This window comes from Rothia sp. 18CD1-1 (assembly GCF_055285355.1).
Window position 1 is genome coordinate 1 of record NZ_JBUZLI010000001.1, and the last position, 56092, is coordinate 56092.

The window sequence follows — 56092 nt, forward strand, 5'->3', positions numbered from 1 at the left end:
TGTCTTCTGTCTTGGTCGATATTTTTCCTGAGACCCCCCAGGGGCGTGTAGGGACATAAGGTTAAAGCTGACCCCGGCCGCAGGCTAGTATTCCTTTCGTTCTCATCGAAAACCATGTAGAGTCTTGTTTTTATCCTTATTTTAAGGTCTATCTCTAAGAGCTCTACCCGTTTTCTAGGCTAAGCTAGGAGAATTGATGAGATAGAAAGTAGGGTATCAGTGGCAGAGAACAAATCTTCTGACGATGTTCGTGCGCGGGCACGCAAGCTAGCTGAGAAGCAAGCGAAATCTTCTAAAAAGGGAAACGGCGGCTGGATCAAAGCTACCGTAGCACTCGTTGCCGTAGCTATCATCGCTATCGTAACCATTGTGATCGTGCAGAGTAACCGCAATAGAATCGATGATGCGGGGCCGGTGCCGGCAAGCTCCAACCAGTACGGCGGAATCACACTAACAGCCGGAGGGATCGAACAGAACACCTCCCAGGAGCCGAGTAGGGATTCCAACTCGCTGTATAGCGCTTCAGCGTCCCATACGGCGACTGCCGGCGCCGAGGAGACCTCCTTGCCTCTGGGTGTTGAGAAAGCTGAAGATGCCTCTTCAAACGGTAAGCCGGTACACCTGGTGCTTTTTCAAGATTATAACTGCCGGCACTGCGCAGAGTTTGAACAGGCAAATAGTGAATACCTCAAGACACTCATCGACGAGGGCAGGATTACTCTTGAGGTACGTAACCTCATCTTCTTGGACAGCAGCACCGCGGGGAATTATTCTGCCCGCTCGGCAAATGCTGCCTACGCCGTAGCTAACCAGGTTTCAACGGATAATTTCTTGGCCTGGCAGCAAGAGATGTTCTCCCATCAGGGTCAGGTTCTTGATAATGACCAGATTATTGAGATTGCCCAGAAACACGGTGCGGATATTGCCGACGACATGAATAACAACAGCTGGCGGTCCCTGGTGAACGTGGTGAACTCGGAGTCGTCAGCGAACGGTGTGCGGGGGACTCCCACCCTCTTTGCCGATGGACAGCAGTTCACTAGCGCTGAACTGGAACCCTGGCTCAACGGTATCATCGAGGCCAAGAATAACAACTAACACCTAAAACCTTAGGGTTATCAGGGTGGGACGGCCGCATACCGGGCTGTCCCACCCTTTCTTATACTAAATTGAAAACTCATTGGATTTTTCGCTAGACTAGAAGGGTTGCCTTCGGGCACTGCCTCCTTAGCTCAGCTGGCCAGAGCACCTGTCTTGTAAACAGGGGGTCACCGGTTCGAATCCGGTAGGGGGCTCATGTACAATCATTCGATTTTCTAGAGATGTACTTGCTACAAAGGTGGGTGCATCCTTTTGTTTTGAATTGGTTTGCTAGCACTGATTATTTTCCTTTGTCGATAGAATAACTTTCTCGTAGAACAGGATTCTAGAATGTCATCTTTAACTATTATTTCTTTGATCTTGGCAGCTATCGGGACAGCAATCAATATTTGGGCTAGTGTCAGAATGATTTTTGAAATAAAACCAAATACGTTTGCCTTCCTTGTCAGTGACAATACTATCGAAAGAGAAAAACAAGAAGCTATCCATAAAAAGTGGTCTGTAGCAATGACAATTATAGGAACGACAATCCTACTCATAGCTACCATACTCAGCAGCTTGGCCTAGATGTTTTTGGAGGTGCACTTTTCAGCGCCTCCGCAAAAGACCTAGCAGAAGCTTCTTCTTGACTTCTTAGAACATGTACATACGTTCTCAAGGTAATCAAGGCGTCTCTGGCACTGACAGTCCTTGGCTTCCTTGCTTGTACATGAGAATATACGGGCCCGCGCTTTTGCTCGTTCCTCGCAACGCGCACCTCCATATTCTTGCAATGCAAGGAGCCCGGACAGTTAAATCCAGGCTCCAACACAGTGTTGATAAGGTGGCTCTTTTAGTTATTGGCTACTGTCTACTTGCAGAATACTCGTCTGCTTGTGATTGGTGATTCATCAAACGAGCCTTCAAGAATTCTCTTCATATCAGCTCTTGCTTCATCAAGATATACTGGTTTGCCGGCGAGGGCTTCTAGGAACTCATTGAGATCGATCTTGAACAGCTTGCCGTAACGAGCTGAGTAAAAAGCAACCTCTTTTAACTGATATTTATCCTCCAGATCGAATAGGATGTAGCCCAAAACCGCGCGAACGTCCTCAGGACGCAAATTATCTTCATAAAATCCACTCTTATTCTTCCTGCCGATGCGAGTTTTAATCTCAATCAGAGTTCTATTCGCAATAATGTCTGCATCAGCGTTACAATATTCTGAACCAGAGAATTCTGGACCAAGAAATAAATTCTTTTGAGTAGCATCTTCAAAAATCGGGTAAAGGTTATTCTTGGCAATAGAATGAAGTTGCTTGAGTTCCTCGATATCTTCAGTGGAGGCTAAATCTAAAAGTTCCTGAACATCACAATCATAGATAAAAGAAGCCAGCGGTGAATCTTCTCGGATGCCTCCGGCTCTATATGCCTGAGTTGTCAGCGCAAGATACCAGCAAACAGCAGCAGCAACAGGTGACAAATCTTTATTCGGTCTCAAATCGATTTCTTGCATGGTGTAAACGGCATCTTCACCATGTTCAAGAAGGTTCTGACCAATGAGCGGTTTTAGAGCCTGTTCTGGATAGTATTCAGGATTCGCTACGAAACGTGCCAACAAATCGAAAGCCTCGCCCAAAATACTAGAACGATGGTTATTAATAGGGGTTACCGTTGGGACTAGTAATTCTGAGGGATCCTTCTTATATGTGCGTACCAAATTTTTCGTGTGTGGAAATTTTTCTTTCACGTATGTATGAATCGGACTGTTTTTGTTTTCAAGTTCTCGGGAGAGTGAACCAAATTTTCTCATGTTCTTATCCTTTTAGATAGAGGTATCAGACAGGGGGCCCTCTGCTCACATTTGTTAACCAGAGATCGCGAAACCTTGCATGGAAGCGGACGAGTTACAAAAAGAAGCCTTGAAATACGCGGAATTGGATCGCTACAGAATACCCTGTTCTATCTTCTAAATAGGGAGACACCGGCTCGAGTCCAGTAGGGACTCATGCTAAAAATCATATTTTGAGTAGGTAATTTGCGGTTGACAAGGTAACTGGAAAATCTAAACGATTGGTTTTTATCTTTTTATCACTGGGGTGTGCCAATTTTTTTTACCCTGCAACTTAGATGTATCCCAATAATTGCTACGTTTACGATTAATCTTGTTTTTTATCTTTATTAATTTGAAGTCAATCTTTCCTGATGCTTCTCGGGGGATATTGTCAATAAAATCTTCGAGCTTAAACTGAAGTATTTCAATAAGATTCAGTCTACGGTAGCAGACCGTAATAAAAGTTCCTTCTATTGCTGGTTTTACACATAGTGGCTGCTGTGAGTTTCTCCGCATGGGCCATCCTATATGTGCAGCATCATTGAGTACTTGAACTTGACCTCCGTGGAAGTTGTGTAAATTTTCAATCCAGACTGGCCAATAATGGAGTCTTTTTAAAATAAGTGCTCCGTCTGATGCCCACTCCACACTCCATGGTTCTTCTCTACCTATCTGAAGCCAATCAAGAATGGATACAACAAAGGCAACAAGAGCAATAAAAAGTGATGTTATAGATATATAATCGGTACTCATCTATTTCATACTCCTTATTTAGGGTGTTAGTATTATATTATACGCAATTAACTGTGAATTTTGTATCTACGTCTCCTTCGATCCTTAAGTTTTACTCATAAATAATTTTACATGGTTGGGGTTGTCTTATCAAAATCTGGTGATGAATTCTGTTCAGCATAAATTAAATTCATAATAAGACAAATTAGATTTTCAATAATAAATGAAGGGTTGACAAGTAAGTTCTCATTTGCGTGCAGGGGTCCATAAAATGTAATAATGAGCTGGTTCGATGTTTCAAGGCCAGCCCTTCTGTTGCGTCAACAGGGGTTACCGTGCCGAACTTGGTAGAGACCCATGGAGTGCCATAATAATATAATTGACCGTCTAGTTGATTTGGCGTGCTCAGAGTATTGTGCATACATGTGGCAATCCTGCGAAGCGTTGTCATGTGCACATAGCTAGCCGCGATACACCTCACCCTAGAGCGGCATACTTACCAGCGCTGTAATAACTGTATAGTTATGTGAACTTGCTCGCCAAGTTTGGTCGGAGGACTAAAAATTACATATCCTTATCAGTTAGGGTGCCCTAAGTGCCCTACCAGCGATAGCGAAGAAGGGGTAACACCCCTCACACAGTTTGGAGAACAAACACATGGTTTCACTCTCACGCGGTGCCTTCCTCAAAGCGGGTGCAGCAACCGCCGCAGCAGCCCTCCTCGCAGGGTGCTCAACCGGAAACTCAAACAGCTCAGCCAATTCCTCGGCCTCGGAGTCGGCAGACTCCTACACCATCAAACACGCCTACGGTGAAACCACATTTACCTCCGTACCCCAAAACATCGCCGTAGTACAAAACTGGATCAACCCCGACGCCATCCTGGCACTGGGCGTAGTACCCGTCGGTGCCCCCATCGTATCCTGGGGCGGCAACGACAACCAATCAACCCCCTGGTTCGACCAAAAACTCCAAGAACTCGGCGGCTCCCAACCCACCCGCTACGACGAAACAGATGGGCCCAACTACGAAGAGCTCGCCAAGCTGGAACCCGACGCAATCTTCTGCCCCTACGGCAACATGGACCAGGAAATCTACGACAAACTCTCTGAGATCGCCCCGGTCATCCCCGCCCCCGAGGGAGTCGGCTCCTGGGCAGCATCCTGGCAGGAGGTCGTGACCATGGCCGGTCGGATGCTTCAGAAAGAAGACGAAGCGGCAGAGATCATCGAAAACACCGAAACAACGGTTAAAAATGCGGCAGCTTCCCACGAAAACCTCGCGGGCGCAACCTTCATCGCGGGAGCATTTAACACCGCCGAGAACACCTTTGGTGCTTACACGTCCAAAGACACCCGACCCCGCTTCTTCACCCTCATTGGAATGGAACAGGCCGACTACGTGAAGCAGAACGAGGGCGACGACTCCACCTTCTACACCAATATTTCAGCCGAAGTGCTCGACACCGTTGAGGCAGACGCCGTCTGGGCCTGGGTCGAGGCCGAAGGTGATATCCAAAAAGTCAAAGACAACAGCCTCTTTGCCAACATGCCCGCCCTCAAAAATGACGCAATAGTATTTGAGTCAGACAAAACAGCAGGACTGGCGCTCTCAGCCGCCTCGCCGCTCTCTCTGGTCTGGGCGGTCAACGACACCGCTATCCTGCAAAATATGTCTAACGCGGTCACCAATACCCGCAACGCGGCATAGACACAGCAGCACGGGTAAACAGGCTGCCGGGGCCCCTCGACTCTCGGGGCACCGGCAGCCTTGAACCGCAACAGGGAAGGCTACCGTGAACACAAAAACTGCGGACGATGCGCAGTGGCCCGCCCGCGACACCACCGGCAAAAAGAGCTCACGACGGAAAAACTGGGTGTGCGCCGGACTCCTCGCGGCGCTAGCCATCGCCTGCGCCCTCTCCATCATGCTGGGAACCCGCAGCGTGAGCCCCGAAACAGTCTGGAACTATGTCACCGGCCAACCCGTCACCGCCGTGGAGCATTCCATTCTCAGCCAGCGTGCTGTGCGCACCGTCTGGGCGGCAACCATCGGTGCGGCACTGGCCATCGCCGGCGCGGGCATGCAGGGTGTCACCAGAAACCCCCTGGGAGACCCCGGAATCCTCGGAGTTAACGCCGGTGCAGCCTTCGCCGTTGTCACCGGCATAGCCTTCCTGGGCGCCACATCGGCCACAGATTTTGCGCTCCTGGCCTTTGCCGGGGCAGCGGCCGCCTCGGTACTGGTCTACGCCCTGGCCTCCATTGGCAGGGACGGGGCGACACCGGTCAAACTGGCCCTGATGGGTGCGGCCATATCGGCGGGTCTAGGCTCGCTCACCTCAGCATTTATTATCAGCTCTCACGACGTACTCGACAGCCTCCGCAAATGGCAGGTGGGCACGGTAGCCGGCAGTGACATGGCAGACTACTTTCCCGGTGTAGCGATGATCGTGGCCGGGGCCGCAATTCTTCTCCTGGGCTCCAGCGCGATCAACAACTTTGCGCTGGGCGATGACATGGCGGCTTCACTGGGCGAAAACGTCGCCCTCAAAAGATTCACCCTCTTTATAGGCATCACCCTGCTGTGCGGCACAGCCACCTCGATGACCGGCCCCATCGCCTTCATCGGACTCATGGCACCGCACGCCCTCCGCGCCCTGGTGGGCCCCGACTACCGGCTACTCATCCCGCTCTCCGGGCTGTTCGGCGCCGCCCTGCTGGTCTTCGCAGACACCGTGGGAAGGATTATCCTTTCCCCCGAAGAAGTACAGGTGGGAGTCACCATGATAGTTATCGGTGTCCCCGTATTCATCTACCTGGTGCGCAACCAGAAAGCGGTGAACCTCTAATGCCCCAGATACCCGACACCGCGATCAGCGCACACCGGGTCCGCGCACTACGATCACGCAGCAGACGGCGGCCCCGCACCGTCATTGCCGCACTTTTTCTTCTCCTCATCACAGCTGTTGCCGTGCGGGTCCTGTTGGGCAGCTACACGGTCACCATCGGCGACTTCATCACCATCGTGCAGGGCGGAAGCATCGAAAACGCCCGCGGAGCACGCTTTATTGTACTCTCCGACAAACTACCGCGCGCCGTACTCGGCCTACTCACCGGTGCCGCCTTCGGCTGCTCAGGCGCAATATTTCAACTGCTGCTGCGCAACCCGCTAGCTTCACCGGACATCATCGGTATCAGCTCGGGCGCAGCCCTGGGTGCTGTTCTCGGCATCGCGTACTGGGGAGCAAGCGGGTTTTCACTCTCGCTCTTTGCGGTAGTATGCTCGCTGATCGTTGCCGTTATCATCATGCTGCTCTCCACCGGTGGGGGCAGCGTGGGCAACCGCTTTATCCTCATGGGTATCGGAATCTCGGCCCTGGCAAACGCCGTGGTCACCTACCTCCTGAGCAGGATAGACACCAACTCGGCACAGTCGGCCATGGTGTGGTTGACCGGTTCCCTCTCCTCGGCGAACTGGGAACGCATACAAATTCTGCTGATAGTACTGGCGATACTCTTTCCCACCATCGCGCTCCTACACGCCAAACTGCACGCCAGCGTGGTGGGCGAAGACCTCGCCCGCGGGCTGGGGCTCAACGTGCCCGCGGTACGCTGGGTCTTTATTATTCTCGGTGTTCTTCTTGCCGCGGCAGCCACCGCAGCGGCAGGCCCCATAGCCTTTGTGGCGTTTGTTTCCGGTCCCATAGCACGGCGACTCATCGGAGGCCAACACTCCCTCCTTGCCTCAGCACTGACGGGAGCGATCATCGTGGTTTTTGCAGACTTTATTGCTGGCAACTATATCCTGTCCGGCCAGCTGCCCGTGGGTATCCTTACCGGCGCATTCGGGGCCCCGGTCCTGATATGGCTTCTTACTCGGGCACAAAAATGAGGGGAAATAGAATGAAAAATACAGGTTCACCGGTACTCGCCGTGCACGGGGTAGACCTCGGCTACGGTGCCACAACAATCGTCAAAGATCTTTCGCTGGATATACCCCCCAACAAAATTACGGCCATTATTGGGCCCAACGGCTGCGGAAAATCAACACTCCTCAGGGGGATGTCCCGGCTCCTCAAACCCACCAACGGCACCATCACCTTAGACGGTCAAAACGTGCACACTTTCCCCGGCAAAGAATTTGCCCGCAGGGTGGGCCTACTGCCGCAGAGCCCCATTGCCCCCGACGGCATTACCGTAGCGGATCTGGTCTCTCGCGGACGCTACCCCTACCAGGGGCTCTTCAAACGAAACTCGGCAGAAGACGACCAAGCGGTAGCCTGGGCCCTTGAAGCCACCAACACCATGCAGCTGGCAGAGCAGCCGGTATCGGAACTCTCCGGTGGCCAGCGTCAGCGCGTATGGATTGCCCTAGCCCTGGCCCAGCAGACAGATATCCTCCTGCTCGATGAGCCGACCACCTACCTGGACCTCGCCCACCAGGTAGACCTGCTGGACCTGCTCAGCGACCTCAATGAGGATCGGGGAACCACCATGGTCATGGTGCTGCACGAGCTCAACCTGGCAGCCCGGGTGGCAGACCACCTGATCGCCATGAAAGACGGCACCATTGTATGTTCCGGTGACGCCCGGCAGGTCATGACCGGTGAGAATCTGTACAGGGTTTTTGGTTTGCGTGCATCGGTTGCTGACCCGCTCCATACCGGCACCCCGGTAGTTGTCCCTCACGCGCGAGATACAGGGGGCGGTTTCTCTCTTCGGGTCACCGATCGCGCTGTCTCGGGTCAAGAGAACGGCGGGAACGGGGCCGCCGGAACGGGAAAAGAGGAGCGAGGAGACGTATGAGTACGCGTTGCCGCACCACCTCTACATCCACCCGGTTCGGTCTCTTCCCCCTCAGGGTCACCGGTGCCCGGAGGCTCTCACGGCACTATGTGCGGATCTCGCTCGCGGGGGAGTCCCTCTACCGGGCAGCCGAGGGCATCTCGAACGGTGAGGGCCGGACCCTTGACGCTTACATTAAACTTTTTATTCCTCCGGCTGGTCAGAGGAAACCTTTCGACCGGGAACTCACCGAAAACTGGTATCGCAGCTACATGGCGGAAAGCCCGGAACAGCGCGGCTGGGTACGCACCTATACGGTGCGTGATTCCCGGCTTGTACCGGGGGCTGGGCTACCACCGGTACCGGGCAGTTTCCGCCCCGGCCCCGGTGGTGAGACAGCTCTGCCGGGGCCCGTGGCGGGGGCAGGGCTCGTGCCCGAAATCGATATAGATTTTGTGATTCACGGTGGCCCCGGCGGGCAGGAGGGGCCCGGGTCAGCCTGGGCGGAGGCAGCACGCGAGGGTGACCTCGTCTCCTTGCTTGCGCCCCTGAGAGGCAGTAGCCTCTGGAGCTCCTGGGACCCGCACAACGCCCAGCGCATTATCCTCCTCGCCGATGAAACGGCGGTACCGGCAGCACTCTCCATAGCGCGTACTCTCACACCGGATACCCGGGCAGATCTGCTCCTGGAAGTCCCGGCAGACGATGACGTGCTCGCCCACACCCAGGGGGCCCCGCTACTGCTAGGCTATCCGCAGATAAAACTGCACTGGCTACCGCGCACGGACGGGCACACAACGGTCGCCCACGGTGAAAGACTTGAGCACGATTTGCGGCAGCTACTGGGCCTACCTCAGCCACAGGGGGCAACCGCCGTGGAACCGGTAGCGGCCGACGAGATTGTGTGGGGTCTCGCCGATCGCCAGCACGAACTCTACGTGTTTATTGCCGGTGAATCAGGGACCATTAAAACCCTGCGGCGGATCTGCGTTAACGAGGCGGGCATTAACAGGGGCAATATCTCTTTCATGGGCTACTGGAAGAAAGGCCGGGCAGAAAACTAGCCCGCGGCCCCGGCCGGGTCCAGCAGTAGCCGGCACCGAGATAAAAAGGAGAAAACGGTCCGGGAGTAAAGTGGAGTCATCAGAACCCCGACGTAATCAGGGAGGACTATCTCATGTCATCTATCCTCAACACCGAAGACAGCATCCGCTATGTCGCCGCCGGAGACTCTTTCACCGAGGGGGTCGGAGATATTGATCCCGTGCGCCCCAACGGCGTGCGCGGCTGGGCAGACAGGGTTGCCGAACAGTTTATGCTCGCTGACCCCGAAGCACTCTACGCTAACCTGGCGATTCGCGGGCGACTCCTTGGCGCCATCATTGACGAGCAGCTGCAGGCGGCGATCGACCTCAAACCCAACCTGGTCAGCTTCTACGGGGGTGGAAACGACATTCTGCGACCCAACACCAATATCGATAAACTCATGGAGCGCATGAACGATGCCTTTGCGGCGTTGCGCGCCGAGGGGATAGAGGTTTTCACCTTCACCGGTATGGACGTGCGGGACTTCAACGCTTTCAAATCAACCCGCCCCAAGACCGCTATCTACAACGAGCTTTTACGCGAGATCGCCGACGAAAATCGTGTGACCATCGTCGATTTCTGGCGGATGCGGGACTTCGCGGACCCGCGCTACTTTGCCCCCGACAGGCTACACCTCAACACGGCGGGGCACACCAAGATGGCGGTGCGAGTACTGGATACCCTCAGCGCCGAATCTGTCAATCTCGTGGCGCCGGGGGAGCTACCCGCGCAGCCGAAGCAAACCCGCATGCAGCGTCTGCGTGACGAAGCCCGGTGGACCCGGGAGTTCGTGGTGCCCTGGGTGGGCCGCCGCCTGCGCGGCACCAGCTCGGGAGACGGTCTCTCCCCCAAATACCCGCAGCTCACCCGCTTTAAATATGTGGAAGAACTCGCGGATTAAGACTTTAAAATCACATATCGACAGTTTGCGGTTGAAGAGCGGGCGGGAACGGGTATGCGCCGGTGTCTCGGGGACCTTTCACCCTCTAAAAACCGCGAAAAATCAAGGAAAACTCTGGTATTATGGGACACGGTTTTGCGTGTGCAACCGAAACCTCAAGACAGTGCGGCGGAGAATACACTTTTACCCGCATGCCCTGTAACCGGGAGCGTATAGGTTGCATGTAGGCCTGTATTTACCTAGTATTTAAGGCTGTCGCATTGGTGGCAACACCTCTCGACACCTTAAAAATATTCACCGTTATCCCGCGGCGGGGACCCGGCTTGTTTTCTCACCCAAGCTGAGTCTCAAACACTCTAGCCCGGAGAATAACCCGGTGCTCTACCTTAGGTGACGGGACGCAAGCCGCTTGTGAAAATCAAGTGTGCACCCACTGCGCACCGTCATTTCGTCAACAAACGGAGGAGAAAACTATGGCAGCAGTCTGCCAGGTGACCGGAGCTGTTCCCGGCTTTGGACACAGCATTTCCCACTCGCATCGTCGCACCAAGCGCCGTTTCAATGTGAACTTGCAGAAGAAAAAATACTACGTGCCCTCGCTGCGCCGCACCGTTACCCTGCGCGTATCAGCCAAGGGTATCAAGATTATTGACGTGCGCGGTATCGAGGCGGTAGTAGCCGAAATTATTGCTCGCGGGGAGAAGATCTAAACATGGCTTCAAAAGGTAAGGACATTCGTCCGATCATCAAGCTCAAGTCAACCGCGGGAACCGGTTACACCTATGTCACCCGCAAGAACCGTCGTAACAACCCCGACCGTATGACGCTTAAGAAATACGATCCCGTTGTACGCAAGCACGTAGATTTCCGAGAGGAGCGATAAGTCGTGGCTAAGAAGTCAAAGATCGCTCGTAACGAGCAGCGCAAAGAGATTGTTGCCCGCTACGCAGAAAAGCGCCAGGCACTGAAAAAGACCCTGGTCGATGAGAACGCAACCCCTGAAGAGCGCGAAGCCGCCCGAGTAGGTTTGCAGAAACTTCCCCGCAACGCTTCACCGGTGCGCGTGCGCAACCGCGACCAGATCGACGGTCGCCCCCGCGGCACTCTCCAGAAGTTTGGTATCTCCCGCGTGCGTTTCCGTCAGATGGCACACCGCGGCGAGTTGCCCGGTATCACCAAGTCAAGCTGGTAAGGTTTGGCTAGAAGGTTTAGCTGAACAGTAGCTATACCGCCGAGAAAAATATTGAGTCTCAGGAGGGGCATCTATGGCTAAGAACCGCAGCGAACTCGTAGCAGAGGTAGCCGAGAAAGCTGGCACCAGCCAGGCAGCAGTGAACGGTGTGCTAGACGCACTGTTTCAGGTATTTGAGTCTTCCGTGGCTGAAGGTGAGAAAATCACCATCCCCGGCTGGATGGCGATTGAGCGCACCGACCGTGCAGCACGCACCGGCCGTAACCCGCAGACCGGCGAGACCATTCAGATCCCGGCAGGCCACGGTGTTAAGCTGACTGCCGGTTCCAAGCTGAAGGCAGCAGTCGCCACCAAGAAATAAGTTTCTTGTGAGGCTTTTCAAAGACCGCCCACCGGGCGGTCTTTGGTCTTTAATGGAGCCGGGTACGGACGGTTCTCCGATAGAATGTTTCTGTACATTTCAGCTGGTATGTGTTCTGACACGCTGTTCAAGGAAAAACCCATGAAATACGCACCTCAAAGTGCACTGACCTCTCTCGTGGCCGCTACCGTGGCCGTGCTCGTAGCTCTCGGGGCGCCCCCGGCACTGGCCCACGACGAACTGGTCGCAACGGATCCGGTGGCGGACCGGGTGCTCACCGAGGCACCCGGGGAGATCACCATGACCTTCAGCGGAGAGATCACTGACGTGGACGGCGCCAACCAGGTCAGGGTTACCGACGCGGCCGGGACCGATGTCGCCAGCGGTGACGCTGAGGTGAACGGTAGCAGGGTCAGCCAGAAAATACGGGGCCACGGTAGCGAGGATGAAACCTATACGGTTACCTGGCGGGTGGTTTCCTCTGACGGGCACCCTATTCAGGGGACCTACCGGTTGACGGTGGGGGAGGGCAGATCCGCGACTGAGAGCCCCACCGCTGGTGAGACCGGGGAACCCTCCGAGACCTCCAGCGGATTCAACGCAACCAATATCGTGATTTTTACGGCGGGGCTGGCGGCCGCGGTTGCGGTGCTGACCACCGTGATACTCAAAAGCCGTTCCCGCAAAGATTAGGAATTCAAAGATGTTTTCACCACACCTCAAACCGGCCCTGGCCCTGATAGCCCTGAGCGCTCTGGTTGTGACCGGCTGCTCCGGGACAGAGACAGAAACCCAGGATCGGGTGGTTAGCAGCTCTGCGTCAGCCGAATCGTCGTCCGGACTCACCGTGGAAAATGCGTGGGCCAAAGCCGCAGAATCGGGTATGACTGCCGTGTTTGGGCAGGTGACCAACACCGGTGAGCAGGCAGTGACCGTCACGGGTGCGTCGTCGAGCGCCACCGACGCCGGGAACACGCAGCTGCACGCCACCGAACTTGACTCCGCCACGGGTAGTACCGCGATGAAACAGGTGGAGAATTTCAGTATCGGGCCGGGTGAGACCCTCACCCTTGAACCCGGCGGCAACCATATTATGCTCATGCGCCTCACCTGCTCTCTGCCGGCCGGTAGCTCGGTAACGGTCACACTCACCGTCGATAACGGTGACGACCTGGAGTTTACCGCGCAAGCCCGCGACTACAGTGGAGCCCAGGAAAGCTATGCGCCAGGTGAAGAGAACTCCGCCGACGAGACCGCCTCCGAGCACTCGGGCCACGCTGATACCCAGGACCACGCAACCGACAGTGAAGAAACAACACTGCCGCGCTGCTAACTGCCGGGGAGAGAAAACCGAGAAGAAGGCACCATGACCCAAGATTCTGAGCAGATCCCTGAAAAACAACCCGGTCATAGGGGAGGGGGTACAACCAGCCGCCGCACCCTGCTTGCCGGTACTGCTGGGGTGGGCCTGGGGATTGCCGGTACCCTGGGTGCTGAAGCCGGTATCTCTGCGGTGCAGCGGCCCTCGCAGCCCGGAGAAAGTCTGCCCCTGCGCACCGCCAAGGTAGGCTTCTACGGTCAGCGTCAGGCCGGGATAGACACCCGGATTCCGGCCTACGGTATCTTTATCGCCATCGACATCAACGATTCCATTGACAAAGACGGGCTGGAACGGCTACTCAGAATCCTCACCGCCGACGCGGCAGACCTCACTAACGGTCAGGCCCCCCTGATCGACCAGGAACCAGAACTGGCGGAGATACCCGCAAACCTCACCGTCACCCTGGGCTTTGGAGAACGCATCTTCGATATCGCCAACCCCGACATGAAGCCGTCATGGTTGCGGCCGCTACCGGCTTTCGAAAAGATTGACCGGCTCCAGGACGAGTGGAACGACGGCGATCTGCTGATCCAGCTCTGCTCCGATGACCGCGTGACCCTCGCTCACGCCCAGCGTCTGTTTCTCAAAGATATCCGTTCCTTTGGGCAGGTGCGCTGGGTGCAGGAGGGCTTTCGCCGGGCCCACGGGTCAGAATCGAGCGCAACTACCCAGCGTAACCTTTTTGGGCAGATCGACGGCACCATCAACCCCGAAGCCTCCGATGGCAGCATGGACGAATTCGTGTGGGGCACCCACCGGGATCTCACCCCCTGGGAGCCCGGCGGAACCTCGCTGGTGATCCGAAGGATCCACATGAACCTCGACACCTGGGACCGGGTGGATAGACCGGCCCGCGAAGACGCCATCGGCCGCAAGCTAAGCAACGGCGCCCCGCTGACCGGTGAAGAAGAAAAAGACCCCGCAGACCTTTCGGCTACCAACGAGCTAGGCTTCACCGTGATAGCGCCCTACGCTCATATCCGTCGTGCTACCGCGCAGGAACCCGTCGAAAATATTCTGCGCCGCCCCTATAACTATGACATGCCCGTCTCTCGGGCGTCGGGGTTTTCCGATGACGGCCAGGTCAGTGGGGGAGTATCGAGGTCTGGGCTGATCTTTGCCGCCTACCAGGCGGACCCGATCAAGCAGTTTGTTCCCATCCAGAGCCGGCTGGCCGAGCTGGATATGCTCAACACCTGGACTGTGCCCATCGGTTCGGCTGTATTCGCCATACCCGCAGGCTGCACCGAGAACGGGTTTATTGGCGAGAGCCTCTTCCGATGAACCGGGTCAAGACAGACCGCAAAGTGACCGGGGAAATTCCGGGCCAACCTCAGGGTAGCCGGGGCCCGCGTCGCCAGTGGATTTGGGCCTTTCCGGTGGCGGCCTTCCTGCTGCTTGTAGCTTCCCTGACAGCCACCGGCGCAAACACCGCAACCGAGCTGGCAGACGCCGGCGCAATCGTGCGCTGGGGACTGCCTATCGCCGAAACCCTGCATAATTTTGCCATGATCACCGCGATGGGGTCGCTACTTTTTGCGATCGGAATCATTCCGCGATTCAGCGATTCCACTCGGCGGCCGCTCAGAATCAACATGGCCCACAGGTACAGCAGGCAGCAGAGGGAAAAAAACCGGGATCGCGCAGAATACCCCGCTTTCGTCTCTATCATGAATCTTGCGGCGGCATCATCGGTCACCTGGACGCTCGCCGCCCTGTGCGTGCTGGTGCTCTCCTACGCCGACATCTCGGGCCGCCCCGTGAGCGGTACCGGCGACTACACCTCAGAACTGATCGGCTATATTACGACCATCGACGCGGGTAAAGAGCAGGCCACCACCGCGGTGGTAGCGGCAACGGTAGCGACCCTGGCTCTGGGTGTGCGCTCGCTCATGGGTCTGCTTTTGACCCTGGCGGTATCCCTGGTTGCGCTGGTCGATATGGCCCTGGGGGGTCACTCATCGGGCGGAAACGACCATATGGGTGCGGTCAATTCGCTGGGTCTTCACCTGGTGGGCGTGATGATGTGGTGCGGAGGGCTTATCGCACTCACCTACATATCCCGCACTATGAGCGGGGACGATGCCGGTACCGGAACCCTGTCAGAGAAGAAGAGGGGCAGCAAAACCGCAGTGACCCGCCGCGCACCCATGGCGGTGGTGGTGCTTCGCCGCTACTCGGTGCTGGCTCTGGGGGGATTTATCCTGGTCACCCTCTCGGGGCTTATCAATGCTTTCGTGAGGCTCAATAGCTGGAGTGAACTTTTTACCACCCCCTACGGTGCTCTGGTGCTGGGAAAACTGGCGCTCACCCTCCTTCTGGGTGCTATCGGCGCCGGCCACCGCCTGGTACTCATACCCGGGATGGAGCGCGGCGATATCAAGCTCATTCGCGGTCTCTGGGCGGCTATCCTCACCGAGCTCGTGATTATGGGGGCGACCAGCGGCCTGGCCGTATCACTCTCCCGTACCGCGCCGCCGGCACCGGAAACCCTGCCCACAGACGCACCGCCGGTGCGCATTATCACCTGGTATGACATGCCGCCGGAACCGCGGGGTACCGAGTGGCTGACCCAGTGGCGCTTTGACTGGTTTTGGGTTGCTTTCTGCCTCTTTGCGGCCTACCTCTATCTCTGGGCTTTCCTCAAGGTGCGCCGCGGTGGTGGCCGCTGGCCGGTGCCCCGTCTGCTTTCCTGGTTTTTCGGGCTGATCCTGCTCACCTATGTGACCTCGGGTGCCCTGGCCGTTTACGGGCGGGTCATGTTTTCAGCACACATGGTTGAGCACATGTCGCTCACCATGATCGTGCCCATTTTTCTGGTGCTGGGGGCCCCGGTCACCCTCCTGCTAAGAGCCCTAGAGCCCCGGCAGGACGGTACACGAGGGCCCCGTGAGTGGATTCTGCGCATCGTGCACTCGGGCTGGTCAAAGGTCATCACCCACCCGATTTTTGCCGCGGTCAACTTTGCCGGTTCCATCATTGTGGTTTACTGGACGAGCATGCTGAACTTTGTGCTGGAATACCATGTGGGGCACGAGTTCATGATCGTGCATTTTTTGATGACCGGCTACATTTTCTGCCTGGTTCTTATCGGTATTGACCCGATTCCGTACCGGCCTATTTACCCGATTCGGCTTGTACTGCTGATTGCTACCCTGGGTTACCACGCCTTTGTGGGTATTGCCATGATGAACATGGAGTCGCTGCTTGCAGCCTCCTGGTTTGGGAATATCGGGAGGCCCTGGGGCCTCTCCGCCATTGATGACCAAAAACTGGGGGGATCTCTCATGTGGGGGATCGGTGAGCTGCCCACTATGCTCATCGCCGTGGCGGTTGCCGTGCAGTGGTCAATCGACGACAAAAAAGTGCAGCGCCGGGAAGACCGCCAAGCTGACCGCGATGGTGATGCCGAGCTCGCCGCCTATAACGCAATGTTTGAAAGGCTCCGAGAACAGGATGAGACCGGCCGCCTCTAGCTGGCTAGTCGTGCACCACCGTTACCTGTTCCTCGCCCACCTCGAGCCTACCACTGTAGGTGAAGGTAACCTCCCGGCTCACCGGGGAAGTTTTACCGGTATAGAGGTCTAGCTGGGTGAACTCAATTTTTGCTTTCCCCTCCGCATCGGGGATCACCCACTGCCCCCTATCGTCAATACTCACCTGCGGGTCAGGGTACTCCTCGATGGTCCAGGAGACGTCTCCGGTAACCCTGCCCGTAAAACTGTACTCGAAGGGGCAGCCGGTGGGATAAAGAGAATTCTGTGAAGCGCAAGAATCTAATTGTGACTTGATCTGATACCGCACCGAGTTAAGGGCCGCATCGCTGGGAGCCAACTCCACGGTTAACTTCTGAGAGCTATCGGTGGCAGAAATAACATCAACGTTTTCTTCAGAAGCCGAGTAGAGGGCCGACTCATAGGCTGCGGTAAACCGTCCCGGGTAAAAAACCGCGAACTTTTGCGAACCGCCGTCTACCGACACCTTCTCATTATTAAGAGTGGCCGCATGCGCCGAGGACGAGCTGACCTCAACGGTGGGTAGCTCGCTACCGTCAATATGCCACCGATCAAAAACACCCCAGTGGGAACCCACCCTCGACAGCTGAAAGTCGGTGCTGTTCTCTTCCCCGGCGAGAGAGTAGGCGATAGTGACGGTCGCTCGCTGTCCATCATCTGAGAAACTGGTGCCCGCTACCCTGAGGTTTTCGAGCTCCGCCACCGCCCTCTTCGCCGCCTGACCGTCGAGCATGGCCGCATTTGAGTCGGGCACGGTGGCCCCGAGAATACCCAGCGCCCGCCCGCCATCACCCTCCCTGAGAGCCTGAAGATACTGGCGAACCTGCCCGGCGGGCTCGTAAACCGTTCGGTTGATCAGGGCGAGGGCACCGAGGGCGATCACCACGGCACATAACAGGCCAAGAAACCAACCGGCTAAAACCCGGTCAATACGAGAACTAAAACGCATGACTCTAATCTAGCTCACCGAGAACACACAGCTAGAACAGGTGAAGCCAAGACCAACCGACTAGGATATTTCCTATGGCTGAATATGCACACCAGGTCCCCGATAAATACGGTGAAGTGGCCGCCAACGGCATCTACCACCCCCGCATTCATTCCTACCACCGGCGGATTATCACCGCGCTCGCACCGGCGCTCGTGGTTGTGGGCATTCTCTTTCTGCTCACCCGCCGTAGGTTTGCCCTACCCTACACGCTGGTTATGATTCTTGTGGTGCTGGGGGCTCTCTTCGTGATGTATTCGGTGCTCAAACCCAATGTCGTGATCAAAACCAGCACCCACGTGCTGAATGGGAGGGTCTTTGGGTGGAGGGCGGTTGCTCTTGCCGACATTGAGAAAACCGTGTTCACGGAGCGGCTGGCTTCCAAGAAAGCCATGAACCTTCCCGACGGTGGCGCTAAGTCGTTGAGATATAGGGGGGTGCCGGCTATGTGGGCGCTCGACGCCGCTGGAAAGGGAGTTTTGAGGCTTGACGGTAGGATTTGGGACCAGAAAACTATGCGCGCTATTGCGGCCGACATCTCGTCGCAGACCGTGGTGTACCCCCGCATTAACGTGGTGCAGATGAACAGGCAGCACCCGGGTCTGGTGACCTTCAACGAGCTACACCCCGGCTGGAGGTCTGCAACTGTTGCTATAGTGTCTGCGGTGATTCTGCTGGCCATTGCGGCGGGCTCCCTGCTGCCGGAAGAAACCCTGCAACGGTGGAACCTGCTCTGGTAATTACCTAGTGCGCAGATGAGCGGGACAGCACCGCCACCAGAAAATCTGACTGTTCGGTAAAAGGCCGCAGATCCCAGCTGGAGAATTTTTGCTCAACCCATAACCCCGCCGCGCTAGAATCGGCTAAAAACCGAGCGAAATCGTAGCCGCGGCCGGCTCCGAAGCCGACCACGGCCCGCCCGCCGTCGGCCAGTACCGCCCGAAAATTCTCGAGAATGGGTAGCCGTGTGGAGGGCGCCAGAAAAGTCATGACGTTGCCGGCGCACACAATGGAGTCAAAGCCATCTTCTGCCGCTTCAGTGTGCCCGCTTAAACCCAGGGCCCGGTGGAGGTCGGTGAGATCTGCCGTGATCCAGCGGGCCTTTGGGCAGACCCGTTTCGCCTCGGCAATGAGCTTGGGATCAATATCGACGCCGGTGACCCGGTGTCCGCGCTCGTGAAGGTAGGAGCCAATACGGCCGGGGCCGGACCCGGCATCAAGGATTTTTGCCTGACGCGGCACCATGGCGTCGATGAGGCGGGCCTCGCCCCAGAGATCCTGCCCCTGCTCGGCCATGGTTTTAAAACGTTGAATATACCAGTCGGAATGGCCAGGGTTGCGCTCGACCTGAATCTGCCACAGTGATTTCTCGTGCATAGATGCTCCTCAAACTCTTTGGGGTGTACTGCCGATTTTACGCCAGGTCAAACTCGACCATGAGGTCGTCCATCAACTGTAGAACGCTGTCTCTGCCGGCTACGGGGCCGCCGGCCACCAGGCCGTCTGTGCCCAGGGCAACTATCAGCGGGGTGCCCCTCCCAAAGACCGGTTCGGTGGAAAAATTTTCGTCGACAAAAACCTCAATATGGGGCCCCAAGCCCAGCAGACCCCGCTGGTTCTCTACGGAGACCACGGGGTTTATTCCGAGCATGGGTAGCTTTTTCTGCCAGTCCTCCACCCGTTCCAGTACGGTGCGGCAGGGCGCGCAGCCGGGGGAGACCCAGATGAGAACCCGGGCCTGCTGTTCGGCTAATTCTCGCAGGGAGGACACGGTGTTGGTTGTGAGTGAACGTAGCGTGCCGTAGGGGATGGGGAGGCGAATGTAGTCGTCGTCCCCGGGGTTTATTCTGTGAGCGGTTTCGTCTGCCCCGGTGGCGGGCTCAACCGCAGGGGTGGGTTCTGGGGAGGGCACCAGTTCGGCCCGGTAGACACACCAGAGTGAGATCGCGGCCAGGGCGGCCCCCAGTAGCCAGAGCCAGTCTGTGCTGTTCAGTACCGTAAGGACACCGAGTACTGATTTTCCGCTGGTAGCGGCGTTGATGAGGGTGCCGGCTGCTGCTGCCAGGAGCGCGGTGTTGCGCCCCAGGGTGAAGCCCGATATGGGGGCGGTGGAGTCTCCGCCAAAGCAGTTGCAACTGGCGGTATTGCCGGTGGCGACAGCGCGGGCGATTACTAGCCAGTAGAAACTGAAGAGGAGTACCGCGGCAACCCCGCCCAGGATCGCTAGCTGCCCGGGGGCAAAAAAGATCCATAGGCCCAGAACAATCTCGCCCCAGGGTACAAGTTTTGAGGCCGCCTTCATGGGGACCCAACGGTTGATGTTGAGGTTGACGATGGCGGCCGCTGTGCTGGCCGGGTCTTTGGCTTTGGCGATACCGCTACTGAGCAGGGTAATGATGATGGTCAGCGAGCAGAGAACGAGAGGGGACAAGCTGTGTAATCCTTGAGTTCGGGGAGCCTTTATCCTTTCAGTCTAGTTCTGCCCGAGGCGGAGGTGACGGTTATACGGGTTGTTTCTTGAACAGGTAGGTTCCGAGGGCAATTGTAAGGATTGGGTAGGTGACTGCGGCGAGGAAAAGGAGCGGGTAGTTTAGCCCGCTAACTGTCATTGGATCCTGGGAAATAAGGTAGCCATAAATGTTATTGGGAAGCCATCGGCTTATGTTTTGAGAAATATCCAGAGGGATGAGACCGAATACCATGGGCGCAATAATACTGATGGCAATGTAGGCCCCTAGGGCTGATGCTGTGTGGCGAAATATGATTGCTAGCCCGGCTGCAAAAAGGACGCTACTGGTGAGGTTGAAGCTTGCTATGGCTATTTGTCTCCACACCGTGAGGTCGGTGAGGGAGAGCGCGTAGGGGGTGCCTGTGCCGATCAGTGAGTTCTCAAGCGGGATGAGGATAAGGAGAGTTAGTGAAAACGAGCAAATTGCAAAGACGAGAGGCCAAAAAAGTTTTGCAAGGGTGAACCTTATTGGTCTTTGGCTGGCCCCGTAGGTGGTGTAAATAAATCCGGAACCCCATTCCGTACAGATGAAGACGATGATTGCTGCACCGAAAAATATTTGGGCAAAGGAAAAGCCGAAGACTGATATTTCGTAGAGAAAGGATGTGCTTTCTAAGGGTTCACCTCGGCTGTAGGAGCTGGAAACGCTGTATGCTACGGCAAGAGCAATACCGGACATGATGATGAGGCCAACATAGTTGAGCAGGCGGATGGAACGAGATCCAAGAAAAATGTGTCCTTGAAGTTTGAGCTGCCCAAAGGTGTGATTTGTGTAGTGTGCCGTCATTGGTTGCTCCTCGTGTCGCTGTGGAGAGATAGATATAGTTTTTCGAGGGAGTTGCGATCTTTGCTGAGGTGGGTGATGACCACGTTTTCCCGGTGGAGGACAGCGCCGAGATCTGCGGGTTCTATATTTTTTACCCGTATTGTATTGCCGTGGGTAGAGTAATCATAACGGTGTTTTGCGAGTGCCCGGTACAGTTTTTCTCGGTCGTTTGAATCCACGAGCGAGTCGTCGGGGCCATCTAGTTCAGTTTTGTTCCCTGACCAGATGGTTCTGCCTTCTCTGATGATGACAAAGCGATCTGCTATTGCTTCGACCTCGGTGAGCGTGTGTGATGACAGCAGAATTCCGCCTCCGTTATCTCGGTAGGAAGTAAGAAAATTTCGTAGCCACATGATTCCATCGGGGTCGAGCCCGTTCATGGGCTCGTCGAGAATAAGGTATGTGGGCTGGGTAATGAGCGCTATCGCGAGATTGAGGCGTTGTTTCATTCCTAGGGAGAATGTTTTGACTTTTCGCTGTTGCGCGTGGGCGAGGTCAACCGTGTGGAGCAGGTTTAGAATTTCTTTTTTGGGCACCCGGTAGGCAGATGCAACCGATTGGAGGGCCCGTATCCCCGTGAGTTCACCGTTGACACCCTGCCTGTCGAGTAGAGTTCCCATGGTTGACCAGGGACTAGTGAGTTGTCCGGATATTTCATTGTCGATGCGGCTACTGCCGGCATCCGGGTGTTCGAGACCGGATATGATTCTCAGGGTGGTTGACTTGCCTGAGCCGTTGGGGCCAATAAACCCTACTATTGAGCCCGGTTCGACTTCAAGGCTGACCTCACTGAGAGCGGTATGCCCGTTATAGTGTTTTTTCAGTGACTTGACGACGATCATGGGATGATCTCCTTTCCTCCCGTGTATTTTGATCTCGCCCAGAAGTAGCTTTATTTAAAATCATATATTTTGGTCAGTGAAGGTGGGGCAGCTTGAATAAAACTTTAGAATTTACCGGCTATCCCGCCTATCCTGCGGAACGAGAACGATCTTGCCGTAGCCGTGTGCTTGCTCAAGGATACGGTGTGCCTGTTCTGCTCGGTGCAGGGGCAGAACATGCTGCGGAGACACATCGATGGAATGGTCTTCAACGGTGTCAATGAGTTCCTGGAGGAGAGCCGCTTGCGCGTCAGCTGAATGGTAGCCGGTAAGATACCCGCCGCGGGTATCGACAATGGGGTCAAAATGATCGAGCTCCCAGACACCTCGGTCATTCGCACTATCCGAGAACGCACATGTTTCTAGATTTTTGATCTATCATTTGGAGAATTTAGTCTAAAAGAGGGGAGAGGCGGAAATTTTTAATACTGTGGTTGCATATAAAAATATACCCTGATAAGGTCAACTTGTTGACAGCGAGAAAGGGAATAATGGAAGAAAAAATCTGTTCATGGATAAAAGAAGATTCTGAAAATATTTTATCTTTATTAAAGAAACTTGTAATGTTTACTTCGCGTGAAGATATTGAAGATACCCGCGGTGTTATGGGTGTCTTGTGTGAGGCGCTTGGTGAATGGGAGCTCCCGTACGAAGAGTATACTCACACCGCTAAGATGCCAAATATTCTTGCAAATTTCTCCGGCCTCCAGAGTAAAACTGGCGGTGGTACAGGGGGTGTCTCCTTACCGTCGAAACACCTGATGCTATGCGGGCACCTTGATATACTTCCCACCGGAAACCTTGCAAACTGGTCGCGTGATCCGTTTGCCGCCGAGGAAGAGAACGGCCGAATCTATGGTCGAGGATTGGCTGATATGAAAGCCGGAGTTGTTGCTATGCTTTACGCCTACAGATACGCAAATCGCTGTAGAAGTCTATTTAAAGGGCAGCTCTCTATGGCCCTTGTTTCTGATGAAGAAACAGGGTGGGGTCGAGGAGCTGGGTATCTCTTTGACACTGTCCCTGAAAAAATGCTTGCCGACGGTGTTTTGCTGGCTGAACCAACACACGAGCAGGTAATTTCATATTCTTCCAAGGGCTATACACAACTAGAAATTACGGTGTCTACCCAAGGGGCTATAGCTGGGTATGATAATTTTTCAGAAAATGCAGTAGAAGTTGCCATGGATATTGCGTGTGAGCTCAAGAAACTTGAGGAAATTCCAACTATTCTTCCGGAAGCTGTGAGGAGGCCAGTTGCTTCACCTGAGGAAGCCTCCTGGTATGAAGCGAGGGTTGGTCGCGGGATGGTGGATCAGCTTCAGAAAATCTCGGTGACGGTGGGCAAGATCAGTGGTGGAGATTTGCCGAGCCTCATCCCTTCTCAAGCACGTTTATCGGTGATGATTGTGACTCCGCAGGGCGTCTCAACAAAAAATGTGGTTGCTCGTGCCCGGAGAATCGTTAAAAAATTTCCCGGGGCACGTCTAGAGTTGGTTGGAAGCGATGCTGCCGACTACTCGGAGCCTCGGGGTGAACTGTTTGAAAATTTGGCGGCTACGATTGCTCGTGTGACAGGCAAGGAAGTACGCGGTGCACCTGAAATTGCGCTATCGGATGCGCGCTACTGGCGGTATAGGGGAATCCCCGCATACTGGTATGGTTGCGATGGTTCTTCTGTGGGAATGCCCGACGAATCTGTGGAATTTAGCCGGGTCTTAGAACTAGTTGAGGTCTACACGAGAACAATTATTTCCTATCTGAAGTAGGAGGAGCTGCATCAATATTCGAGCTCGCGGATCGGTGACGTGCGCGCAGATTGATGTGGGCCACAAGGACACTATGGGCTGAAAGGGTATACTGGGAGCCGTTTTATGGCAGCGTGACACCGTATGGAAGGGAGCCGACTATGGCTCGGGCAACTATTATTCTTGTTCACGGTTTTTGGGGCGGTGCTATGCACTGGTCAAAGGTGATACCCCACCTGGTGAAAGAGGGTTACACCGTGCAGGCTGTGGAGAACCCGCTGACCTCGTTTAAAGGTGATGTTGCGCGAACCGTCCAGATGATTAATCAGGCGGAAGACGACGTGATCCTTGTCGGACACTCCTACGGCGGGGCGGTAATCACCGAAGCGGGAAATAACCCCAAAGTAAAGGCCCTGGTCTATATTGCGGCCTTTGCCCCGGATCAGGGGGAGTCAACCGGATCGATTTCTGAACAGAAACCGGCTGCCGCTATCTCTAACGTTGTTGAGGATTCGGACGGCTACCTGTGGGTGGGGCAGGAGAAGTTCCACGAGAGTTTCTGCCAGGATATTGATCGGGAAGAAGCAACGGTGCTCGCGGTAACCCAGAAGGCACCGCAGGCGGAAACTTTTGCCGGGACAGTCAAGAGCCCAGCCTGGAAGGTAAAGCCCAGCTACTACCAGGTGTCTACCGAAGACAGAATGATTAGCCCCGAAAATCAGCGGATGATGGCGGAGCGTATGCAGCCCGTGAAGCGTATCGAGCTGAACTCTTCGCATGTTTCTCCGGTATCCCATGCGCCGGAGGTCGCCCAGCTGATTGTGCAGGCTGCCCAAGAGCAAGCATAGCTGTACCGTATATACCTGAAAATTAGTAGATAAAACCGTGGGTGCCCCTAACCGTGGTCGGGGCACCCACGGTTTTCGCGTGGATACTAGGTTATAGGTTCTTGGCAAAGAAAGGCGTGATATACCCGAACGCCTCGGGCACCCAGGGCGCTAGGTCATAAAGATCAAAGTGACCCGCCTCCGCACTAACGCGCATGCCTTTGGGCTCTATTGCAGGTCCTAGTAGAAGCTGGGTTTTTCCCAGGCGGTATCGGTTTCGCCCAGGCCAAGACTCTCCCGGCTGTAAGAGAGTTTATTAGCCAGAACGTCTGTAATGAACTGGGCGACAGCTTCTCGGGTTACCTGCGCCTCGGTAAAGGGCTCGCCCTTGCGGGTGACGTTGAGCGGTTTATTCTCTGCATTGTAGAGCCAGGTGATACGCAGGATCAGATAGTCAAGATCGCCGGCCTCAAGGTTATCCGCCAGGGTGCGGATGGGGGTCTGCCACATGAGCCCGGTATTGGCACGGTACCATTTTTGGAAAGGCCCTTCAATCTCCCGGTAGATATCGGGTACGCTCAGCACGACGACGCGATTGACACCGGCGGCCTGCATAGCTTCCTGTACAGGTGCAAAAGTGGTGTCGTCGGCAACAAAACCGAGGAGAACAGCGTCTGCGCCGACCATGGCCTGGGTGAGGGCGTTGACGTCGGAGTGGTCACCATCGATAAGGGTGACCCGGTCTGAACTGAACCGGGCAAGACGGCTCTGCGCCCGCCGGGCAAAAAGCACTAGCTCAGCATCTGTCTGATCGAGAAGATAACGGGCGGTGAGTTGGCCGATCTGCCCAGCTGCCCCAATAATCACGATTTTCATGGGTGTTCCTTCTGAGTATCTTGCGGACATATGGTGAAGTGCAGCCTGCGATGAGCGAGGCGGTTTCAGAATAGAAATCCAGCCCGTCTACTCCGAGTAAAGAGCAGCGGGCTGAACGGTTAACTACATACTAGTGGGAGAGAAGTCCGGCAGCAAACTGGCAGGGTATTACTGATTCGGTCTAGAGTTTTATTTTAACACAGTACGGGCAGGTTTCTTGCAGAGCCAAACGGTGCTCGTGCGCTCCAACCGAGGGGTGCGGAAGCCCGGTCTTGAGAGTATGGCCTGTCGCTGAGTCTCGTGAGTGTGGGTGCGTCGGGTTACGCCCACGATTGTATCGGCTACATCATCGATGAACTATTGAGTCCGTTTCAGGCAACCAGCGACCTCATCGGAACACGGTTTCTTGGCCCGTTTGTGGTTGAATGGGCACTGAATATCACGGATACGGGCCTGGGCGAGCAGGCCGCGGCCTATCAAAATTATCTGGTATCTACCCGTCCGGTATCAGGGTCACAACAGGGGTAAACAATGAAATATTTTGAACTCGGGAACAGCGGTGTAAAAGTCTCACAACTGATGCTGGGCGGAATGTCGTTTGGGCAGCCTAGTGCGGACTTTCACCGGTGGACAGTAGATCAGGCCACCACAACGGCAGTGATCGCAAAGGCTCTAGAATCGGGGCTGAACACAATTGATACCGCCAATGTTTACGCCCACGGCACGAGCGAAGAATACATTGGTACTGCGCTACAAGAGTTGAAGGTGGCGCGTGAGCAGGTTGTCCTGGCCAGCAAAGTATTTTTCAATGAAGGTGCCTTATCTGCCGCAGCGATCCGTCGCGAGGTGGAAGGCTCGTTGAAGCGTCTGGGCACGGATTATCTGGACCTGTACATTATTCACCGTTTTGACTATGGCACGCCCATGGAAGAAACCATGCAGGCCCTAGACGAACTGGTGCAGGCCGGTAAGGTACGTGCGCTGGGCGCCAGTGAAATGTATGCCTACCAGTACCATAATCTACAGCGTATAGCGGTGGATCATGGGTGGACGACCTTTTCAACCATGCAATGCCACTACAACCTGCTCTACCGTGAGCCGGAGCGTGAAATGCTGCCGGTTGTCCGCCAGTTTGGTGCGCTGCCCACCCCCTACAGTCCTTTGGCCAGCGGCCATCTGACCCGGCCCACCTGGGAGTCGGACTCTACGCGGGCCACCACCGACACCGTTATGCAGAACAAGTACGATGCGGCAAAGCGCCAGGATATGCCGATTGTTGAACGGGTGGCGCAGGTGGCCAATAGGCTGGATGTGCCGATGGCGCAGGTAGCCTTGGCCTGGCATTGGGCGCACGGGCCTGCCTCACCCATTGTGGGCTGTTCCTCACCCCGGCGGGTGGAACAAGCTGTGGCGGCCACCCGGTTGACACTGAGTGAGGAGGACGTGGCCTTCCTTGAAGAACCGTATACCGCCCACGAGCTTGTTGGCCCTCTAGCCCGGCCCGGCGAACGGGACCTAGCCGGAACGGCGCGGCCTGACAGTAGTAGCGCTTGAGAGGGGACGGCCGCGGAAAATCGGCGGTAAACTCGGCGCATGGTTCTGAATTCGGGGAGGCAAATCACGCTATTTTACGGTTTTTTCGATTCGGTACGCGCCAAGAACGGTAAACACAATAGTAATGGCGAGCAGGGCCAGAACAACCATCCACGGGAGAATCTCGGTTGAACCAACGGTGAGCGTGTGTCCGTAGTATTCTCTCACAGCTTGGACCGCTTCATCTTGAGGAGATAGCTTCTCTAGCGTGCTTCCCGCGAGAGGGTCACGCAGGAGCATGGCCGCGGGGGAGAAGGGAAGACAGTTGATAATGTTGCGCACGTTTTCACTGACAACACCGAGCGGGAGATATGCCCCGGCAAGAAAACCTAGGAGGGTGCCCATGATCGTGCTAGCGGCCGTGAAGCTCCCGTTCGTTGACACGAACGTAATAGCCCATGATGACAACGCCGAGAAAGTGAGAGACAAAAGAGCCGTATAGCCCGCCGCGATGAAGATGTTCATAGCCCCGGGCCGCACACCGTACAAAAAGTACAGCAAAACCAAACCAAGGGCCATCACAAGGTAGCTCATCACCAGTGACACGATCGTTGCCGAAAGCTGGTACCCCGCGATCAGCTGAGAAGGACGAATGGGCGACACACGGAATTCTTTAAACCGGCCGGTCACGCGGTCATCAACATATGTGCCAAGTGCCGCAAAGCCCGTTGTAAACGTTGTTATCATGACGATCCCGGCAAAAACCCAGCTACTGACATAGCCCAGAACTGTGCTCGTGCTAGCATCCGGGAACATCTCTTTCAGATTGTCTACCTGTAGTGTCCCCAAGAAGAGGACATAAAGCAGGAGCAGGATCAGCGAAGAGAGTAGCGAGAGGAATACGCCCATACGATCCCTGGCGTAAATTGTGAGATTGCGAATGACTAGAGATTGTGTTGTTCTCATGCACGAGCTTCTTTCATGAGGTTGAGGAAAACATCATCCATCGAGCCCTGCACAACGTGGAAGTCGGCAGCCGCATCACCAAGGCTGTTGAGAATGGGAAGCGCGTCGTATGCTCGTGTCAGCGGGGTGATAATTGCACCGCCTTCCTCGTACCAATCCATTTCGGGAAGAAAGCGCTCGATTGCGCCGATAATCGCATCCCGCGTGGAATCACTACTCTTGATCAGCAGGCTCGGGGTAGAGAACTGTGCACGAAGCTCTATCGGAGTACCCGAAGCGATTTGGCGCCCCCTATCAATCACAAGAACATGATCTGCAAACTCGGTTTCTTGCATGTAATGCGTGGTAAGGACGACGGTTAGACCCAGCTGATCGCGTAACCCACCAATCGCCTGCCATATTTGTTCCCTACTTTGTGGGTCGAGACCGGCGGTGGGTTCGTCTAGGAAAATGATCCGCGGACTGTGCAAGAGTGCGCGCGCGATGTCCGTGCGGCGTTTCTCGCCGCCGGACAGGTTTCCGTAAGTCCTATCCCGGAAACCCGCGAGATTCACCAATTCTGAAAGTTGGTCAATGCGCGATCCTGCCACGCCGTAGATCTTTGCTTTCAGAGCGAGATTTTCTTGAACCGTCAAACGCGGGTCCAGCAATGACTGCTGAAAGACAACCCCGATCCTTTCCCGTACCCTGTGGGGTTCGTCAACGACGTTGAATCCGTCTACCGTGATTGTTCCCTCTGTTGGAGCGAGAAGGGTTGTCATACATGAAATCGTGGTTGTCTTTCCCGCACCATTTGACCCGAGAAACGCGAACAGCGAACCATCTGGGACTTTGAAGGATAGATTATCAACCGCGATAACGTCTTTGAAGCGCTTGACCACGTGAGAAACACGGATCATGGCGGTATCGCTGTTAAGTTGCGAACTATCTGCGATTCGTCGTGTATCCATCGTGTAAACAACCCCTTACGTGTCCAATTTAGTGTATATGAAATGACAGCAGCTCAGCCCGACCGGGATTGAGCGACCCTATAGTGTGGTATCACGCAAGAGAATCGCTTCCACATCAGCCGTGAAAAATTTCCTCACGATACTCGCTCACCTGATGACAGAATAAATGTGCATCGCTGTATGCCCTGATCAAATTTTGGGGATTTAGGCGTGTATCTCACTGGTAGAGTTTTCGGGTGGGCCCACGGTGATGACGTCGACTGCGGCGAGGTGACGGCAGGGTATCGGTATTATTCCTGCCTATGAAAAACTATGGTCCGCTAATTGGCCGTGAGCTTGAAGAAGTATTCTGGGTTTCCTGTTGAGTAGTACAGATACCAGGTGTCGATGGTTTTCGCTGGGTAGACGTTGGCCTGTTCCAATATAGCTTTTGCCCATTGTAGCCCCGCAGCAGAGTTAGCGGTGATGAGGTTTTTATCTACCCATACGTTCTTTCTGCGGTATAGCATCTCTCCGGTGTAGTTTGTCGAGAACATGTTGAGATATTCAGGCGAGTTACTAGTGTGTGCGTAACGGTTAAGGACACCTCGGTTTGCCAGTGCCAGTGTTGCCCCGCAGATTGCCGCAACGACAATTCCTTGACCAAGGTATGTTTCTGCTCTATCGAGGATGGTTTGATGTTCTTCCCGCTCCCACGAATCTGCACCGGGTAGCAGCAATGCCGCTGCTTGATCATTTGTGATGATACCGGGTGAACCATCGGGCACAATGGTAAGCCCGCCAAGGGTTTTGACTGGTTTTCCGTCATGGCTAACCGTTCGGAGCTCGTAGTCCCGATGGCCTTGTTTGAGCTGTGGTTCCATGCTGAGACCCTGCAGGATGTTTCCAACCTCCCATTCAGCCATCCCGTCTAGCACGTAGAGGTAGACTTTCTTCACTCCCGTATCCAATCGTTGACTCAGCCCTAGCTCGTAGGTTTCATTCTAACGCGACGATCCTATAGCCGCCCGCCTGAACTCGCGGATCACCACAAACTGATCCTTAAAGCAGGATCTATCCCTTACAGACGCGGCAATGCTTTAAGCCCATTTCACTCAAGTGAGCTGACTAGAACTTTGCTAGTTGTTTTTCTAGCTTTCGACGCCTTCGGTTCAACCTCCAGGTTGCAAACAAGCTCTCTGCTGTCGCTTTGCCAACTTCGGCTACTGTAGGTAGGCCGTTGCTGGCTAACGCGGCATCTATTTCATCTACAGTAGCGTTTTCAGCTTTGAGGTTTTCAATGATCGTTTGTGCGCGCTGCATGTCTTGAGTTCTATGGGGAAGAGCAGAAATCTCAAGTTCACAATTTCGCAACTGACTCAGAACCTGGTCTTGAGATGCCCGAGAAAACAACATTGTTACCTACCAAATACGCATCGTAGGGCCGCATACCCTCCGGCAGCAATGATTGCTGCCGGCGTTCCTGTAGACGCAATTCGGCTCCTAGCCGGGGCGTTGAACCCAAGTCCTATGAGAACCCAAGATGCACGCCATATAGGATCTGCCACAGCGAGAAGGTATGAGAATTGCCCTCTTCAGATGTTTTCAGTGTAGAACCTTGTGATAAGAGCATGCAAGAGCTCATGGATATTATCTAGTGAATATCTTGTACCCGTAGGGGAACCTGTTTGGAGCGGCTGACGGGAATCGAACCCGCGTATCAGGCTTGGGAAGCGTGCGCTCTACCATTGAGCTACAGCCGCGTGCGTTCACAACGCTCTCTCTAGGATAGCCCTATTTGGCGTATTTGGCGAGTTCCTAGGATCCGGTGGCGCACGGTGCGATATTTTTAGAGTGTGCTTATTTCAGATCGCGACATCCGTCAGGAAATTAACAGCGGCAGAATCGTGCTGGAACCCTATGACGAGTCCATGGTTCAGCCGGCCTCAATTGACGTGAGAATCGACCGTTTCTTCCGCCTCTTTGATAACCACAAATACGCCCACATCGACCCCTCGGTGGACCAGTCCGAGCTCACCCACCTGGTAGAGGTTGCCGCGGGAGAACCCTTTATCCTGCACCCCGGCGAGTTTGTGCTGGGCTCAACCTACGAAAAGGTCACTCTGCCCGCCGATATCGCGGCAAGACTTGAGGGCAAATCATCACTGGGGAGGCTGGGCCTGCTCACCCATTCCACGGCCGGTTTTATCGACCCCGGATTCTCCGGGCACGTCACCCTGGAACTATCCAACATGGCGACCCTACCGATTATGCTCTGGCCGGGCTCTAAAGTGGGGCAGCTGTGCTTCTTTAGACTTACCAGCAAAACCGAGCACCCCTACGGTGACGGCGCCTACGGCAACCGCTACCAGGGACAGCGCGGGCCCACCGCCTCACGCAGCTACCTCAATTTTCACCGAACCGAAATCCCCCGTGAAAACTAACAGTTCACCCACCCAACCCCGTACGGCAGGGGAGAAATTAATGTACCGCGGCATATCTTTGAAACCAGCCGGGGTACCGGTGCATCTTATCTTTGACGAGTCAGTGCCCGCAGAATTTATTGCCGCCGTCAAAGACTCCTGGGCCTCGATGAACCCCCAAGAATTTCGGACCAATCCGCGAAGCCCTCACGACCTCGCACATACGGTACTTATCACCGCACAAGAAAACCCCGTACCTGCCCCCGGGCCCGACACCGTGATCCGGGTGAACGATACGGCAGAGGCCCAGGAACAGCTCACCGTCGCCATTACCTTCATCATGCTCAAAAAATTGGCCGGCCGGTTGAGCCTCTTCCACGCGGCTGCCCTGGGCAACGCAGAAAACCACCGTGCACTACTTCTCATCGGCCCGTCGGGCAGGGGGAAAACCACGGCATCACGCTTCCTGGGCCGGCATTTGACCTACCTGTCAGATGAGACCGCGGTGGTGGATAGGCACCTGCACATTCGTCCCTACCCCAAACCGCTGTCAATCATAGAAACCAAGGGCAAACCCAAGGCCCAGTACGATCCGGCAAAACTGGGCATGAATGTGGCCGGTACCGGAGATTTCTCGTACCGGCTCACGCGCATAGTGCTCCTGGATAGGAGCCCCAAACCCTGTACCCCCTCCCTCGAACCGGTGGCACTTGCCGATTCACTGCTTGAAATCGTGCAGCAAACATCGGGACTGGCTCAGACCACAAACGGCATACAGCGGCTCATCGAGCTGGTGCAAGACTGCGGTGGAGCCCTACGACTGACCTACCACGAGATCACCGACACCCTGGGGCTGATACAGCAACTCCTGGCCGGTGAAACAACGATGGCGGCAAATCAAGAGACCGTACAGTACTGTGAAGAACCTGAGCACACCCCGCTAGACGCGACAAAAATTCAGCGGGCACCGGGGACCAGCGGCTACCTCATCGGACAGCGACTCCTCCTCTACCGAGACAGTGAACTCTCGGAGGTATCGGCTTTCGCCGCCGACAGCTGGAGGCTACTCAACACACCGTTACCGGCGGCAGAGCTCAAAAAAGAACTCGAAAAAATCTACGGCGAAATCCCACCACAAGAATTTACTCTCGCTCTAGAAAGCCTACGTGCCGGCGGAGTGGTGCGCTAGAAGGAACCAGAATCTGGCCCCGACCGCAGTGTGGCCCGACGGGGCACACTGCTCAGAGGCAGCACCAGCAGCAGGCCAATAAAGATAACGGTCATGATCCCCAGCACGCCCCAAATCTGTCTCCCCAACAGAGAAACAAAGAACGTAAACAGCGCCGGCGCCAGGAAGGACGCGGCCCGACCGGTCGTGGAATAGAGGCCGAAAATTTCCCCTTCCTTTCCCGCCGGGACCAGCCGCGAAAGATAGGTACGAGAAGCAGACTGTGCCGGCCCCACAAAAGCGCACAGGGCAAGCCCGCACACCCAAAAAATACCCTGGGTCTGCACAAAAAGCAGGGGAGTAGCCGCCACAAGAATCCCCACCAGACTAAAAACAATCACCGTTTTAGGTCCCGCCAAATCATCCATTTTTCCCCCGGCCAGCGCACCCAGGCCCGCCACCACGTTGCCGGCAATCGCAAAAATAATCACATCGGTAGTGGAAAACCCAAAGGTGCCGGCAGCAAGAATCCCCCCAAAGGTAAAAATACCCACCAGACCATCGCGAAAAACCGCCGAAGCAAGAAGAAAATACAGGGTCTGCGGCGCCCGACGATAGAGGGCCCGCATGGTTGCCCACAGTTGCCTATAAGACTCAACCAGCCCGACGCGAGGCGGCACGACAACCGGGCCAGCCAGCCGGTCCCGTCGCCGCAACGTCAGTAGTAGCGGTAAAGAAAAAACCAGGCACCAGAGAGCGGCAAACAGTGCCACCGCCCGAATATTATAGGAGTTCTCGGGCGGAATACCGAGCAGCCCGGTCCCCTCGCCCAACCCGATAAAACCCAGCAGTACCAGGGTGAGCGCAAAAATCCCACCAAAATATCCGGAAGCCCAGCCGAGACCGCTCACCCGCCCAACATTCTGCGGGGTAGAAAACTCGGGAAGCAGGGCGTTATAGTTGACCACCGCGAACTCGTTGACAATATTACCCACGCACAGAAGCAGTACCCCCAGTAGCAGATACCCGGGATCGGGGGCCACAAAAAAACAAAGCGCCATCACAGTGGCGGTGGCAAAGGTGTTGAAGGTCAGCCAGAAGGTGCGTCTACCGGCGGCATCACTGCGCTGACCGGTGACCGGCGCAAGTACCGCAATCAGAAAACCGGCCACCGTGAGACCCGTCGATAGCACAGAAGACGTGTGTGCCGGGTCGCCAAACAGCGACGAGGTCAGATAGACGGCAAAAACAAAGGTGGTCATAATAGCGTTGAAGGCGGCCCCGCCCATATCCCACAGGGCCCAGGCAACAATGGTCGATTTACCTACGGGTGGTCGCATGCTTTGCTCGTCTGTCCGCACTGTCATAGTCTCAAGAGTAACCAACGATATCCGCTCACAGCTGTCACAAACAGCAACTTTTATGGGGCGTGTTTCTGCCGGGGACAGTATATCCTTGAGGGTACGTTCTACATTTTGGGAGGAAGAAATGAACCCGATCCGGATTGCCGGCACACTGGCTTCGCTGGGAGGCGTGGCGCTAGCCAACAAGGCGCTCTCGGCCAGCTGGAAGAAAATCACCGGCAACGAGCCGCCGGCTAACAACCCCGATGACGACGAACGCTGGCGAGACATCATCCTCTGGTCTCTGCTGACCGGCCTGGTGGGCACCGTGATCAAGGTGGCTATTTCCCGCCGGGCGCACGCTCTTGAAGCCAGGCAGGCAGCTAAAACCGGGGGTATCACCGAGGTTTAGGCTGCCGGTACACACTGCGTCTCACCAAGTTGTGTCTCGGTAGGCTTATACTCAAAAGGTAGTGCGCATAGAAAATGCGCTGTGTAGAAACGACAGGGGAGCACCGCCGGTGCTGAGAGTGCGAAAGCAGACCCTCGAACCTGATCCGGCTAGTACCGGTGGAGGAAGTCGAGTCTCAAAGTCCGCAGACACTGCGGCTCCCCTTCCCGTGTGGAAGGATATTTTATGGCTCACAAAGCCGTGTTCACCTGGCGGGTGAACGATATTGTGGTGGCGTCGGTTCTTGCCGTTGCCTGCGGTCTTCTGTTCTGGCTGTGGTCGAACCTGGTGTATCCGGTATCCACCGCCGCACTGGCTCTGGCCCCGGAGTTTATGCCGCTGGTTTCCGGGGTCTGGCTACTTGCCGGTGTCCTGGGCGGCTACATTATTCGTAAGCCGGGTGCCGCGCTCTACTGCGAGCTGCTGGCGGCGATTGTATCGGCCCTGCTGGGTAGCCAGTATTCGTGGACCGCGGTGCTATCGGGTCTTGTGCAGGGCATCGGGGCCGAACTGGTTTTCGCTGTCTTCTTCTATCGAGTCTGGAATATGTACAGTGCCCTGGCCGCCGGTGCCGTGGCCGGCCTAGCAATGGGTGTCTCTGAAATCGTCATCTATTATGCCGCAGAAATTTCCGGCCCCAAGGCTCTGATTTACACGGTGTGTGCGGCTCTCTCGGGCGCGGTCCTGGCCGGCTTATCGTCCTGGCTGCTGGCCCGGTCGCTGGCAAAGACCGGGGTGCTGTCTTCCTTTGCCGCGGGGAGAGGGTAGCACGCTAGGCATGGGGGATCACCTTTCTTCTGCCGCCCGTATCGAGGCGGTTGACTGCGGCTGGCACTACGCCGGCAGAGAGAAACCGGCCTTTTCCCGTCTCAATTTTGTGATTGATCCCGGGCAGAAAGTGCTCCTGTTGGGGCCCTCAGGCGCCGGCAAATCAACCCTGCTTCACGCCATCGGCGGAATAGTCCACGATAATGACGGCGGTATTTTACAGGGCAGCCTCACCGTGGGTGGACTATCCCCTCGAGAGGCAAGGGGGTCTGCCGGGTTGATGCAGCAGGACCCGGAGTCTTCGGTGGTGCTTTCCCGTGTGGGGGACGACGTTGCTTTCGGGCCCGAGAACCTTGCCGTGGATCCCCGGCAGATCTGGCAGCGGGTGGAGCAGTCCCTGGCGGCGGTGGGCCTGGAGGATCTGGCGCTTGACCGGCCCACCTCGAACCTTTCTGGTGGTCAAAAACAGCGTCTGGGGCTTGCCGGTATTCTTGCTATGCGGCCGGGGGCTCTGCTGCTCGATGAACCCACCGCAAACCTAGACCCGCGGGGTATGGAGCGGGTGCGGGACTCGGTGCTTGCCGCTCAGAGGCTTACCGGCGCTACCCTGGTGGTGGTGGAGCACAGGGTTGGGCTGTGGGCGCAGCATATGGATCGTGTTATTGTTCTGGGCCGTGACGGCGGTATCGCCCACGACGGGCCGCCGGGGGAAGTGCTTGATCGGGCAGCCGGTGAGCTGGCTGAGGCCGGTGTCTGGGTACCCGGTCTGCGACCCGAAACCCCGAAGGGCCGGGACGTGACGGGTGAAGTCCTTATTCGTGCCAGCCGGCTGAGTGTAACCCGCGAGTATCCCCGGCGGAAAACAATACGGGCGCGGCGCAGAGAGCTCGCCGCCGGCAGGGTCCCGCGGCTTGATCTGCCGGCCGTGGCGTCGGGGCTGGATTTTGACGTGAGAGCCGGCGAACACCTGAGTATTGTGGGGCACAACGGTGCGGGTAAGTCCACCCTGGCACTGACCCTGGCCGGGCTGCTTTACCCGGCAGGTGGACAGCTGGTGGCAACGCGTCCGCTGAGGTCTCTGATCCCCGGGCAGAGGGCGCAGGACCCGGGGGCAGACATTGCTGGTTGGAGTCCTACAGATGTGATATCGCGGATCGGACTGGTTTTCCAGCAGCCCGAGCAGCAGTTTATGAGGGCCACGGTGCGCGAGGAACTGGAGTTTGGCCCCCGCCGCCTGGCGCGGGTGCGCGGGCAAAGAGTTGATGAAGATCAGCTCCGCAGCCGGTGCGACGACCTTCTCGACAGGCTGCGGTTGGGGGGCCTTGAGCAGGCAAATCCTTTCACGCTTTCGGGCGGTGAAAAGCGGAGGCTGTCGGTTGCTACCGCCCTGGCCACCGAACCGCGGGTTCTGATATTGGACGAGCCCACTTTCGGTCAGGACGCCAACACCTGGCGGCAGCTTCTCCACCTGGTGAAGGAGCTGCTCGATCGGGGGACCGCGGTACTGTCGGTAACCCACGACCTTGATTTTGCGCGGGCGGTTGGTGGCAGAGCTCTTCTGCTGGGCGGCCCGAAGAGCGGGCACGTGTGCGAGGTGGGGCAGCTGTGATAGATACTGTGGTTCCGGTTGGTCAGAGTCAAAGCGGGGCGGTGAACCTGAACGCCGGGGTGAAACTGGGGGCCACCTTACTGCTGACGTGCGCCCTGGTGGTGGTTAAAGACTGGGTGAGTACAGGTTCTATTCTTCTGCTTGAAATGCTGTTTTTGGCCCTGTGGGGGGTGAACCCGGTGAGATTGTTGGGCCGGTTTTGGCCGGTCCTGTTTGCCACCGTTTTTTCGGGCTGGTCAGTTTCGCTACTGGCCGATAAAACCGGTAGCACCGTGATCGAGCTGGGTTTGATATGGGTGACCACCGATTCTTTATTGACCGGTGCCGCCCTGATGCTGCGTGGGCTGGCCATGGTACTGCCGGGGCTTTTGCTGATCTCGACCACCGACCCCGTAGATATTGCGGATTCGCTGGCGCAGACGGTGCGGCTACCGGCCCGGTTTGTGCTGGGGGCCCTGGCAGCTTTTCGCCTGGTAGATCTGATGCTTGATGAGTGGAAGACCTTGGGACAGGCGCGGCGTGCGCGCGGTGTGGGATCCCGGAGCAACCTCTTTGGGCGGGTTCACACCTTGGGAGGGCAGGTGTTTGCCCTGCTGGTGCAGGCCATTCGCAGGGGCAGCCGGTTAGCCATCACCATGGAGGCCCGCGGCTTTGGTGCCGTGAAGCAGCGGACCTGGGCGCGCAGACCCACCTATTCTCCGGCTGATCTCCGGTTTGTGCTGGGTGTTCTGGCGGTGATCCTTGCCGGCTATTTTATTGCCCATTGGGCCGGTAGCCTCACCTTTATCTGGCAGTAGTATCCGCTTTATCCATTGAGCTGTCACGGTCTTTCGGACCGTGAAGCTTCAGGCGCCCTCTGTCCGCGGGGTTAGCTGATTCTACGGGGAGGTCGTGAGGTAGCCTAGAAGCTGCTCGGTTGTCCGGGCGGAGGACGCCAGCGGGGTGCCATTCAGGTGTGTTACCGGTGCCAGCAGCCGGACCGATGAGGTCAGCCAGACCCCGTCTGACTCATAGAGGTCCTGCGGGTAGAGCGGTCCGAAGCCCAGCTCCCAGCCGTCGCGGCGGGCGGCAGAAAAGATAGCCCCCTGGGTGGTGCCGGGTAGGATACCGTGGTTGGGCTCCGGGGTGAGCAGAGTTTTGACCCCCGCAAGGGTTTTTGCCACCAGAACCGAGCTGGTGGCACCCTCGAGAATACGCCGGTCTTTGGTCACAAAAATTGCCTCATCGGCACCCTGCTTCTGCACGTAGCGCAGTACCGCCATGTTGAGGGCGTAGGAGAGGGTCTTGGCTCCGGTGAGCAGCCAGGGGTAGGAGCCGTCGTCTGCCGGATCGTGCCCGCGCGGTAGGGTGATAGCCCGCACCCCCGAAACACGCTGGTCCAGGGTTTTCTGCGGTGCGGGGGAGACGGTGACCCAGCAGTGCGGGCCGGCTTCGGGGGCCCCGCGGGAAATGATGATCTTCACCAGGTGTTCCTCGCCAACCGCCGTGCGCGGGCCGGGCTCCGCGGCGGAGAGAGCGAGGTCAACCGCGGCGGCCAGCGCTGTTGAATCGGGGCGGGGGAGCTCTAGCATTCGGGCAGACTTCGCTAACCGCTCCAGGTGCGCCTCAAATTTTCTGACGCGGCGGTCGGCAGAAAGCATGGTTTCAAACACGCCGTCGCCGCGGGTGAGCCCCTGATCTTCAATGCTGATAAGAGGCTGTGAGGCATCGACAAGCCTGCCCGATGGGTAGCCACTGGAGAGCATCACTACTGTAGTCATACTCACCATTAAACCTTGTTTTGGGAAGGCGACCAGCACCTACCGGAGTGTGATGTCTCCGGTCTTGGGGCCGCCGCTGTGGAATTCCGCTCCCTCCTTGGTCCAGTCACCGTAGCGAATTGGGGTGGTGAACAGGGCGGTAGCAGAGGCCAGGGAGAATCCCAGCATGGTGAGTGCCATGGGCATGGTGGCAGAGGTCCCTCCCAGGGCAACCAGGGCTGGTACCAGCGCGCCGATGATTGACTGTACTGTGCCCAGGGAGGCGCTGGCGGACCCCGCAAGCCGCCGGCCCTCCATGAGGGCCAGGGAAGATGCGTTGCTGAAAATGAGCCCGGCGGCACAGGTGTTCAAAAAGAGCAGCACCAGGGTGGCCTGTAGGTTGGGGCCAAACACGAAATCGACGGTGAGCCCGATACTCACGGACACCAGCAGAACGACACCGACGGTCAGCATCTTACGCATGGACACGCGGCCTACCAGAAAAGTGACCAGTGAGCTCATGCCCACAATACCCACCGAGTTCATCCCAAAGACCAGGGTGTACTGTAGCGGGCTGAGCCCCAGCACGTTTTGTAGCACGTAGCTGGAACCGGAGACATAGGCAAAGAGCGTGCCGAAGGCCAGGGTGGAGGTGAGCATGAAGCCGCGGAAACGCGGTATTGCCAGTACCTCAGGTATGCCCCTGTACGCAGAGAGCACCGATCCTTTTCGGCGCCGCTGCGGCGGCAGGGTTTCTGTGAGGGCGGTAAAGGTGAGGATCATGGAGGCGGTCATGAAGACGGTGAGTAGCCCAAAGACTGCGCGCCAGGAGGCGAGTTCAAGCACAAAGCCGCCGAGTACGGGGGCAAGAATGGGGGCAAACCCGTTGATCATCATCATGATTCCCATGAGCTTTGCCGTTTGGTTTCCCCTGGTTGAGTCGGCAACGATGGCGCGGGCAACCACCAGCCCGGTGGCCCCGGCTATACCCATGATGAAGCGGGCGATAATCAGCAGCTCGATAGTGGGGGCAAAAATACAGGCCAGCGCAGAAAGCCAGCTGAGCACCACTCCCACGTAGAGCGGGCGCATCCGCCCCAGTTTGTCGGAGAGGGGGCCGGCAACAAACTGGCCGATAGCCATGCCCACCATGAAGGCGGAGAGGGTGAGCTGGGTGAGTGAGGCGGTGGTACCCAGTTCGTTGGTAATGGTGGGTAGTGCGGCGAGGTACATGTCGGTGGCAAGCGGCCCCACAGCGGTGAGCAGGGCTAACGATACTAGCGAGAGTTTGCCAATGGGAGGGAGGTTTGTTTGTGCGCTCACGGTTATTTTCTGGTGCCTCCTTGGGCTGGGTGTTGCGGTCACCGGTGGGGTGGCGGCTGGGCTGAATCTTCTGAAGCGTGGAGAAGCAGATTAATTTTACCCGCTAGGGGGCCGGTGGCTAGCAGCCTTTCTTCCTGTGCGGCCCACATCTCCCAGTAGGGTCGGAAGAGTTGTCCATCACGGGCTAGAGCCCTTTTCTTTCTTGCGGGGGCGGGTAACTCGATCCAGCAGGAGATGTCGGCTTTGCCCTGGGCGGCCCCCACTCCCTCACAGATCAGAACAGTGGCGGGCGCGACCTTTTGTACGTGGGGGCCGGTGGGTTTGCTGTCCCGCCAGTCCCAGCCGTAGTACACCATGGGTGTACCGGAGGCCAGGGCCAGCGCGTTCCTCTTCCACTGGGCCACACCGGCGGCCAGCCCGCCCCAGCCCTGGTAGAGGTCCTCCATATGGAAAATATCGTGGGCCAGAGCAGCTGCCGTGAGCCGGTCCGACAGGCGGGCGGCCAGGGTGGTCTTGCCGGCACCGCTTCGTCCGTCGATAGCAATGACGTAGGGTGCGGTATCGGTGAGCCTGATGCCGGTGGTGATGGCGTGCAGGAATGCCTCCGTATCGGTAAATTCGTGCACGGATCAGTTCTCTGCGGTGTCGTTTTTGGCTCGCGCGATGACCCCGGGGACGGCGTCGCGGATCATGGTAAAGGTTGTGTAGAAATCTTCTTGGTCGCCGTACCAGGGGTCGTAGATCCCCAGCGAGTCGTGCGGCTGCTGGGCGAGTGCCGGATCGAATTCTCTCATGAGGTGTACCTTGGCGCGGTCTTCTGTGGTGGGAGCCATGCGTGTGAGTGCCCTGTAGTGGTTGAGATCCATTGCCAGAATGAGGTTGTGGTGCGCAAAGTCACGGGCGCGGAACTGCCGGGCGCGGTGGGCACCGGCGTCTATGCCGACCTCGGCGAGTACCCTGTGGGCGCGGGAGTCGATGGGGTTGCCCACCTCTTCCGCGGTGATTGCCGATGAATCTACCTCGAGGTCTAGCCCGGCCCTGCGGGCGGCGTCGCGAATGAGGTACTCGCCCATGGGGGAGCGGCAGATATTTCCGGTGCAGACTGTCATGATTTTGTACATGTAGCTATCTTTGCACGGCCGCACCCGTGGGGGGCTGTTGTGGGTGAGCTCGATGGGGCCGATCAGCCTGCCCGGCAGGGTGCTGCCGCCGTACCTTGAGCGCGTATCGCTCAAGATTGAGCCTTGTTCACCGAGAGCTGATAATTGTTCTAACGGATTCTCACAAGCCCGGAAAATCAAGGATTCCCTCGACCCTTCGGTCCCCGAAAAATTATCCTGAGCTATAAAAAATCATAAAAATTGAGCTAACTTAACTCAACTCTATTGACATTGGCCCAAAACGTGGGAAACTTGATAGCGAAGCAAAACGCAGACCGGACCCCGCGCGGTAGGTATAAGCCAGGAGGTAGCGGCAGCGACTTGCGATAAAACTCAAAAGAAAACATCTATATCAGGAGAAAAAATTTTATGGCACGTGCAGTAGGCATTGACCTCGGTACCACCAACTCTGTTGTGGCAGTACTCGAAGGTGGCGAACCCACCGTTATCGCGAACGCCGAAGGCGCTCGCACCACCCCCTCCGTCGTTGCTTTCAGCAAGGACGGCGAAGTCCTCGTTGGTGATGTGGCAAAACGCCAGGCGGTTACCAACGTCGACCGCACCATTTCATCGGTCAAGCGGCACATGGGTACCGACTGGTCGACCGAAGTGGACGGCAAAAAATACACCGCCCAGGAAATTTCGGCCCGCACCCTGCAGAAACTTAAAGGCGATGCCGAAGCATTCTTGAATGACTCGGTCAGTGACGCGGTGATTACCGTCCCCGCCTACTTTAACGACGCTGAGCGGCAGGCTACCAAGGAGGCCGGCGAGATCGCGGGTCTCAACGTGCTGCGTATCATCAACGAGCCCACCGCGGCGGCACTGGCTTACGGCCTCGAAAAGGGTAAAGAAGATGAACTGATTCTCGTCTTCGACCTCGGCGGCGGAACCTTTGACGTTTCACTTCTTGAAGTGGGCAAGGACGAAGACGGCTTCTCCACCATTCAGGTGCGGGCAACCTCCGGTGATAACAGGCTCGGTGGCGATGACTGGGATCAGCGGATCGTTGACTGGCTGTTGGAGCAGGTCAAGGCTAAGACCGGTGCGGACCTTTCCAAGGATAAGATTGCTCTGCAGCGTCTGCGTGAAGCGGCTGAGCAGGCTAAGAAAGAACTCTCATCGGCCACCTCCACCAACATTTCCCTACAGTACCTCTCGGTAACCCCCGAGGGCCCCATCCACCTGGACGAGAAACTGACCCGCGCTAAGTTCCAGGACATGACCAAGGATCTGCTGGAGCGCACCAAGAAGCCCTTCAACGACGTGATCAAAGAAGCCGGTGTGTCCGTCTCCGATATTGCGCACGTGATCCTGGTGGGCGGTTCAACCCGTATGCCGGCCGTATCCGAGGTTGTTAAGGAATTGACCGGTCGCGAACCGAACAAGGGTGTGAATCCCGATGAGGTGGTGGCTATGGGTGCGGCTATCCAGGCCGGCGTGCTGATGGGTGACCGCAAGGACGTGCTGCTCATCGACGTCACCCCGCTCTCCCTGGGTATTGAGACCAAGGGCGGCGTGATGACCAAGCTGATCGAGCGCAACACCGCTATTCCGACCAAGCGCAGTGAGACCTTCACGACCGCCGAGGACAACCAGCCGTCAGTTTCGATTCAGGTATTCCAGGGCGAGCGCGAATTCACCCGCGACAACAAGAACCTGGGCACCTTTGAGCTCACCGGTATTGCCCCGGCTCCGCGCGGTGTGCCGCAGATTGAGGTGACCTTCGATATTGATGCTAACGGTATTGTGCACGTCTTTGCTAAAGACAAGGGCACCGGCAAGGAGCAGTCGATGACCATCACCGGCGGCACCTCCCTCTCCAAGGAGGATATCGACCGCATGGTCAAGGACGCTGAGGCCCACGCCGAGCAGGATAAGATACGCCGTGAGGCAGCCGAGACCCGCAACCAGGCGGAGACCGTTGCTTATTCTGTCGACAAGCTCATCGCGGATAATGCCGACAAGCTGCCCGAAGACGTCAAGACCGAGGTGCAGGGCGATGTCGACGAGCTCAAGAAAGCTCTTGAGGGTGAAGACGACGACGCCGTGAAGGCAGCCTACGAGAAGCTGCAGGCTTCCCAGGTCAAGCTGGGCGAGGCGATCTACGCTCAGGCGCAGGCTGCTGAGGCTGACACCGCCGGTGAAGAGGACATCGAAGACGCAGAAGTAATCGATGACGACGAGGAAAAGAAGAACTAACCATGTCTGAGAACACCAAGGGGCAGCAGGGTGAGGACCCTCTGGAAGACGCGTTCAACGCGCCCTCCGCGGAGGGCCACCCCGAGGCTGAGGATGTAGCTGAGGAGATTGTCGAGGCCGACGAGGCCGCGGCGGAACCCGGGGACACCGAGGAAGCACTCAGCGAACATCAGAAGCTAGCTGCTGAACGTCTTGATGACCTGCGTCGCCTTCAGGCGGAGTTCACCAACTTCAAGAACCGTAGCGGTAAAGAGAAAGAGCAGCTGCGCGAGTTTGTGATTGCCGATCTTGTGTCTGCACTTTTGCCGGTGATCGATGATATCGACGCTGCCCGCAGCCACGGTGATCTTGAAGACGGCCCCTTTGCCGCTATCGCCAGCAAGCTGGAAGAGACCCTGGGTAAGCACGGCCTGGAGCGCTACGGTGCTGTGGGTGAGCCTTTTGACCCCAAGGTGCACGAGGCGGTAATGCAGCAGCCCACCTCGGAGGTGGAGCCGGATCATATCGCGATGGTTCTGCGCAACGGCTACCGGGTGAAAGACCGCGTGGTGCGCACTGCGCAGGTGGCAGTGGCTACCGCTGAGTAGTGAGAAGCTGGTTTGTGGGCGGGTATGAAACGCAGATGCGGGTTTCGTATCCGCCCATTTTTTCCGCATATATGCCGCCGGTGGGTGGCAGAAAAGATAGTAAATTTATAAGAATCTTGAAAGAACAACCGTCTAACTGAGAGGAGACGTACTATGGCTAGTGAAAATTGGCTCAATCAAGACTTTTACAAGGTGCTGGGCGTCTCCGAGAACGCCACAGATGCCGAGATCAAGAAAGCTTACCGCAAACTGGCGCGTCGGTATCACCCGGATCAGAATCCCGGTGATGAGGCGGCAGAGAAGAAATTTAAAGAGGTAACCGAGGCCCACCAGGTTCTCTCCGATAAGAAGGACCGGGAGGAATATGACCAGATCCGTCAATACGGTGCGGCAGGGTTTGCGGATCCCCGCGGTGCCGGTTTCCCCGGAGGCTTTGGTGGGGGGCAGAATGTGCATTTTTCTACCTCCGGTGACCAGAATATTAATATTGAAGATCTTCTTGGTGGTCTTGGCGGCATGTTTGGTGGCGGGTCAGCTCAGGGTTTTGGGGGGTTTCAGCAGGCTCCGCGTAGGGGGGCAGATGCCGAAGCCCAGGCGCGGATCAGTTTCAAGGATTCCTTTACCGGGGTGTCCATGACTTTAGCCCGCCCCGACGGCACCGAGGTCAAGGTGAAGATTCCCGCCGGTATTAAAGACGGGCAGAAGCTCAAGCTGCGCGGTAAGGGTATGCCGGGTCCTGCGGGGGCCGGGGACCTGGTTGTTCACGTGCAGGTTGACTCCCACCCGGTTTTTGAGCGCGAGGGCAATGATGTGCTGGTGCGTTTCCCGGTGAGCCTGAGAGAGGCTGTTGAGGGCGCGGTGCTTGAGGTTCCCACCCCGGACGGCAGCAGGGTGAAGCTTCGGATGAAAGCGGGCCACCCGTCGGGCCGTAAGATGCGGGCTAAAGGGAAGGGATTCAGCACGAAAAAGGGCACGGGGAACCTGATTGTTATTCCCCAGGTTCAGGTGCCGCACAACCTTTCAGATGAAGCTCAAGAAGCATTCGACCGCTTTACCCGGCTGGCCCCCCAGGACAATGTTCGGGCAGATTTGATGAGTAAGGTGGCGCGGTAAAACATGACTCTAGGATCGGACAGACCTGTTTTTGTGATCTCGGTTGCCGCGGAGCTTGCGGGGATGCACCCGCAAACCCTGCGCCAGTACGACCGCATGGGTCTGGTGCAACCCTCACGGGCTCCGGGACGCGCCCGCCGCTACTCTCAGCGCGATATTGAGAAGTTGCAGGAGATTCAGGAGCTCTCCCAAGCGGGTGTCTCGCTGGAGGGGATCAGAAGGATCATGACCCTTCAAGATCAGGTGGAGCAGATGCAGGCCCATGTGCAGGATCTGATGGACCAGCTTCAGCGTACCCAGCAGAAGCTCGCCGAATCATCGAGGGTTTTCGCGGCGGGAAGCGGCGGCGATATCGTGCACCTATCCCGCGGTCAGCGGCCGGCGGCCGGCTCACACGCCGTGGTACTCTACCGTGACAGACGGAAGGTATAAACGTCTGCCCTGCTTGCAGACCCATCTCACGTATAGTGGTACAGGCTTGTCGGTGTGGGCCTGGGTCCCTTCCGCCGGCACCGGCTACCATCACCGAGGAGAGCTTGTGGAAACCAAAAAACAGAAAGCGGCGCAAGAGGCGCACACGGCTGAGGGCGGAGACCTGGCTGGGCGGGAGGTCCCTCCCGCCTACCATAGGAAACCGCTCTCGTTTGTGCGCCGAGGAGACCGCCTCACCGGCCGGCGCTTGGCCGCCTGGGAAAAACACGCTGCGGACTATGTCCTCGATATTCCGCGCGACATCACTGATACGTCTGTATCGGATACGGCATCATTTGACGCCGAGAAAATATACGGCCGTGATGCTCGACTGGTCCTTGAGATAGGTTCGGGGCTGGGGGAGGCAATTGTGCACAGGGCCGCGCAGCTGCCGGAAACCAACTTTCTGGCGGTTGAGGTCTATACCCCCGGCATCGCGGACCTGATCCGCAAGGCAAAAACCGCCGGAGTGACCAACGTGCGGGTGGCGCAGGCAAACGCGCCCGAACTGCTCGATAAGATGCTGGACGCAGGCTCGGTGGACGAACTCTGGGTATTCTTCCCCGATCCCTGGCATAAGACCCGCCACCACAAACGCCGACTCGTCTCCACCGATTTCGCCACCGCGGTAGCCCGGGTTCTCAAACCCGGAGGTGTCTGGCGGCTGGCCACGGACTGGTACGAATATGCGCTGGTTATGCGCGAGGTGCTCGATGCTCACCCTGACTTTGAGAACCTACACTCCGGTGAGCGCACGAGTCCTGAAGACCCGGTGGGCGGTTGGGCCCCGCGCTGGGAGGGACGCGTGCGCACCTCCTTCGAGAGGAAGGCCGAGGAAGCCGGGAGGACAGCTCACGATCTCACCTACCGGCGCCGCTAGGGGCATACCCGAGATTCCCCTGCCCACACCGGGGAACACGCACAACGGGGACCCACCTGCCAGGTAGGTCCCCGATCTCTCTATCCGTGGTTTTTATTTCTTCTTACGCGAGAAGAGCAGGGCCAGGCCCGCGCCGAGCATCACAACGTCTTTAGCCAGTGCAGTGCCCTGCTGGGAGGGGCGGATACCGTCATCGAGGGTCATGCTGTCATCGCCAAAGTACATGGTGAGCATTCCGGCCGAGAACGCGGTGAGACCGAGACCCACTAGTTTTGCCGGAACCAGGGGGCACAGCAATGCCGCGCCGAGGGCGGTCTCGGAGGCGGCCAGTGCCTTACCGAAGGTGGTGGGGGACAGCTTCTCCACCTGGGGCACGCCGGTTTGAGCCATCTGCTGAAGGTAGCTGTAGGTGTCCTCGTCCAGGGAGAGCTTGCCGATACCGGAGTTGAGGATCAGGGCGCCCGAGGTGAGACGCAGCGCAGCATTAGAGAGTGAAGCCAAGGGTATTTTACCTTCCAAGACACTAGTAGTTCACAGTTCCTGTTAACTTTACAAGGAAAATATCTAAACTCCTAACATTCCGCACCGTCACCGTATCGGCTGCGGGCACCACCCGGGGACAGCCGCCGACAGCGACTTGAGGTGGCAAACTACCCTAACCCGGGGTGGGCTGGCGCGTTTAAGTTATCTTTACCTCCTTGAAGGGGCTAGAATTGACCACTATATGATGTAGGACTCGAAGCAAGATAAACAAGATAACAGCATCACATACCTTGGGAGGCCTCATGCCGAACACACAAAATCACAGGGACCCTAGTGGCCATCAGCTCCAACGCGGGCTGAGTAACCGGCACATTCAACTCATCGCCATCGGCGGCGCCATCGGTACCGGCCTGTTCATGGGGTCCGGCAAAACCATTGCGCTCACCGGCCCCTCCATTCTCTTTGTCTACATCATCATCGGTGCGGCTATCTTCATGGTGATGCGCGCCATGGGTGAAATACTGCTCTCCAACCTCAAATACAAATCCTTCTCCGACTTCGCCTCAGACATTCTGGGCCCCGGCGCCGGATTTTTTGTGGGCTGGTCCTACTGGTTTGCCTGGGTGGTAACCGCTGTAGCGGACGTCATCGCAATCACCGGATACACCCAGTTCTGGTGGCCCGAGATTCAAAAATGGATACCGGCCCTACTGGTGATCGGGCTACTTCTTGCCCTCAACCTCCCCTCGGTCAAGAACTTTGGAGAAATAGAGTTCTGGTTTGCCCTCATCAAGATCGTGGCAATCATCGCTCTGATCGTGGTGGGGGCAGTCCTGATCGCCATCAGCTTCACCCCAGAAAGCGGGAACACCGCACAGGTCTCCAACCTGTGGGAGCACGGCGGCTTCTTCCCCAACGGCGCCATGGGCTTCCTGGGAGCCTTCCAAATCGCGCTCTTTGCCTTCTTTGGCTCCGAGCTGGTGGGGACCGCAGCGGCAGAGACCCACGACCCCAACACCACCCTGCCCAAGGCAATCAACGCCGTCCCGGTTCGTATCATCACCTTCTACGTGCTCACCCTCGCCGTGATCCTCATGGTGACTCCCTGGACAGAAATCAACCCCGAAACAAGCCCCTTTGTCGCCATGTTCAGCCTGGCCGGGTTCGGTATCGCCGCTTCCGTCATCAACTTTGTGGTGCTTACCTCGGCAACCTCGTCGGCTAACTCGGGTATCTTTTCTACCTCCCGCATGATCTACGGCCTCTCGGAAGAGGGCTCAGCCCCCCGCTTCTTCAGCAAGCTGAGCGCATCGGGGGTACCCCGCAACGCCCTCTTCCTCACCGCGGTCCTGCTGCTCTCCTCACTGGTGCTGCTCTACTCGGGAGACTCCGTGATCGAAGCGTTCACCACGGTCACCACGGTTGCGGCTATTCTCGCGGTCTTTAGCTGGGCCATGATCCTCGTCTGCTATATCGTCTACCGCAAGCGTTTCCCCGAACGCAACGCGGCATCGCACTACAGGATGCCCGGCGGCCTGGTGACCACCTACCTGGTGCTGGCTTTCTTCCTCTTCATGCTCTACGTGCTCTCCCTCTACGAAGACACCCGTACAGCGCTCTTCATCATGCCCGTATGGTTTATCCTGCTGGGCATCGGCTGGTACTTTGTGCGCAAAAACCCCGCCCGTATCGCCAAGCACGAGGCGATACAGCAGGAACGCACCTCAGAGATACAGATCATCACGCCCGAAAGAAAAGACGACAACTAGCGGGTTAAGGCATAGTCTGAGCGATAGGCGGGCTGATCGGGGCAGGTACCTAAAACCTCCTCCATCACCCGCTTTTCCTCCGGCGTCACCCACAACCGGTAGGCGGACTTCACAGAGATCTGCCGGGCCACATACTCGCACCGGTAGCCGGACTGCGGTAGCCAGCGGGAAGCGTCGCCGTCTGACTTTTCGGTATTGGCTGATTTAACGGTTGCCTGGAGATTGAGCGGGTCGTTAGCGAACAGGGCGCGCTCCTGCTCGTTGAGCAGGGTTGCACCGGTCTGCCAGGCGTTGGAGAGCGCCACCAGGTGGTCTACCGGAACCTCGGCACTACTGGATTGGCCGCGGGTAAAATCAACGGTGACCGCCGTATAGGGGTCATGAAGGGTCCCCGTGAGCACCCGACAACGGCTATCGCGGGTAATCGCGGAGAGGTCGCGGGCGAGAATATCATTGCGGGTATCGCAGCCGTTATTGTCGGTATCCTGCCAGGCTTCACCAAAGTGTGTGCGGGCGTAGCCGGTTTTCTCCCCGGCCTGCCGTACCTGAAGGGAATTGAGAACCGCGATCGCTGTGGAATAGCGGTGTACGGTGCCGGACTCAAACCCGGTGCCCACCCGCGTGCCCTCACGCGATGAGGGGCCCCGGTTATGCGACTCCAACCAGAAAAGAGAACACACCAGCAGGATCATAATAAAGATCAGTAGCGGCCACAGGCGCCTCTTTGGCGGTAGCCGCTGAATGTCCCTCAACGCTTGCCGGCCGGCCCGGCGGGCCAGCTTTTTGTTACGGCGAATCAGGGCCTCGGTGCGTGAAACAGAACTGCCAGCGATCGTGTATCTCCTTAGCCAAACATAGATAACCGCACCGGAGGCACTGCCCGCTAGCGGCCTAGCCCGGGGGCCTCGGCATCACCGGGATGAGCCGGGTCATCCGACTGAAAATAGTCGGGTCGGATACATCCTAGCCCAAAACGCACAGCATCAACCAGGGCGGAAGACGCGGCAGAAACATCAAAAAAATTCTGGCTCCAGGCCTGCAACCCGGCCTTCTGAGGCTCAAACCAGCCGTGTTCGCGCAGATAATCGGTGTCATAGTTGGGCGGAGAGACAAAAAATTCTTCGGCTGCGGTCACCTCGCAGAGATAGCCGGCGGGGGAGCGCATAATGCGCAGATACGGGGTGTAGTCTTTAGCCTCCACCGTGTGCGGTGAAATATAGTAGACGCGCATACTCTGGTTCCAGGGCAACCCCCGCAAACGACTGCGCAGCACCGCGGTGAAATCATCCCAGGCGTGCTCTTCTCTCTCGGCTGTAGACCGGGCCGGCGTCTCCACCACCCCGATCCCGTGGGCATTGAGCTCGTCGATACCCACGGTTGTGGGTAAGTCGTCGGTGCCGCGGGGGCGCGCGGGCACAGCGGCGGCCGCACTCATCTTCAGCGCATCGGTGACCATGCCCCTCCCAAGCTTGAGCGCCCTGTGCCAGGAACCGTACTTACCCCGGACAGCACCCAGGAGGGGAACCCTACCCAGCTGAGCCTGCGCCACCGACCAGCTGCCGTAGAGCAAAACCGTCGGTTTACGGTCGTAGCGCACACAGTAGCTGAGAAATTCTCCCAGCGCATTCCGGAAAGCTCGGTTGCTCAGCGAGGAGCTCTCCAGGGTCAGCCCCAGCTCCTCAAGGTCGGGTGGGCAGATTCCCACCCGCATGAGCGCTACCGACCAGCTGCCATCACCCAGACTGTCCTCAATGAGAAAACGGGAGGGGGGCCAGGCCATGACCTCGTCAGTGATACCTACCGCCTCTGCGGGGAGGTCCTGGACAAAATCGTCGTAGGAGCTTTCCTCAAGCCTGGCATAGGGGTTCTCTGCCAGGTAACGAACGCCGGCCCCTATCTTGCCCAGGATGAGGGCGATGCGGTCAGCGTTGACCCCCGCCGCATCAAAGAGCCGGGGCACCTCCTGCACTATGAGAGGGTCCAGGATGATAGCGGTGTACGCGGGGTCCGGCTCCAGATCAAAGGTGACCGCTATCGCGTACCAGAGAGCGGAAGCCATCATGGTGTGGTTGGTCAGGTGTTCTTTGCGGCCCACAAAAACCCAGCGTCCAGAGTTGAAGGCCCGCAGTATGTATTCCTGCGGTTCGTGGGGGAAGAGGATAGTAAAACGGGTGTAGGCTTCGCTGCGACTCCAGCCAACCTCTACCAGCGAGTCGAGCAGGGGGGAGTGTCGGCGGATAAAATCTTCGTAGGAGTTGGGCCTCACCACGGGGAACCTACCTTCTTTCTCACACATAGAGGTTGCCTCACCCTCGAGTTGATGATTGCCGGCGCAGAAAACAAGAAAGGGGACCCATCGTAAGATTCGCCACGGGTATACCTAGGCTACTTTGTTGACGGAGCCGGTATCGGGGCCGGTGGGAACCTGCGGCTGCGAGCGGGTCATCGGAACAACCTCTGACATCTGCGCTTTCATACGGGCCTGTTTGCCGTGGAAAACGAAGCGGTCAAGTGCCCAGAACCGAAAGATCATGGCGAGCAGGGTGCCCAGGATAGGGCCGGCGATAAAATCCGAGACCTCTTGAAACACAAAGGAGACGTGCGGAACCTCAAGGTGAAAGACGTAGCGGGAAACCCACTGCGGGGCGGCATTGATCACTATGCCGCCGAGGGTCACCAGAATAAACCCCACGATCTCCTTGGGCTTGGGGTCTCCACCGGCATCTTTCCAGGTCCACTGCGAAGAAAGAATGTAGGAGACAATAGAGGCAATCGTGGTGGCGATAATCAGCGCTGTGGTGGGCTTCTCCGAGAGCACAGTGTATTTGAGCCCGTAGTTGATGGCCATGGTGAGTATAAAGCAGAACCCGCCCACAAGCAGAAAACGGATTTTTTCGTTTTCTAACAGTTTCTTGATCGAATCGATCATGCGGTTGCTCTTTCCTTGTGCCGGTAGGTCGTGCGGGGGTTGAAGAGGTCCCCTGCTGTTTCAAGTTAGCACCGGCATATGGGTATTTTCTGGGAGTTATGCCCCGTGGCGTGTTGATTGTGCGCAGTCTCCGGCCGGCAACCGGTGAGTCTGGCGTATGCTGGGTAGGTAAAAATTGTTGGGCGCGGCGGTGTCGTGCGGCTTTGTGAGGGAGATTCTATGGCAGGCGGTCTTGCTGCCCTACTCGATGATATAGCGGCTTTGGTGAAGCTCACCGCTGCCAGTACCGACGATATTGCGGCGGCCGCCGGCCGTGCCAGTGTGAAGGCTGCGGGGGTGGTCATTGACGATACCGCGGTGGTTCCCCAGTATATGAACGGCCTCGACCCCAAGCGGGAGCTACCCATCATTCAAAAGATTGCCCTGGGTTCTTTGCGCAATAAGCTGGTGTTTATTTTGCCGGCTATCCTGCTACTGAGCCTGCTTCTCCCCGCGGCCCTGACCCCCCTGCTCATGCTGGGCGGGCTCTATCTCTCCTACGAGGGGGCCGAAAAGGTGATTGAGATGTTCACCGGGTCCGGGCATACAGAAGATGAGACACCGGCACTGGAGCAGGGTGAGGAGGCCGAGAAAAAAATCATTTCGGGGGCGGTGCGCACAGATTTTATTCTGTCTGCGGAGATCATGGTGATCTCTCTCAACGCCGTGGCCGGGGACAGTACTTTTTGGGTGCGTGCGGCCTCCCTGGTGGTGGTTGCCGTGATGATTACCCTGCTGGTCTATGGCACGGTGGCGCTGCTGGTCAAAATGGATGACATCGGTCTTTCACTGGCGGCCCGGCAGAGCGCGGGGGCTCAGAAGTTTGGCCGGGCCCTGGTCAAGGCCATGCCCGGGGTGATGGATGTTATCTCGGTGGTGGGAACCTTTGCCATGCTCTGGGTGGGCGGCCATATTCTACTGACCGGTTTTGACGAGCTGGGCTGGCACCTGCCCTTTTCGATAGCCCACGGCTTTGAAGAGTGGGTGCACTCGCTCGTTCACGGCTGGCTGGGTGCTGTGCTGGCCTGGTGCGCCGAAACCTCTGTGGCTATGGTTTTCGGTATGCTCATTGGTTCGTTAGCGGTGGGGGCTATGCACCTTTACACCCGGTGGAGGGCTTCTAGGGGCTAGGGCATTGTAGATAGCTTGCGCACTCGTGGGTGTCGGCAGACGTATTTTCTAGCATTAAATCACCCGGTAGCTTGGGGCGGGCCGGTTAGTGTGTATCCAGCAGATCGCGAATCTGGGTGGCGGTTAAGCGCGAACTGAAAAACTGTCCCTCATCGACCACCGCATCAAACAGGGCCGCCTTAGAATTTTTGAGGTCCATCACTTTCTCCTCGATAGTCCCGGTAGAAACCAGCCGGTAAACCATCACATTTTTGGTCTGCCCGATACGGTGTACACGGTCAACGGCCTGCTGCTCCGCCGCCGGATTCCACCAGGGGTCCATGATGAAACAGTAGTCCGCCTCGGTGAGATTCAGCCCAAAACCGCCGGCCTTGAGAGAAATCAGAAAAACGGGGACGCCGCCCTTGCTGAAGTCGGACAGCACCCGGGCGCGGTCGCGGGTTGAACCGTCAAGATAGAGGTAGTCAATCCCCAGCCGGTCAAGCCTGGAGGCGATCTTTTTCAGGTAGGAGGTAAACTGCGAAAACACCAGGGCTCGGTGCCCGTCGGCAATGATCTCGGGAAGGTTCCGCTCAAGGTAGTCAAGCTTTGAAGACTCCACGCCCGCGTAAAGGTCGGGGTCAACAAGGGAGGCATCGAGCGCCATACGACGCAGGGTGGTCAGGGAACGAAACACGGTAAAACGATTTTTATCCATATCTTCGATGAGCCCCAGCACCTTTTTGCGTTCCTGCTGAAGGGCGGTGTCGTAGGCGTGCCGGTGCGCCGGGGCGAGCGGCACGTCGATCCGTGTGTCATTTTTCTCGGGTATCTCTGCGGCAACAAGGTCTTTGGTGCGCCGTTTCATCAGCGGGCGGATTCGCTGCCGTAGCCGGGGCAGGGCTTTTCTATCCTCTCCGGATTCGATGGGGGTGACATAGAAATCTTTGAACCTGCGGGCCGAGGGAAAGAGCCCCGGGGCCACGATCGAAAACATGGACCACAGCTCCATGAGGTTATTTTCCATGGGGGTGCCGGTGACCGCCAGCTTAAAACGGGCCGGTAGCTGCCGGGCTGCCCGGTGCGCCTTGGTCTTGGCGTTTTTGACAAACTGTGCCTCGTCGAGAATCAAACCGTTCCATGCCCGGCGGGTACCGATCTCGATATAAGAATCTTGGTCGCGCCGGAACAGAGCATAGGAGGTAACCACAATATCGGCCCCGGTCACGGTGTGAGCTAGATGCTGCCCATTCCTCTGCCGGGAACCGGAGATAGTTCTTACCTCAAGATGCGGCGCGAACCGGCTGATTTCTTGGACCCAAGCGGGCACCACAGACGTGGGGGCAACCACCAAAAATGGGGCGAAAGGCTCGCCGTCTGTCCCGCTGCCGCCGGTCCGATCTGCCCGGCCAGCCCAGATTTCTTTGGCGCGGGCCATCAGCGCGATAACCTGAACTGTTTTTCCCAGCCCCATGTCGTCGGCCAGAACACCGCCGAGCTCGTGTTCCCAGAGGAAAGAAAGCCAGCGGTAACCGTCGAGCTGGTAGGGCCGTAAGTCCGCCTGGAGACCCGCGGGCGGATCGGGCAGAGGGGTGTCCTCCACCGCAAGCAGGGACGACACCTGCCGGTCCCAGGCATCAACGGTCTCAAGGTCGGCCGCCAGACCTTCAAGCTCCTCCCACATGCCCACCTGATGGCGGGAGATAGTGAGCTGCCCGGACCGCTCGGTGAGCTCGTCAGCCTCGCGTAAAAGTTCCTGTAATTTCACAAATTCTGGGCGGTCGAGAGAGAAATAGCTGCCATCTCCCAGAAGCATATGGGTTTGATGGGCGTTGAGGGCCTCAAAAATCTTGGCGAAGGGCACGTACCATTCACCGACTTTGACCGCTACACCCAGCCTAAACCAGTCGCGGTCGGTTGTTGACTCAACCGACACGACAATCTCCGGTTGCCCTTCCCTCTCACGGAATTCGGGCACGGGACCCACCGTATCAACGCGCACCCCCGGCAGATGCCGGTAGCGGGGGAGCGAATCTTCAACCAGGGTCCGGGTGGCCCACCCCTCGTAGGTGTGTCGGGTGAGGGGGACCGCCGGTTGAACAGCGTGTACCGCTTTGAGCACTCGCTGCTCGTAGGCGCTATCGCGTACATCGGACCCGTCGTCACCGGGGTGGTGTGCTACAGCCAGCCGCACTACCTTACGATCGGTAGCGGTGTCCAGGGGATCTAGCGGATACTCCCACTCCCAGGAGGTGTGCGCCTGATCCCGACTGTAGGTCACCGTGAGCACCAACTGCGGTGGCTGTACCGGGGGGAGCTCTACGGAGCTATCGGCGGCCCGTAACGGTAAGGTTCGGTGAAGCTGCGGATAGAAATCCCGATAGAACCCCTCAAGATCGGAGGAAGGAATACGGACGGTGCCGGCACGGGTGAGAGAATCCACCACAGGGTCGAGCGAATCCCGAAGAGGGATAAAGAGAAGATCGGTGGGGTGTTGAGCCCAGTCGGGTGTGTCGGTAGCACCGTCGGTGTCGAGGAGGTCGAGGGCGGGCTGTCTGGTATGTTCCCACCGGGATTCTTGAGCTGCCCGAACATAGGTCTCCTGCCCACGGGAACCCAGGGCTAGAAAACCGTTCAGGGAGTTGCCGAGCCGGTGGCAGTGTTCGACGGTCAGAGAGGCGCCATCCCAACTGAGCACCGGGGTGAGGCGGAGCCCATCGGGATGGTTGGGTTCAGCGGTACTTTCTAGGAGCAGCTGAACCGTGGCAGGGTCGGCTACGGCCACGGTGGCTTCTTGGCCGTCGATGAGCAGGGGCAGACCAATATCTTTCGCCCTGCCCAGCACCTGCCAGAGCAGGGAGGACGACACCGCCGAGAGCGTTACCCGGTCGCGGTGCGAGACGTAGGGTGACTGCCAGGGGTAAACCACCGAATAGAATTCGGCCAACCAGCGCTCATGTTCGGGGTAGATCCGGTGGGCGAGCGAGGTACCCGGCCGCGGGTCCTGCCGAAAATTTTCCCAGGAGAGACCGCCTTTAATCCACGTGTTTCGGGCACCCCGGAGTAGGGGCCGCGCCTGGAGACTGACCTGTGGAAGGGAGCCGCTGTGTCCCGGCGCGTACCGGGTGCCCACGTGAAAGCTGAGATCGAGCGCGGCAGATACTGTGCGGGTGCCGGTATCGCCGTGGACAGGCCGGGCCTGAAGGGTTGCGGAGAGTTCTCTGCGCCATGCGGGTAGCCGGGGACCGGCGACAGGTTGACGTTCGGCGTGCGGTAGAAGCTGGGAGGCAGTGGAGACGCCGAGTTTTTCTAGGTGGGCGCGAAGCCGGGGATCAATAGTGCGCCCGGCAATACTTTTCGGGCTGGAGCCACCCGGTTTGAGCGTGGCCGATGAGACGGTGAGCGCTTTACGGGCCTTATCAGCGCGGTCAATGGCGGTGAGCATGAGCGCGACCGCGTGTTTGCAGTCGGTGCGGACCGGGCAGGTGCAGCGTGCGGAAAAGGCCCGTGAGCCGGTGGCTTTTGCGGTGGGGAAGGTGACGGTGACCCGGTAGGGGTCTGGTGCGGACCCGT

57 protein-coding genes, 2 tRNA genes and 1 riboswitch (1 of these 60 cut by a window edge) are annotated in these 56092 nt (G+C 57.2%); of the genes, 35 read left to right on the top strand and 24 right to left on the bottom strand.

From position 1 onward, the window contains the following. Positions 1–219: 219 nt before the first annotated feature. The 3 genes from ACS1BR_RS00005 to ACS1BR_RS00015 all read left to right on the top strand — a co-directional run bounded on the left by ACS1BR_RS00005 (position 220) and on the right by ACS1BR_RS00015 (position 1668). Positions 220–1098 (top strand): DsbA family protein, encoded by an 879-nt coding sequence (locus ACS1BR_RS00005; protein WP_463559335.1) that lies wholly within the window; start codon positions 220–222, stop codon positions 1096–1098. A gap of 123 nt (positions 1099–1221) precedes the next feature. Next, positions 1222–1295 (top strand) — tRNA-Thr (locus tag ACS1BR_RS00010). 136 nt (positions 1296–1431) lie between these two features. Further along, entirely contained in the window at positions 1432–1668 is a 237-nt protein-coding gene (locus ACS1BR_RS00015; RefSeq protein WP_463559337.1) for a hypothetical protein, read from the top strand. Between the two features lie 283 nt (positions 1669–1951). Here the strand turns inward: ACS1BR_RS00015 and ACS1BR_RS00020 are convergent, their stop codons facing one another. Next, the gene (locus tag ACS1BR_RS00020) at positions 1952–2893 is read right to left on the bottom strand and encodes a hypothetical protein (RefSeq protein ID WP_463559339.1); all 942 of its coding nucleotides are present in this window, start codon (positions 2891–2893) and stop codon (positions 1952–1954) included. Positions 2894–3160: 267 nt separating this feature from the next. Continuing rightward, positions 3161–3667, bottom strand: a complete 507-nt coding sequence (locus ACS1BR_RS00025) for a hypothetical protein (RefSeq protein WP_463559340.1) — start codon at positions 3665–3667, stop codon at positions 3161–3163. Positions 3668–4303: 636 nt separating this feature from the next. Between ACS1BR_RS00025 and ACS1BR_RS00030 the strand changes: the two genes are divergently transcribed. From ACS1BR_RS00030 to ACS1BR_RS00095, 14 genes are all read left to right on the top strand, one after another. Next, on the top strand, positions 4304–5356 hold the full coding sequence (locus ACS1BR_RS00030) for an ABC transporter substrate-binding protein (RefSeq protein WP_463559341.1): 1053 nt from the start codon (positions 4304–4306) through the stop codon (positions 5354–5356). An 85-nt stretch (positions 5357–5441) separates the two neighbouring features. Beyond that, positions 5442–6497 (top strand): FecCD family ABC transporter permease, encoded by a 1056-nt coding sequence (locus ACS1BR_RS00035; RefSeq protein ID WP_463559342.1) that lies wholly within the window; start codon positions 5442–5444, stop codon positions 6495–6497. Then, positions 6497–7540, top strand: coding sequence for a FecCD family ABC transporter permease (locus tag ACS1BR_RS00040; protein WP_463559344.1), 1044 nt, complete (start codon positions 6497–6499; stop codon positions 7538–7540). Before ACS1BR_RS00035 ends, ACS1BR_RS00040 begins: the two co-directional genes overlap by 1 nt. An 11-nt stretch (positions 7541–7551) precedes the next feature. Next, complete coding sequence (locus ACS1BR_RS00045; protein ID WP_463559347.1) at positions 7552–8454, top strand: ABC transporter ATP-binding protein; 903 nt, start codon at positions 7552–7554, stop codon at positions 8452–8454. Beyond that, positions 8451–9497, top strand: a complete 1047-nt coding sequence (locus ACS1BR_RS00050; RefSeq protein ID WP_463559350.1) for a siderophore-interacting protein — start codon at positions 8451–8453, stop codon at positions 9495–9497. Before ACS1BR_RS00045 ends, ACS1BR_RS00050 begins: the two co-directional genes overlap by 4 nt. A 113-nt stretch (positions 9498–9610) precedes the next feature. After that, positions 9611–10420, top strand: a complete 810-nt coding sequence (locus ACS1BR_RS00055) for an SGNH/GDSL hydrolase family protein (protein WP_463559352.1) — start codon at positions 9611–9613, stop codon at positions 10418–10420. Between the two features lie 473 nt (positions 10421–10893). Further along, on the top strand, positions 10894–11130 hold the full coding sequence (rpmB, locus tag ACS1BR_RS00060) for a 50S ribosomal protein L28 (RefSeq protein ID WP_463559354.1): 237 nt from the start codon (positions 10894–10896) through the stop codon (positions 11128–11130). A gap of 2 nt (positions 11131–11132) precedes the next feature. Next, on the top strand, positions 11133–11303 hold the full coding sequence (gene rpmG / locus ACS1BR_RS00065) for a 50S ribosomal protein L33 (RefSeq protein ID WP_463559355.1): 171 nt from the start codon (positions 11133–11135) through the stop codon (positions 11301–11303). A 3-nt stretch (positions 11304–11306) separates the two neighbouring features. Next, the gene (rpsN, locus tag ACS1BR_RS00070; RefSeq protein WP_463559356.1) at positions 11307–11612 is read left to right on the top strand and encodes a 30S ribosomal protein S14; all 306 of its coding nucleotides are present in this window, start codon (positions 11307–11309) and stop codon (positions 11610–11612) included. 73 nt (positions 11613–11685) lie between these two features. Then, positions 11686–11973, top strand: a complete 288-nt coding sequence (locus ACS1BR_RS00075) for an HU family DNA-binding protein (protein ID WP_463559357.1) — start codon at positions 11686–11688, stop codon at positions 11971–11973. Positions 11974–12114: 141 nt separating this feature from the next. Further along, a complete protein-coding gene (locus ACS1BR_RS00080; protein ID WP_463559358.1) occupies positions 12115–12666 on the top strand; it encodes a copper resistance CopC family protein in 552 nt (183 codons plus the stop codon). A 10-nt stretch (positions 12667–12676) separates the two neighbouring features. After that, positions 12677–13306: a copper chaperone PCu(A)C gene (locus ACS1BR_RS00085; RefSeq protein WP_463559360.1), complete on the top strand. Its 630-nt coding sequence runs from the start codon at positions 12677–12679 to the stop codon at positions 13304–13306. A 33-nt stretch (positions 13307–13339) separates the two neighbouring features. Then, positions 13340–14638, top strand: coding sequence for a Dyp-type peroxidase (locus ACS1BR_RS00090; protein ID WP_463559362.1), 1299 nt, complete (start codon positions 13340–13342; stop codon positions 14636–14638). Further along, on the top strand, positions 14635–16830 hold the full coding sequence (locus ACS1BR_RS00095) for a cytochrome c oxidase assembly protein (RefSeq protein WP_463559363.1): 2196 nt from the start codon (positions 14635–14637) through the stop codon (positions 16828–16830). The genes ACS1BR_RS00090 and ACS1BR_RS00095 overlap by 4 nt, the downstream gene beginning before the upstream one ends. Positions 16831–16834: 4 nt before the next feature. Here ACS1BR_RS00095 and ACS1BR_RS00100 read toward each other — a convergent pair whose 3' ends face one another. After that, entirely contained in the window at positions 16835–17818 is a 984-nt protein-coding gene (locus tag ACS1BR_RS00100) for a hypothetical protein (RefSeq protein ID WP_463559364.1), read from the bottom strand. 74 nt (positions 17819–17892) lie between these two features. On the opposite strand from ACS1BR_RS00100, the gene ACS1BR_RS00105 reads away from it, so the two are divergent. Continuing rightward, positions 17893–18597 (top strand): hypothetical protein, encoded by a 705-nt coding sequence (locus ACS1BR_RS00105; RefSeq protein ID WP_463559365.1) that lies wholly within the window; start codon positions 17893–17895, stop codon positions 18595–18597. Between the two features lie 4 nt (positions 18598–18601). Here the strand turns inward: ACS1BR_RS00105 and ACS1BR_RS00110 are convergent, their stop codons facing one another. From ACS1BR_RS00110 to ACS1BR_RS00130, 5 genes are all read right to left on the bottom strand, one after another. Next, the gene (locus ACS1BR_RS00110; protein ID WP_463559366.1) at positions 18602–19234 is read right to left on the bottom strand and encodes a class I SAM-dependent methyltransferase; all 633 of its coding nucleotides are present in this window, start codon (positions 19232–19234) and stop codon (positions 18602–18604) included. Between the two features lie 37 nt (positions 19235–19271). After that, complete coding sequence (locus ACS1BR_RS00115) at positions 19272–20288, bottom strand: MauE/DoxX family redox-associated membrane protein (protein WP_463559367.1); 1017 nt, start codon at positions 20286–20288, stop codon at positions 19272–19274. Between the two features lie 70 nt (positions 20289–20358). Continuing rightward, on the bottom strand, positions 20359–21153 hold the full coding sequence (locus ACS1BR_RS00120; protein ID WP_463559368.1) for a hypothetical protein: 795 nt from the start codon (positions 21151–21153) through the stop codon (positions 20359–20361). Next, positions 21150–22034, bottom strand: coding sequence for an ATP-binding cassette domain-containing protein (locus ACS1BR_RS00125; protein ID WP_463559369.1), 885 nt, complete (start codon positions 22032–22034; stop codon positions 21150–21152). The genes ACS1BR_RS00120 and ACS1BR_RS00125 overlap by 4 nt, the downstream gene beginning before the upstream one ends. A gap of 111 nt (positions 22035–22145) precedes the next feature. Next, positions 22146–22448 (bottom strand): zinc-binding dehydrogenase, encoded by a 303-nt coding sequence (locus ACS1BR_RS00130; protein ID WP_463559730.1) that lies wholly within the window; start codon positions 22446–22448, stop codon positions 22146–22148. A 116-nt stretch (positions 22449–22564) separates the two neighbouring features. Here ACS1BR_RS00130 and ACS1BR_RS00135 point away from each other — a divergent pair, with 116 nt between their 5' ends. Together ACS1BR_RS00135 and ACS1BR_RS00140 are read left to right on the top strand one after the other, a co-directional pair. Then, the gene (locus ACS1BR_RS00135) at positions 22565–23842 is read left to right on the top strand and encodes a M20 family metallopeptidase (RefSeq protein ID WP_463559370.1); all 1278 of its coding nucleotides are present in this window, start codon (positions 22565–22567) and stop codon (positions 23840–23842) included. A 140-nt stretch (positions 23843–23982) separates the two neighbouring features. Continuing rightward, complete coding sequence (locus ACS1BR_RS00140) at positions 23983–24669, top strand: alpha/beta hydrolase (RefSeq protein WP_463559371.1); 687 nt, start codon at positions 23983–23985, stop codon at positions 24667–24669. Between the two features lie 219 nt (positions 24670–24888). On the opposite strand, the gene ACS1BR_RS00145 is transcribed toward ACS1BR_RS00140, so the two are convergent. Next, on the bottom strand, positions 24889–25524 hold the full coding sequence (locus ACS1BR_RS00145; protein ID WP_463559372.1) for an NAD(P)H-binding protein: 636 nt from the start codon (positions 25522–25524) through the stop codon (positions 24889–24891). Positions 25525–25824: 300 nt separating this feature from the next. Between ACS1BR_RS00145 and ACS1BR_RS00150 the strand changes: the two genes are divergently transcribed. Both ACS1BR_RS00150 and ACS1BR_RS00155 read left to right on the top strand, forming a co-directional pair. Next, positions 25825–26052 carry a hypothetical protein gene (locus ACS1BR_RS00150; RefSeq protein ID WP_463559373.1) on the top strand — a complete coding sequence of 76 codons (228 nt, stop codon included), beginning with the start codon at positions 25825–25827 and terminating at the stop codon, positions 26050–26052. Between the two features lie 3 nt (positions 26053–26055). Continuing rightward, entirely contained in the window at positions 26056–27078 is a 1023-nt protein-coding gene (locus ACS1BR_RS00155; RefSeq protein ID WP_463559374.1) for an aldo/keto reductase, read from the top strand. 69 nt (positions 27079–27147) lie between these two features. Here ACS1BR_RS00155 and ACS1BR_RS00160 read toward each other — a convergent pair whose 3' ends face one another. The 5 genes from ACS1BR_RS00160 to ACS1BR_RS00180 all read right to left on the bottom strand — a co-directional run bounded on the left by ACS1BR_RS00160 (position 27148) and on the right by ACS1BR_RS00180 (position 30715). Then, positions 27148–28023: an ABC transporter permease gene (locus tag ACS1BR_RS00160; RefSeq protein WP_463559375.1), complete on the bottom strand. Its 876-nt coding sequence runs from the start codon at positions 28021–28023 to the stop codon at positions 27148–27150. After that, positions 28020–28973, bottom strand: coding sequence for an ABC transporter ATP-binding protein (locus ACS1BR_RS00165; protein ID WP_463559376.1), 954 nt, complete (start codon positions 28971–28973; stop codon positions 28020–28022). The genes ACS1BR_RS00160 and ACS1BR_RS00165 overlap by 4 nt, the downstream gene beginning before the upstream one ends. 320 nt (positions 28974–29293) lie before the next feature. Then, positions 29294–29911 (bottom strand): DJ-1/PfpI family protein, encoded by a 618-nt coding sequence (locus tag ACS1BR_RS00170; protein WP_463559377.1) that lies wholly within the window; start codon positions 29909–29911, stop codon positions 29294–29296. 169 nt (positions 29912–30080) lie between these two features. Next, positions 30081–30275: a hypothetical protein gene (locus tag ACS1BR_RS00175; protein WP_463559378.1), complete on the bottom strand. Its 195-nt coding sequence runs from the start codon at positions 30273–30275 to the stop codon at positions 30081–30083. A 366-nt stretch (positions 30276–30641) separates the two neighbouring features. Next, positions 30642–30715 (bottom strand) — tRNA-Gly (locus ACS1BR_RS00180). A gap of 93 nt (positions 30716–30808) precedes the next feature. On the opposite strand from ACS1BR_RS00180, the gene dcd reads away from it, so the two are divergent. Together dcd and ACS1BR_RS00190 are read left to right on the top strand one after the other, a co-directional pair. Beyond that, the gene (gene dcd, locus ACS1BR_RS00185) at positions 30809–31396 is read left to right on the top strand and encodes a dCTP deaminase (protein WP_463559379.1); all 588 of its coding nucleotides are present in this window, start codon (positions 30809–30811) and stop codon (positions 31394–31396) included. Positions 31397–31436: 40 nt separating this feature from the next. Next, positions 31437–32564, top strand: coding sequence for a hypothetical protein (locus ACS1BR_RS00190; RefSeq protein WP_463559380.1), 1128 nt, complete (start codon positions 31437–31439; stop codon positions 32562–32564). On the opposite strand, the gene ACS1BR_RS00195 is transcribed toward ACS1BR_RS00190, so the two are convergent. Beyond that, positions 32561–33883: an MFS transporter gene (locus ACS1BR_RS00195; RefSeq protein WP_463559381.1), complete on the bottom strand. Its 1323-nt coding sequence runs from the start codon at positions 33881–33883 to the stop codon at positions 32561–32563. The two genes, ACS1BR_RS00190 and ACS1BR_RS00195, sit on opposite strands and share 4 nt — an antisense overlap. Positions 33884–34031: 148 nt before the next feature. Between ACS1BR_RS00195 and ACS1BR_RS00200 the strand changes: the two genes are divergently transcribed. The 4 genes from ACS1BR_RS00200 to ACS1BR_RS00215 all read left to right on the top strand — a co-directional run bounded on the left by ACS1BR_RS00200 (position 34032) and on the right by ACS1BR_RS00215 (position 37511). Then, a complete protein-coding gene (locus ACS1BR_RS00200) occupies positions 34032–34298 on the top strand; it encodes a DUF4235 domain-containing protein (RefSeq protein WP_463559382.1) in 267 nt (88 codons plus the stop codon). 84 nt (positions 34299–34382) lie between these two features. Next, a riboswitch (TPP riboswitch) is annotated at positions 34383–34482 on the top strand. A 41-nt stretch (positions 34483–34523) separates the two neighbouring features. Continuing rightward, positions 34524–35105 (top strand): ECF transporter S component, encoded by a 582-nt coding sequence (locus ACS1BR_RS00205; protein ID WP_463559383.1) that lies wholly within the window; start codon positions 34524–34526, stop codon positions 35103–35105. 10 nt (positions 35106–35115) lie between these two features. Continuing rightward, positions 35116–36714 (top strand): ABC transporter ATP-binding protein, encoded by a 1599-nt coding sequence (locus ACS1BR_RS00210; RefSeq protein WP_463559384.1) that lies wholly within the window; start codon positions 35116–35118, stop codon positions 36712–36714. Next, positions 36711–37511 carry an energy-coupling factor transporter transmembrane component T family protein gene (locus ACS1BR_RS00215; protein ID WP_463559385.1) on the top strand — a complete coding sequence of 267 codons (801 nt, stop codon included), beginning with the start codon at positions 36711–36713 and terminating at the stop codon, positions 37509–37511. The genes ACS1BR_RS00210 and ACS1BR_RS00215 overlap by 4 nt, the downstream gene beginning before the upstream one ends. A gap of 81 nt (positions 37512–37592) precedes the next feature. On the opposite strand, the gene ACS1BR_RS00220 is transcribed toward ACS1BR_RS00215, so the two are convergent. From ACS1BR_RS00220 to ACS1BR_RS00235, 4 genes are read right to left on the bottom strand one after another with little or no spacing between them, the layout of a single operon-like run. Next, positions 37593–38474, bottom strand: a complete 882-nt coding sequence (locus ACS1BR_RS00220; protein ID WP_463559386.1) for an aminotransferase class IV — start codon at positions 38472–38474, stop codon at positions 37593–37595. Positions 38475–38513: 39 nt separating this feature from the next. Beyond that, positions 38514–39776, bottom strand: coding sequence for a multidrug effflux MFS transporter (locus ACS1BR_RS00225; protein ID WP_463559387.1), 1263 nt, complete (start codon positions 39774–39776; stop codon positions 38514–38516). Positions 39777–39814: 38 nt separating this feature from the next. Then, complete coding sequence (locus tag ACS1BR_RS00230; protein ID WP_463559388.1) at positions 39815–40402, bottom strand: nucleoside/nucleotide kinase family protein; 588 nt, start codon at positions 40400–40402, stop codon at positions 39815–39817. A gap of 3 nt (positions 40403–40405) precedes the next feature. Next, complete coding sequence (locus ACS1BR_RS00235) at positions 40406–41011, bottom strand: low molecular weight protein-tyrosine-phosphatase (protein ID WP_463559389.1); 606 nt, start codon at positions 41009–41011, stop codon at positions 40406–40408. A gap of 294 nt (positions 41012–41305) precedes the next feature. Between ACS1BR_RS00235 and dnaK the strand changes: the two genes are divergently transcribed. The 5 genes from dnaK (at position 41306) to trmB (ending at position 46189) form a co-directional block, all read left to right on the top strand. Beyond that, positions 41306–43138, top strand: coding sequence for a molecular chaperone DnaK (gene dnaK / locus ACS1BR_RS00240; RefSeq protein WP_463559390.1), 1833 nt, complete (start codon positions 41306–41308; stop codon positions 43136–43138). Positions 43139–43140: 2 nt separating this feature from the next. Then, positions 43141–43725 carry a nucleotide exchange factor GrpE gene (locus ACS1BR_RS00245; RefSeq protein WP_463559391.1) on the top strand — a complete coding sequence of 195 codons (585 nt, stop codon included), beginning with the start codon at positions 43141–43143 and terminating at the stop codon, positions 43723–43725. Between the two features lie 153 nt (positions 43726–43878). Continuing rightward, a complete protein-coding gene (locus ACS1BR_RS00250) occupies positions 43879–44838 on the top strand; it encodes a DnaJ C-terminal domain-containing protein (RefSeq protein ID WP_463559392.1) in 960 nt (319 codons plus the stop codon). Positions 44839–44841: 3 nt separating this feature from the next. Further along, positions 44842–45270, top strand: coding sequence for a heat shock protein transcriptional repressor HspR (locus tag ACS1BR_RS00255; protein ID WP_463559393.1), 429 nt, complete (start codon positions 44842–44844; stop codon positions 45268–45270). 163 nt (positions 45271–45433) lie between these two features. Continuing rightward, positions 45434–46189, top strand: a complete 756-nt coding sequence (gene trmB / locus ACS1BR_RS00260; RefSeq protein WP_463559732.1) for a tRNA (guanosine(46)-N7)-methyltransferase TrmB — start codon at positions 45434–45436, stop codon at positions 46187–46189. A 93-nt stretch (positions 46190–46282) separates the two neighbouring features. On the opposite strand, the gene ACS1BR_RS00265 is transcribed toward trmB, so the two are convergent. Continuing rightward, positions 46283–46690 (bottom strand): hypothetical protein, encoded by a 408-nt coding sequence (locus ACS1BR_RS00265; RefSeq protein WP_463559395.1) that lies wholly within the window; start codon positions 46688–46690, stop codon positions 46283–46285. Between the two features lie 284 nt (positions 46691–46974). Here ACS1BR_RS00265 and ACS1BR_RS00270 point away from each other — a divergent pair, with 284 nt between their 5' ends. Then, positions 46975–48441, top strand: coding sequence for an amino acid permease (locus tag ACS1BR_RS00270; RefSeq protein ID WP_463559396.1), 1467 nt, complete (start codon positions 46975–46977; stop codon positions 48439–48441). On the opposite strand, the gene ACS1BR_RS00275 is transcribed toward ACS1BR_RS00270, so the two are convergent. The 3 genes from ACS1BR_RS00275 to ACS1BR_RS00285 all read right to left on the bottom strand — a co-directional run bounded on the left by ACS1BR_RS00275 (position 48438) and on the right by ACS1BR_RS00285 (position 51370). Next, positions 48438–49193: an HNH endonuclease family protein gene (locus tag ACS1BR_RS00275; RefSeq protein WP_463559397.1), complete on the bottom strand. Its 756-nt coding sequence runs from the start codon at positions 49191–49193 to the stop codon at positions 48438–48440. The two genes, ACS1BR_RS00270 and ACS1BR_RS00275, sit on opposite strands and share 4 nt — an antisense overlap. A gap of 131 nt (positions 49194–49324) precedes the next feature. Continuing rightward, entirely contained in the window at positions 49325–50737 is a 1413-nt protein-coding gene (locus ACS1BR_RS00280) for a TY-Chap domain-containing protein (RefSeq protein ID WP_463559398.1), read from the bottom strand. Positions 50738–50821: 84 nt separating this feature from the next. Continuing rightward, positions 50822–51370: a GtrA family protein gene (locus tag ACS1BR_RS00285; protein ID WP_463559399.1), complete on the bottom strand. Its 549-nt coding sequence runs from the start codon at positions 51368–51370 to the stop codon at positions 50822–50824. Positions 51371–51589: 219 nt separating this feature from the next. On the opposite strand from ACS1BR_RS00285, the gene ACS1BR_RS00290 reads away from it, so the two are divergent. After that, positions 51590–52540, top strand: a complete 951-nt coding sequence (locus ACS1BR_RS00290) for a DUF808 domain-containing protein (RefSeq protein ID WP_463559400.1) — start codon at positions 51590–51592, stop codon at positions 52538–52540. A gap of 85 nt (positions 52541–52625) precedes the next feature. Here the strand turns inward: ACS1BR_RS00290 and ACS1BR_RS00295 are convergent, their stop codons facing one another. Beyond that, on the bottom strand, positions 52626–56092 hold the 3' portion of the coding sequence (locus tag ACS1BR_RS00295) for a DEAD/DEAH box helicase (RefSeq protein ID WP_463559401.1). It continues 163 nt past the right edge of the window; the window shows 3467 of its 3630 coding nt (coding positions 164–3630); the start codon falls outside the window, past its right edge; its stop codon occupies positions 52626–52628.

Bases quoted from the DNA above. Each gene is read 5' to 3' on its own strand.
- ACS1BR_RS00015 (WP_463559337.1), top strand. From the start codon at position 1,432: ATGTCATCTTTAACTATTATTTCTTTGATCTTGGCAGCTATCGGGACA.
- ACS1BR_RS00020 (WP_463559339.1), bottom strand. From the start codon at position 2,893: ATGAGAAAATTTGGTTCACTCTCCCGAGAACTTGAAAACAAAAACAGT.
- ACS1BR_RS00025 (WP_463559340.1), bottom strand. From the start codon at position 3,667: ATGAGTACCGATTATATATCTATAACATCACTTTTTATTGCTCTTGTT.
- ACS1BR_RS00030 (WP_463559341.1), top strand. From the start codon at position 4,304: ATGGTTTCACTCTCACGCGGTGCCTTCCTCAAAGCGGGTGCAGCAACC.
- ACS1BR_RS00040 (WP_463559344.1), top strand. From the start codon at position 6,497: ATGCCCCAGATACCCGACACCGCGATCAGCGCACACCGGGTCCGCGCA.
- ACS1BR_RS00045 (WP_463559347.1), top strand. From the start codon at position 7,552: ATGAAAAATACAGGTTCACCGGTACTCGCCGTGCACGGGGTAGACCTC.
- ACS1BR_RS00050 (WP_463559350.1), top strand. From the start codon at position 8,451: ATGAGTACGCGTTGCCGCACCACCTCTACATCCACCCGGTTCGGTCTC.
- ACS1BR_RS00055 (WP_463559352.1), top strand. From the start codon at position 9,611: ATGTCATCTATCCTCAACACCGAAGACAGCATCCGCTATGTCGCCGCC.
- rpmB (WP_463559354.1), top strand. From the start codon at position 10,894: ATGGCAGCAGTCTGCCAGGTGACCGGAGCTGTTCCCGGCTTTGGACAC.
- rpmG (WP_463559355.1), top strand. From the start codon at position 11,133: ATGGCTTCAAAAGGTAAGGACATTCGTCCGATCATCAAGCTCAAGTCA.
- ACS1BR_RS00075 (WP_463559357.1), top strand. From the start codon at position 11,686: ATGGCTAAGAACCGCAGCGAACTCGTAGCAGAGGTAGCCGAGAAAGCT.
- ACS1BR_RS00080 (WP_463559358.1), top strand. From the start codon at position 12,115: ATGAAATACGCACCTCAAAGTGCACTGACCTCTCTCGTGGCCGCTACC.
- ACS1BR_RS00085 (WP_463559360.1), top strand. From the start codon at position 12,677: ATGTTTTCACCACACCTCAAACCGGCCCTGGCCCTGATAGCCCTGAGC.
- ACS1BR_RS00090 (WP_463559362.1), top strand. From the start codon at position 13,340: ATGACCCAAGATTCTGAGCAGATCCCTGAAAAACAACCCGGTCATAGG.
- ACS1BR_RS00095 (WP_463559363.1), top strand. From the start codon at position 14,635: ATGAACCGGGTCAAGACAGACCGCAAAGTGACCGGGGAAATTCCGGGC.
- ACS1BR_RS00100 (WP_463559364.1), bottom strand. From the start codon at position 17,818: ATGCGTTTTAGTTCTCGTATTGACCGGGTTTTAGCCGGTTGGTTTCTT.
- ACS1BR_RS00105 (WP_463559365.1), top strand. From the start codon at position 17,893: ATGGCTGAATATGCACACCAGGTCCCCGATAAATACGGTGAAGTGGCC.
- ACS1BR_RS00110 (WP_463559366.1), bottom strand. From the start codon at position 19,234: ATGCACGAGAAATCACTGTGGCAGATTCAGGTCGAGCGCAACCCTGGC.
- ACS1BR_RS00120 (WP_463559368.1), bottom strand. From the start codon at position 21,153: ATGACGGCACACTACACAAATCACACCTTTGGGCAGCTCAAACTTCAA.
- ACS1BR_RS00125 (WP_463559369.1), bottom strand. From the start codon at position 22,034: ATGATCGTCGTCAAGTCACTGAAAAAACACTATAACGGGCATACCGCT.
- ACS1BR_RS00135 (WP_463559370.1), top strand. From the start codon at position 22,565: ATGGAAGAAAAAATCTGTTCATGGATAAAAGAAGATTCTGAAAATATT.
- ACS1BR_RS00140 (WP_463559371.1), top strand. From the start codon at position 23,983: ATGGCTCGGGCAACTATTATTCTTGTTCACGGTTTTTGGGGCGGTGCT.
- ACS1BR_RS00145 (WP_463559372.1), bottom strand. From the start codon at position 25,524: ATGAAAATCGTGATTATTGGGGCAGCTGGGCAGATCGGCCAACTCACC.
- ACS1BR_RS00155 (WP_463559374.1), top strand. From the start codon at position 26,056: ATGAAATATTTTGAACTCGGGAACAGCGGTGTAAAAGTCTCACAACTG.
- ACS1BR_RS00160 (WP_463559375.1), bottom strand. From the start codon at position 28,023: ATGAGAACAACACAATCTCTAGTCATTCGCAATCTCACAATTTACGCC.
- ACS1BR_RS00165 (WP_463559376.1), bottom strand. From the start codon at position 28,973: ATGGATACACGACGAATCGCAGATAGTTCGCAACTTAACAGCGATACC.
- ACS1BR_RS00175 (WP_463559378.1), bottom strand. From the start codon at position 30,275: ATGCAGCGCGCACAAACGATCATTGAAAACCTCAAAGCTGAAAACGCT.
- ACS1BR_RS00190 (WP_463559380.1), top strand. From the start codon at position 31,437: ATGTACCGCGGCATATCTTTGAAACCAGCCGGGGTACCGGTGCATCTT.
- ACS1BR_RS00195 (WP_463559381.1), bottom strand. From the start codon at position 33,883: ATGCGACCACCCGTAGGTAAATCGACCATTGTTGCCTGGGCCCTGTGG.
- ACS1BR_RS00200 (WP_463559382.1), top strand. From the start codon at position 34,032: ATGAACCCGATCCGGATTGCCGGCACACTGGCTTCGCTGGGAGGCGTG.
- ACS1BR_RS00205 (WP_463559383.1), top strand. From the start codon at position 34,524: ATGGCTCACAAAGCCGTGTTCACCTGGCGGGTGAACGATATTGTGGTG.
- ACS1BR_RS00210 (WP_463559384.1), top strand. From the start codon at position 35,116: ATGGGGGATCACCTTTCTTCTGCCGCCCGTATCGAGGCGGTTGACTGC.
- ACS1BR_RS00220 (WP_463559386.1), bottom strand. From the start codon at position 38,474: ATGACTACAGTAGTGATGCTCTCCAGTGGCTACCCATCGGGCAGGCTT.
- dnaK (WP_463559390.1), top strand. From the start codon at position 41,306: ATGGCACGTGCAGTAGGCATTGACCTCGGTACCACCAACTCTGTTGTG.
- ACS1BR_RS00245 (WP_463559391.1), top strand. From the start codon at position 43,141: ATGTCTGAGAACACCAAGGGGCAGCAGGGTGAGGACCCTCTGGAAGAC.
- ACS1BR_RS00250 (WP_463559392.1), top strand. From the start codon at position 43,879: ATGGCTAGTGAAAATTGGCTCAATCAAGACTTTTACAAGGTGCTGGGC.
- ACS1BR_RS00255 (WP_463559393.1), top strand. From the start codon at position 44,842: ATGACTCTAGGATCGGACAGACCTGTTTTTGTGATCTCGGTTGCCGCG.
- ACS1BR_RS00270 (WP_463559396.1), top strand. From the start codon at position 46,975: ATGCCGAACACACAAAATCACAGGGACCCTAGTGGCCATCAGCTCCAA.
- ACS1BR_RS00280 (WP_463559398.1), bottom strand. From the start codon at position 50,737: ATGTGTGAGAAAGAAGGTAGGTTCCCCGTGGTGAGGCCCAACTCCTAC.
- ACS1BR_RS00285 (WP_463559399.1), bottom strand. From the start codon at position 51,370: ATGATCGATTCGATCAAGAAACTGTTAGAAAACGAAAAAATCCGTTTT.
- ACS1BR_RS00290 (WP_463559400.1), top strand. From the start codon at position 51,590: ATGGCAGGCGGTCTTGCTGCCCTACTCGATGATATAGCGGCTTTGGTG.